Origin of the sequence: Amycolatopsis sp. lyj-112, from assembly GCF_046549055.1 — a bacterium.
Taxonomy (GTDB): Bacteria; Actinomycetota; Actinomycetes; order Mycobacteriales; family Pseudonocardiaceae; genus Amycolatopsis.
The window spans coordinates 55,940-111,919 of sequence record NZ_JAJPWS010000009.1; the positions used below are offsets into that span (position 1 = coordinate 55,940).

Sequence of the window (55,980 nt, forward strand, 5' to 3'; positions counted from 1 at the left end):
GAGCAGGCCCTGAAGATCGCGCATCGCTACCTGCCGGGGGAAGAGGGCACCAAGTACGTCGACGGTGCGCTCAGCGACAACTCCGTGCTGGTGCGGGTGCGGCCCGAAAAGTGGCTGAGCAACGACCAGAGCAAGGCCTGACCGGCTGACGGTGTCCCGGCCGCCGTGGACCGGCGGCCGGGACACCACCTCGGCCCGCGACCGGTTCGAACTCGACCACGCTGTCGAGCGCCTTACCCCTCGCGGAGATTCCGGGTATTCCTCACTCCTTGTTTTCCGCGCCGGACAGCGTTTCGACGACCTTCAGCAAGGCGGAGTGGTCGAGCGAACCGTGTCCCATCGCCCGTCCGGCGGCGACGAGCTGGGCGACCAGCCCGGTGAGCGGCAGCGAGACGTCGGCCTGCCTGGCGGCGGCGACCGCGATGCCCATGTCCTTGTGGTGCAGGTCGATCCGGAAACCCGGCGCGAATTCCCGCGCCACCATGGACTTCCGCTTGAGTTCCAGGATCCGGCTGCCCGCGAGCCCGCCGGCGAGCACGTCCAGCCCGACGCCGGCGTCTACACCGGACGCTTCCAGCAGCACGATCGCTTCGGCGATCAGTCCGTAGGTGCCGCCGACGACCAGCTGGTTGGCGGCCTTGACGACCTGCCCGGCACCGTGTGCCCCCACATGGATGATCGTCTTGCCGACGGCTTCCAGGACCGGGAGCGCGGCGGCGAAATCGGCCTCGGTTCCTCCGACCATAATGGACAGTGACGCCTGTTCGGCACCGGCTTGCCCGCCGGAGACAGGCGCGTCCAGCACCCGGATCTCCCGCTCACCGGCCTGCTTCGCCACCTCGATGGACGTCTCCGGCCGGATCGTGCTCATGTCGATCAGCAGGGTCCCCGGCTTCGCCGATTCCAGCACCCCGCCCGCCGCCAGCACGACGGCCTCGACCTGGGGGTGGTTCGGCAGCATCGTGATGACGACCTCCGCGCCGGAGACGGCGTCCGCCACGCCGGACGCCGCACGGCCACCCGCCGCTTCCAGCCTGGCGAGCGCTTCGGCGCTGACGTCGAATCCGCTCACCTCGTGCCCGGCGGCGGCCAGATGGCCCGCCATCGGCCCGCCCATGATCCCCAGCCCGATGAATCCCAGCTTGGTCATACCGATCCCCTTCGTTCGAAAGGCAGCCACGACAGCGAGTCCGCGCTCGGCCCGTCGGGCTTGTACTCCACGCCGACCTGCCCGCGGTAGCCCGCGGCCTGCAGCTTTTCCAGGTATCCCTCGATGTCCAGCGTTCCGGTCCCCGGCTGGTGCCGCCCTGGGGCATCGGCGATCTGCACATGGCCGATCCGTCCGGTGTGGACGTTCACGACCGCGTCGAGGTCGTCACCGTTGACCGCCAGGTGGTACAGGTCGGCCAGCAGCTTCACGTTGTCCCGCCCGAGTTCGTCGAGCACCTTCAGCACGTCACTGGAGGTCTTGAGCGGGTCTTTCTCCGCTCCGGACAGCGGTTCCAGGACGATCTCCGCGTCGATCCGCGCGGCCGCGTCCGAGGCGAGCGCCAGGTTCGAGAGGCCGAGCTTGTCCTGCCCGGCCGAGTCCGCACCGTCGATCCGATTGCCGTACAGGGCGTTGAACCGGTGGCAGCCGAGCCGCTCGCCGAGCTCGATCGCGGAGGCGATACCGGCGGCGAACTCGTCCTCGCGTCCGGTCCAGGTGACGAGGCCACGATCGCCGGCCGCCATGTCGCCGGGGAAGAAGTTCAGGCCCGTCACCGTGATACCCGCCTTCTCGACCGACGCCACGAACGCGTCGACGTCGGCGGCGTCCGGCACCGCCGTCTCGAACGGCCACCAGTACTCGGCAGCGGTGAACCCCGCCGCTCGCGCCGCGCCCGCACGCTCGAGCAGTGGCAGTTCGGTGAAGACCATCGACAGGTTCAGCACATACGGCAACGCATGACGCGAACCGGCAAGACCAGCCATCGAAACCTCAGCAATTTCACTCTGCGGAACTTTTCTTTCGTATATCGAGAATAGCCCGCTGACCTGGTTTCGGTCAACGGGCGTATCCCCACGGGGAGGGTCAGCGGTTCTGGACGTGCTGCCAGCCGAAGCGTCCCTTGATACAGAGATTTCCGTGGGTCACCGAACTCTCGTGCGGAGAGGTGACCTTGACGATCTCGTTGTCCTGGACGTGCAGGGTGAGGTTGCAGCCGACCCCGCAGAACGTGCAGACGGTCGTCGTGGCGGCCTGCCGGGACTCGTCCCAGGTACCGTCTTCGCGCTTGTCGTGCTCACGTTTGAAGCTCAGCGCGCCGGTCGGGCAGACCTCGATGCAGTTTCCACAGTAGACACACGCGCTGTCCGGCAGCGGGTTCGCGAACTCCGTCGAGATCCGGGCGTCGAACCCGCGGCCGGCCATGGTGATGGCGAAGGTGTTCTGCCACTGCTCCCCGCACGCGTCGACGCATTTGTAGCACTGGATGCATTTCCCGTAGTCACGGACGTAGAGTTCGTTGTCCACCTTGACCGGCTGGCGCACGGTCGCCGCCGTCATCCCGTCGGGGATCTCGTGCTCACCGGGTCGCCGCCGGTCCCGCTCGTCCGACGGCGGGGCGGGCGGGCCGAACCGCTCGGGCCGGGCGTCGCAGTCCGCCATCCAGTCCGCCACGTCGGGCGTCGTGGACAGATCCGTCGCCGAACCCAGCAGTTCCAGCACCACCTTGCGGCTGAGCCGGGTCCGGTCGGTCTCGGTGCGCACCACCATTCCCGGTTCCGCCTTGCGGGAGCATGACGGCACGAGCGTGCGCGAGCCCTCGACCTCCACCATGCAGACGCGGCAGGCGTTCGCGGGTTCGAGGGTGTCGCCGTAGCAGAGTGTCGGGATGTTCTTTCCCGCCACCGTACAGGCGTCGAGGAGGGTCGAACCCTCCGGCACCCGGACCGTCTCACCGTCCACGGTGAACTCGACGAGCCGTCGCGGGAGTCCTATTTCGACGATGGTCATGACTGCTCCTCCAGCGCGCCGAGCCGGTCGATCGCCGACTCGATGGCGTTCCAGGCGGTCTGTCCCAGCCCGCAGATGGACGAATCCCGCATCACCTGGCCGACTTCGCGCAGCAACGCGAGATCGTCCCCGCCGGTGCTGAGCTTCTTGCCGCCGACGATCCGGTGCAGGGCCTCCTCCTGCCGGACGGTCCCGATCCGGCACGGCACGCACTGCCCGCACGACTCGTCCCGGAAGAACGCCGCGATCCGTACCAGGAAACCGCCGAGGTCCGCCTGGTCGTCCAGTGCCAGCACGACTCCCGAACCGAGCGTGGCCCCGGCGGCGCGGGCATCCTCCATGGTCAAGGGCAGGCCGGTCTCGTCGGGCCGGACGAAACCGCCCGCCGCGCCGCCGAGCAGGATCGCCCGGAGTTCGCGGCCGTCCGGCACTCCCCCGGCGAGCGAGAGCAGGTCATCGAGGGTCGTCCCGAACGGCACTTCGTACACGCCGGGACGGCGGACGTTGCCGGACAGGCAGAACAGCTTCGGCCCGGCCGAGTGTTCGGTGCCGATCCGCCGGTACGCCTCGCAGCCCTCGGTGAGGATCAGCGGGACATTGACCAGGGTCTCGACGTTGTTCACCGCCGTCGGCTTACCGAACAACCCCTTCTCCACCGGGAACGGCGGCTTGGTCCGCGGCTCGCCGCGGAAACCTTCGATGGAGTTGAAGATCGCCGTTTCCTCACCGCAGATGTAGGCACCCGCGCCGCGCCTGACCTCGATGTCGAACGAGAAACCCTCGTGCCCCATGATGTCCGTGCCCAGGAACCCGCGCTCGTGAGCGACGTCGATGGCGTTGCGCAGCAACCGCAGCGCGCGCGGGTACTCGCCGCGTAGGTAGACGTAACCCTTCTGCGCCCCGATGGCGAACGCGGCGATCGTCATCGACTCGACGAGGGCGAACGGATCTCCCTCGATCAGCACACGGTCCTTGAACGTACCCGGCTCGCTCTCGTCGGCGTTGCACACCAGGTACCGGGTCCGCACCGGCTGTCGCGCGGTGGCGTCCCACTTCCGCCCGGTCGGGAACGCGGCCCCGCCGCGGCCCATCAGGCCCGCGTCGGTCACCTCGCGGATGACGCCCGCCGGGCCGAGCAGCAAGGCGTTCCGCAACGCCGCGTAACCACCGGCGGCCCGGTAGGCGTCCAGGCTCTCCGGGTCGACGACGCCGACCCTGCGCAGCAGCCGGAGCCCTCCTTCTCCTTGCTGGGGAACGGAGATCGGCGCTTCGTCCATTTCGGACGTTCCCGCGGCGGCGCGGACGGCCTCGGCCGCGGTCACCGGCGCGAGCAGCCGTTCCTCAGCCGGATCACCGGCTTCGAAGGCCAGCGCCGCGGGGGCCCGTTCGCAGACACCCAGGCAGGGGCTCCGTTGCCAGGTGACCCCTCCGCTCGGTCTCCCCGCGGCGCCGACGGTCTCGGTCAGCGCGTCGCACACCGCCTCCGCACCGTTCACCTGGCACGCCAGATCCGTGCAGACGTGGACGACCCGCGGCGGCCGTTCGGTGAGCGAGAACAGCGCGTAGAAACTCGCCACACCGTAGGCCTCGGCCGGCGGGACGGTCAGCCGCCGGCAGATATGGTTGAGCGCCCCCTGACTGATCCAGCCGACCCGGTCGTTCACCGCGTGCAAGGCGGGCAGCAGCAGATCACGGCCGAGTCCGGTCCCGAGCGCGTCGACCGCGTCCCGTTCGGCATCCGTGGGCTCGGCGTTCAGGAAGCGCAGGTCCATTCGGGACTCCTCACACGGTGGCGGGCAGCTTTTCGACCCGGATCGCGGAGGCCTTGTACTCGGCCGTTCCCGCGATCGGGCAGGTCGCCTCGATGGTGATGATGTTGACGTCGATCTCGTCCGGGAAGTGGAAGGTCATGAACGCCAGGCCCGGACGCAGCCCCTCGTCGATCCGGACCGGCGCCTCGATCTCGCCGCGGCGGGAGGAGATCCGCACGACCTCGTCCTCGGTGACGCCGAGCTTCACCGCGTCGGCCAGGCAGAGATCGAGGGTCTCCCCTCGGCGCAGCGGCGACGGGAACCCGCCCGACTGGACGCCGGTGTTGTACGAGTCCAGGCGCCGCCCGGTGGTCAGGCGGATCGGGAAGTCCTCGGTGAGCAGGTCGACCGGCGGGCTGTGCGCGATCACCGTGAACGGGGCCGGGCGGCCGCGTTTCTCCGGGTCTTCCTCCCACAGGCGACCGTGCAGGAACGTCGGTTCGAGCTTGTCCTCGCTGTAGCAAGGCCATTGGATGCCACCGAGTTCCTCGAGCCGCGCGTAGCTCATCCCCGCGTGCATCGGCGACAACGTCCGGAGTTCGTTCCAGATGTCCTCGCCGCCCTGGTAATCCCAGTCATGGCCGAGACGCCGGGCCAGTTCGCACAGCACCTGGATGTCGTCGCGCGCGCCCTCGGGCGGTTCGAGCGCCTTGCGCACCCGCTGGACCCGGCGCTCGCTGTTGGTGAATGTGCCGTCGGATTCGCACCAGGCCGCCGACGCCGGCAGCACGACGTCGGCCAGTTGCGCGGTCTTGGTGAGGAAGATGTCCTGCACCACCAGATGATCCACAGTGGACAGTCGTCTGATCGTGTGCTCGCAGTCGGCCTCGGACTGCACGGGGTTCTCCCCGATGATGTACACGCAGGTCAGCTCGCCGCGTTCCATCGCGTCCAGCATCTGCGTGAGATTGAGTCCCTTGTGCGGTGGGATGTTCGAACCCCAGGCCCCGTCGAACTTCGCCCGCACGTCCGCGTCGAGGATGTTCTGGAAGCCGGGCATCCGGTCCGGGATGGCGCCCATGTCCCCGCCGCCCTGGACGTTGTTCTGCCCGCGCAACGGATTGAGCCCGGCACCGTACCGGCCGACGTGCCCGGCCAGGAGGGCGAGGTTGATCAGCGAGAGGACGTTGTCGGTGCCGTTGTGGTGTTCGGTGATCCCGAGCGTCCACGACAGCTGACCGCGATCGGCGCGGGCGTAGGTGTGCGCGAGTTCCTTGATGAGCTCGGCCGGGACGCCGGTCGTCTTTTCCGCGGCTTCGAGCGTCCATGGCTCGACCGACGCCGCGAACTCGGCGAAACCCTCGGTGGCGCGTTCGATGAAGGTGGTGTTGGCGAGTCCGGAGTGGATGATCTCGCGGGCGATCGCGTGGGCCAGCGGGATGTCCGTGCCGACGTGCAGCTGCAGCTGCCGGTGCGCCCAGCTCGCGGTGGTGGTCCGGCGCGGGTCGATGACGAACAGCTTCGCGCCGCGATGGACGGCCTTGAGAACGTGCTGGAAAAAGATCGGGTGGGCCTCGCGCGGATTGCCACCCCAGATGACGATGACGTCGGCGTCTTCGATCTCCTGGTACGACGACGTCCCGCCGCCGCTGTCGAACACCCGCGCCAGCCCGGCGACGCTCGGCGCGTGACAGGTGCGGTTGCAGGAGTCGACGTTGTTGGTGCCGATCACCGCCCGCGTGAACTTCTGCGCGACGAAGTTCATCTCGTTGGTCGCCCTGGCACAGGAGAACATGCCGAAGGCTTCGGGACCCTGGGCATCGAGCGTGCGCCGGAACCCGGCGGCGGCGCGGTCGAGCGCCTCCTCCCAGGTCGCCGGGCGCAGCACCCCGGAGTCGCGGACCAGCGGCTGGGTGAGCCGGACGTAGGGCTCGGTGTTCTTGCGCTTCATCGGTTCCTCCGATTCAGTGCGCTCCGACGGGAACGGCGTTCGCGGTCTGGTCGAGCAGGCCGATCGCGGCGTGGACGTGGCGAAGGGCGAGCGCCGCGACACCGGTCAGCTCCGCGAGTTCGACGACGGCGCCGATGATCGCGTCGATCTCCAGCGGTTTGCCCGCTTCGAGGTCCTGCAGCATCGACGTCTTGTGGTGGCCGACGCGCCAGGCGCCGTCGATGCGTTTCTCGACGGACACCTTGGGATCACTGCCCGCCGCGCGGGCGATCGCGAGCGTCTCGGTCATCATCGTGGCCACGAGCGCGCGGGTGTCCGCGTGCTCGCACATCTGGACCATGGTCGCCCTGGTCAGCGCGCTGAGCGGATTGAAGGCGACGTTGCCCATCAGCTTGACCCAGATCTCGTCGCGCAGGTCGAGTTCGACCGGCGCCTTCAGGCCGCCCGCGATCATCGCGTCGGCGAGCGCGGCGCACCGCGACGAAACCCCGCCTTTCGGCTCCCCCAAAGCGAAACGGGTGCCTTCGAGATGCCGGATCACGCCGGGCGCCTCGATCACCGTCGAGCAGTAGACGACGCAGCCGATCGCGCGCCGCAGTTCCAGGACCGTGCTCACCGCACCGCCCGGATCGACAGTCTCGATCCGCCGTCCCTCCAGCCGGTGGCCGGCGAGACCGTGGAAGTACCACCACGGGATCCCGTTCTGCGCGGCCACGATCGCGGTCTCCTCGCCCAGCAGCGGCGCGATCAGCGGACCGCAGGAGGCGTACGAATTCGCTTTCAGGCCAAGGAAGACGAAGTCGACCGGGCCGACCTCCGCCGGGTCATCGGTGACGTGAGGCCGGACGGTGAAGTCGCCGCGCGGGCTCAGTACCCGCACCCCGTGGGCACGCATCGCCTCTCCGTGCGCCCGCCTCGCGATCAGGTGGACTTCCGCCCCGCCGCGATGCAACGCGGCACCGACGTAGGCGCCGATCGCCCCGGCTCCCAGAACAGCGACCTTCATGACGTGCCTCCCGTTCAGCCGAAAGACTAGATTGCATACAGTATCCTGTAGATGGTCGCCATGCCTAGCCCTCGACTGCCGCAATTCGTCCTCTAGTTGCGGTAGTTGCACGCGCATGGACCGCAACTAGAGGACGAATTGCGGGATCGAAGGGGGAGTTGTCGGGATTTTGCATACCAAAACCTGTATCCTGAACCGGACGAGTCCACCCGGAGGTCCTGTGAGCCAGACCGTTTCCCCCTTGCCCGACCGCGGCCCCACCGGCCGCCGGACCAAGGGCGCGCTCGGCTCGGGCCCGGCCAAACGCGTCGAGCGGCCGGCGCCGTTGCGTCAGGTCGTCTACGAAGCGCTCGCCGAGCTGATCATCAACCGGACCCTCGAACCCGGCCAGCATCTGGTCGAGGCGGACCTCGCCGAATACCTGGGCGTGAGCAGGCAGCCGGTCCGCGAGGCGCTGCAGCGCCTGCAGAGCGAAGGCTGGGTCGACCTCCGCCCCGCACAGGGCGCCTTCGTGCACATGCCGACCGATGAAGAAGCCGATCAGCTGCTCAGCGTGCGCACCGTGCTCGAAGCGCACTCCGCCCGTCTCGCCGCGGACAAGGCCTCCGGCGACGACGTCGAACGGTTGTGGGAACTGCAGAAGACCGGGCTGGAGGCGTTGGCCGCCGACGACACCGAGGGTCTCGTCGCGGCCAACGCCGCACTCCACGCGTTCATCACCGATCTGTCCGGGAACACCGTCCTCGCCGAGATGATCGGCATGGTCGATCGCCGGGTCCGCTGGTACTACACGCCGATCGCCCGGCCCCGCAGCCACGACGCCTGGCACGAGCACGAGGAACTGATCAAGGCCATCGCCTCCGGGGACGCGACCGCCGCCGAGAAGATCATGAACCAGCACACCGAACGCACCCGGCAGGCCTTCCACGAGCGCCCACCGGAGAACTAGTCAGTCGGCCGCCGCGACGGCCGTGTTCAGCTCGGGCTCCGGCTTCGGAGTCCGGGTGTGGGAACGCCCGGGCTGACGCAGGAACAAACTGAGCGCGGCCGCGAGCAGACTCGTCCCGCCGGCGAGGAAGAACGCCCCGCCGTAACCCCACCCCACGACGACCATCGCGCCGACACCGGAGCCGACGAGGCCCGAGATCAGCTTCGAGCTGTAGACCAGGCCGTAGTTGCTGGCGTTGTTGTTCTCGCCGTAGAAGTCCGCCGTCATCGCCGCGAACAGCGGGAAGATCGCCCCGCCCCCGAATCCGGAGACCATCGAGGCGAGCAGGAAGAGCGGCATACTGCCGAGCGCACCGGCCAGATACACCGCGAACTGCGAGAGCCCGAGTATCACGCAGACCATGAACAGCGTCTGCCGCCGGCCGTAACGGTCGGAAATCCAGCCGATCACGCCGCGGCCGGTGCCGTTGATGATCGCCTTCAGGCTCATCGCCAGCGCGACGATGCCGCCCGCGAAGCCCATCTCGTTGCCGAACGGGACCTGCATCGCGATACCGAAGATGTTCACCCCGGCCGTGCACAGCAGACAGAACCACATCAGCGGAAGCATCCCGGTCCGGAGTGCCTCCTGCGGTGTGTACTGCTTGACCGCGGGCGGGTTCTTCTGCAGGGACCGGCGAATCCGCGGATCGTCGGACACCTTCAGCGGGTCGACGTGCGCGGGCCACCAGTTCTTCGGCGGGTCCTGGAAGAAGAACCCGCAGACCGCGACCACCGCGGCCAGGAAGATCCCGACCGCCAGCAGTACACCCGAATAGTTGGAAAGGTCCATATAGGAGGTGAAGAGGAAGATGAAGGGCACCGACCCGTAGGCGAAACCGCCGTTGACGAACCCGGTCTTCCCTCCCCTGCGCTCCGGATACCACTTGCCGACCATGTTGACGCAGGTCGCGTAGACCAGGCCCGCGCCGCCACCGCCGAAGAACCCGAAGCCGAGGTACGCCCAGAATTCGTTGGGCGCGTAGGCGAGGGAAAGATAAGAGAACAGGGTACCCATCCCGCCCAGCAGCATCGCCGCCTTGGCAGGCAGAGTGCCGTTCTCCCGCATCTTCCCCGCCGGGAACGCCACGATCGCCTGGAAGAACACCCAGACCCCGAGCAGCCAGAAGATGGTCGACCCGTGCCAGCCGTGTGCGCCGGCCAGCGTCTCCTCCGCCGACGTGAACGCGTATTCCGAGGAACTGATGGCCATCATGGCGATCCAGGGCAGGACCACCATCATCCATCGTGGACGGCCCATGATGTCTCGATCGGTCTCACCGATCCGGTAGATCCTGCCGTTCGGATCGGTGACTTCGTTGTACGTTCCGGGAGGTTGAGCCGCGGTCGATGACGTCATTGTCATTCTCCTTGGGTCGGTGGGGACCGGAAAGCCGGGGGGAAGGGCCCGGACGGTCCTTCCCCACGGCAGCGGAAATCAGCCCAGCAGGCCCGCCGAACGTGCCCAGCGATACTTCGCGCCGAGCACGGCCACCGGTTTCTCCGTCGTGTACGGATAGGCCACGACGCCGTGCTCGTACAGAAAACTGCTGGCCTCTTCGACCTCGACGTCGCCTGCCAGCGAGGCGACGACGGGTTTGTGGATCCCTTTTGCGCGATATTCGGAGACGACTTCCGAAACCAGTTTCGCGAAGATCATCGGCGGGGTGACGATAGTATGCCAATAACCGAGGATCAAGGCATGGATTCGCTCGTCCTCCAAGCCGAGCGCGATCGTGTTCCGGTAGGTGGAAGGCGGTTCGCCACCGGTGATGTCCACCGGGTTGCCCGCGGCTCCGAACGGCGGGATGAACTCGCGGAAGGACGTGTCGAGATCGGGCGGGATCTCCATCAGGTTCAGCCCGTTGTCCACGCAGGCATCGGAAAGCAGGACACCGGAACCGCCCGCGCCGGTGATGATGACGACGTTCTCGCCCTTCGGCGTCGGCAGCAGCGGGATTCCGCGGGCGTATTCGAGCAGGTCGTTCAGGCCGGGCGCCCGGATGACCCCGCTCTGGCGAAGGATGTCGTCGTAGACCTTGTCGTCGCCGGCGAGTGCCCCCGTATGCGAACTCGCCGCTTTCGCGCCTTGGGAGGTCCGGCCCGCTTTGAGCACGACGACCGGTTTCCGCACCGAAACCCGTTTAGCCGTTTCCGCGAAGGACCGGCCATCTTTCAGATCTTCGAGATGCATGGCGATGAGGTCGGTATTTTCATCGTGTTCGAAGAAGGTGAGCAGGTCATCCTCGTCGATATCGGCCTTGTTGCCGACTCCGACGATCGCGGAGACCCCCATTTTCGCCGACCGGCTGAACCCGAGGATCGCCATCCCGATGCCGCCGCTCTGGGAGGAAAGTGCGACCCCGCCCTTGACGTTGTACGGCGTGCAGAACGTCGCCGAGAGATTTTCCGGCGTGTAGTAGTAGCCGTAGATGTTCGGCCCGAGGACCCGGACGCCGTGTTCACGAGCGATCGCGACGACCTGGTCCTGCAGTTCGATGTTGCCGGTCTCGCCGAAACCGGACGGGATCAGGATCGCCCCGGCTACGCCTTTCCGGCCCGCCTCTTCCAGCGCGGCGGGGACGAACTTGGCGGGAATCGCGAACACCGCGACGTCGACGTCACCCGGGACATCGGAGATGCTCGGATAGGCCTTGCGGTCGAGGATCTCGGCCGCTTTCGGGTTGATGGGGTGGATCTCCCCCGCGAACCCGCCGTCGACGAGGTTCTTCATCACCGAGTTGCCGATCTTGCCGTCCTCGGCGGACGCCCCGATCACGGCGATCGACGCCGGTTTCATGATCCGGGTCATCGATGCCAGGATCTCTTCCTGACTGAACCGGACCGGCTCGTGCGCGGCCTCCGGGTCCACCAGGATGCGGACGTCGACCGCGGTGGCGCCGTCGGGGGTGGCCAGCACCGGGTTGAGGTCGACTTCGGCCAGTTGCGGGAAATCGCTGACCAGGGTGCCGACCCGGGTGAGCACGTCGGCCAGCGCGTCCCTGCTCACCGGCTTCGCCCCGCGTACCCCGCGCAGGATCTCGGCGGCCGCGATCCCGTCGATCATCGAGAAGGCCTGGTCGCGGTCGAGCGGCGCCAGCCGGAACGTGACGTCCTTGAGCACCTCGACCAGCACCCCGCCGAGCCCGAAGGCGACGATCTTGCCGAACGTGGCGTCGGTGGTGGCGCCGATGATCACTTCCTGCCCGCTGGTCAGCATCTGCTGCACCTGGACACCGGCGATGTCGGCGTCGGCGTTGTACGCCTTGGCGTTGGCCACGATGGTGCGGAATCCGGCGGCCACGGCGTCGGCCGACGCCAGGCCGACGAGCACCCCGCCCGCCTCCGTCTTGTGGAGGATGTCCGGTGAGACGATCTTCAGCACCACCGGAAGGCCGATTTCCTCGGCCTGCGAGACGGCCTCTTCGACCGTGGTCGCGAGCCGTTCCCGCGGAGTCGGGATCCCGTAGGCCTCGCATACCTGACGGCCTTCCGGCGCGGTCAGCGAAGACCGGCCCTCGGCGGCGACCTTCTCGAGGATCTTTTCGACGATCTCTTTGTCTGCCATGCGGTCTCTCCCTCAGATCACGCCGGCCGCACGCAGCCGGTCCAGGTCGTCCGCGCCGTAGCCGAGTTCGCCGAACACCTCGGCGTTGTGCTCACCGAGCAAGGGCGAGCGTTCGACCTCCACCGGCGAATCCGACAGCTTGAGCGGGCAGCCGACGGTCTTGAAGGCACCCCGTTCCGGATGGTCGACCTCGACGACCGTGCCCAGCTCGGCCAAAGTGGCGTCCTCGGCGAGTTCTCTGGTGGAAAGGATCGGGCCGCAGGGGATGTTGTGGGCGTTGAGCGCCTCCATCACCTCCCATTTGGTGTGCTTCTCGGTCCAGTCCTCGATCAACCCGAACGCCTTGTCCAATTTGGACAGACGTGCTTCCGGGGTGGCCCAGTCGGGGTCCTCGGCCAGCTCGGGTTTCCCGATGAGTTCGGTGATCGGGAGCCAGCCGACCGGCTGGATGATCACGTAGATGTAGTCGTTCGGCCCGCCCGGCGCGCATTTGACCGCCCAGCCCGGCTGCCCGCCGCCGGACGCGTTGCCCGAACGCGGGACCTCGTCGCCGAAGACGTCGTTCGGGTACTCGTTCAGCGGGCCGTGGGTCAGCCGTTGCTGGTCGCGGAGCTTGACGCGGCACAGGTTGAGCACGGCGTCCTGCATCGCGACCTGGACCCGCTGGCCTCGTCCGCTGTTCGTCCGCTGATACAGCGCGGCGAGAATCGCGGCGACCAGGTGGATCCCCGTTCCCGAGTCCCCGATCTGGGCACCGGTCGCGGTCGGCGGGCCGTCCTCGAAGCCGGTGGTGCTCATCGCGCCGCCCATCGCCTGGGCGATCACCTCATAGGCCTTGAAATCCGCGTACCGGCCGGGGCCGAACCCCTTGATGGACGCGTAGATCAACTGAGGATTGAGTTCGGCGAGCCGTTCCCAGGGATAGCCGAACCGGTCGACCACACCGGGACCGAAGTTCTCCACCAGCACGTCCACACTGGACGCGAGCTGTTCGAAGACCTTCTTTCCCTGCTCGCTCTTCATGTTCAGGGTGATGCTGCGCTTGTTGGCGTTGAGCATCGTGAAGTAGAGACTGTCGACGCCGGGCAGGTCCCGGAGCTGGCCGCGGGTGATGTCGCCACGACCGGGGGTCTCCAGCTTGATCACGTCCGCGCCGAGCCAGGCCAGGATCTGCGTGGACGAAGGTCCTGATTGGACGTGCGTCATATCGAGGACACGGACGCCGTCGAGTGCCTTTCCCATCGGTGATCCCTCCCGGCTACTTGTACATGGTCTGGTTCATGGTTCCGGGCGCGTACACGTCCGGGTCGATCCAAACGTTGACCAGCGAAGGCTTTCCGGACTCCCGGGCACGCTGCAGCGCCGGCCCGATATCGGCGGGATCGCGCACCGCTTCACCGTGCCCGCCGAGCATGCGGGCGAACTCGTCGTAGGGGACGTCGCCGAGCGTGTTGCCGACCCGTTCCCGGCCGAGGCCGTACTTCGCGGCCTGGCCGTAGCGGATCTGGTTCATCGACGAGTTGTTGCCGACGATCCCGACGAACGGGAGATCGAAGCGCACCAAGGTTTCGAAGTCCCAGCCGGTCAGGCTGAACGCCCCGTCCCCGAACAGCGCGACGACCTCCTTGTCCGGCCGCGCGTGCTTCGCGGCGAGGACGAACGGGATCCCCACGCCGAGCGTCCCGAGCGGACCCGGGTCCATCCAATGCCCCGGCGACTTCGGCTGGATTACCTGTCCCGAGAACGTGACGATGTCGCCGCCGTCACCGATGTAAAGCGAGTCCTCGGTGAGGAACTCGTTGATCTCGTGCACCAGCCGGTACGGGTGGATCGGGCTGGCGTCGGAATGCTGCAGGGGCAGGCGCTTCTGCTTCGCCTTCTCCTCGACGCCCCGCAGTTCCTCCAGCCAGGCCTTGCGCGCCACGGCGCCGTTGTCGGCCCGGCCGGTCGCCGCCTCCGCGACGGCGGCGAGCACCTGGCCGGCGTCACCGACGATGCCGAGGTCGATGTCCCGGTTCTTCCCGACGGTGCGGTAGTCGAGGTCGATCTGCACCACGGTGGCCTCCGGCGACAGCCGTTTGCCATAGCCCATGCGGAAGTCGAACGGCGTACCGACGATGACGATGACATCGGCGTTGTCGAAGGCGTACCGGCGGGAGAGCTGGAAGTGGTGTGGGTCCCCGGGCGGCAACGTGCCGCGGCCGGCGCCGTTCATATACGCGGGGATGTTCAGCCTGCGCACCAGTTCGGTGGCGGGCCCGGAGGCGCGGGTCGTCCACACCTGGCTGCCCAGCAGGATGGCGGGCTTCTTGGCGTGGACGAGGAGATCCGCGAGCTTCTCGATATCGGCCGGGTCCCCGGCGTTGCGGGTGGACGCGCGATACCGGCCCTCGACCGGCACCCGCGCCTTGGAGACCGGGACCTTCGCGTCGAGGACGTCGCGCGGGATCTCCAGAAAGGACGGTCCGGGCGCGCCGTGGAAACACTCGCGGAAGGCCATCGACACCAGGTCCGCCACCCGGGCGGTGTCCGGCACGGTCGCGGCGAACTTGGTGATCGGCGCCATCATGTCGACGTGCGGGAGGTCCTGCAGCGAACCCATCTTGTGCTGGGTCAACGCTCCCTGGCCGCCGATCAGGAGCATCGGGCTCTCCGCGCGTAACGCGTTCGCCACGCCGGTGACGGCGTCCGTCGTGCCCGGGCCCGCGGTGACGACAGCGCAACCGGGGCGGCCGGTGATCCGCGCGTACCCGTCGGCCGCGTGCGCGGCCACCTGTTCGTGCCGGACGTCGATGACCGCGATGCCCTCGTCGACGCATCCGTCATAGATGTCGATGATGTGCCCGCCGCACAACGTGAAGATCGTATCGACGCCCTCCGCCTTGAGCGCCTTGGCCACCAGGTGGCCGCCGGAGATCAGGTCCTGGTCGGGTTCGGAACCATTGGTGGTGGCCTTCGCCGTGGTGTCCCCCGCGGCGATACCGGTCGTTGGCGCCATCGTTCAACTCCTCTGGTCGCACGCCGGACCTCTCTGATCCGTGCGCTCGTTTCCGGGTCTGCTCCGTCCGCGCGGCCCCTTCGCAAAGCCCCTGGTCGCGGCAGACTGTAGATTGCATACCGTATGAGGTAGGCATATAGTTACTCTTCGAACGCTCCGGTGTCCAGGGCCCTTCGCAGGTTTTCAGGGCAGCCGCCGGGGCTCGTCCTCTTCCGCAGAGAAAGGACTTCGCGTGGACCTCTTCGAGCACGAGGCACGAGATCTCTTCGAGCGGCACGGCGTCCCCGTCCCCCGGGGAAAGGTCGCCACCACACCGGAATCGGCCAGGGCGATCGCCGCCGGACTCGGCGGATCCGTCGTGGTCAAGGCACAGGTGAAGACGGGTGGCCGCGGCAAGGCGGGCGGGGTGAAGGTGGTCCGCTCCCCCGACAACGCCGAGCAAGCCGCCGAGGACATCCTCGGGATGGACATCAAAGGACATCGTGTGCACAAGGTCCTCGTCACCGAGGCCAGCGCGATCGCCGAGGAGTTCTACCTGTCGTTCCTGCTCGACCGCGCCGGGCGGACCTTTCTCGCGATGGCCTCGGCCGAAGGTGGGATGGACATCGAAACGGTCGCCGCCGCCCACCCCGAGGCGCTGGTGAGACTCCCCGTCGATCCCCTGACCGGGGTGGACACCTCGGTCGCGGAGCAGATCATCGAGACCGCAGGACTTCCCGCCGCGGCAACGAAAGCCGTCGTCGCGCTCTGGGAGGTGTTCGTCGCGGAGGACGCCACGCTCGTCGAGGTCAATCCGCTGGTGCTGACCGAGGACGGGTCGGTCGTCGCCGTCGACGGGAAGGTCACCCTCGACACCAACGCCGCGTTCCGGCAGCCGTCCCACGCCGTGTTCGTCGCTTCATCGGACGAAGACCCGCTCGAACGCCGCGCCCGTGAGGCCGGGCTCAACTACGTCAAACTCGACGGCGACATCGGCGTCATCGGCAACGGCGCCGGGCTGGTCATGTCCACTTTGGACGTCGTGGCGGCGGCCGCGGCGGAAGCGGGTGCCCGCGGGCCGGCGAACTTCCTCGACATCGGCGGTGGCGCGTCGGCGGAGATCATGGCCGCCGGGCTCGGCGTCGTCCTCGGCGACGAACAGGTGCGCAGCGTCTTCGTCAACGTCTTCGGCGGGATCACCGCCTGCGACGCTGTCGCCGACGGGATCGTGAGCGCGCTGGCCCTGCTCGGCGATCGCGCCGCCAAGCCACTCGTGGTGCGGCTCGACGGCAACAACGTCGCCGAGGGGCGGCGGATCCTCACCGAGGCGGCACATCCGCTCGTCACCCTGGTGGACACGATGGACGACGCCGCGGGTGCGGCGGCGAAACTGGCCGCGAACCCGGAGGCGTGAGATGGCGATCTTCCTTGACGAGCACAGCAAAGTCGTCGTCGCCGGGATGACCGGGGCGGAAGGCCGGAAACACACCGCGCGCATGCTGGCCGCGGGCACCACCGTCGTCGGCGGGATCAACCCGCGCAAGGCCGGGCAGGAGGTTTCCCTGGGCGGCCGTGACCTGCCGGTGTTCGGCAGCACCGCGGAAGCCGTCGCCGCGACCGGCGCGGACGTCTCGGTCCTGTTCGTCCCGCCGCCCGCGGTCAAGGACGCGGTGATCGAGACCGTCGACGCGGGCGTCGGGCTCGCGGTCGTCATCACCGAGGGCGTCCCGGTGCACGACGCCGCCGCTTTCTGGGCTCACGCCAAGGAAAGCCGGACGCGGATCATCGGGCCGAACTGTCCCGGCGTGATCAGCCCGGGGCGGTCGAACGCCGGCATCATCCCGGACGGGATCACGAAACCCGGCCGGATCGGGCTGGTCTCGAAATCCGGGACGCTGACCTACCAGCTGATGCACGAACTCCGCGAGCACGGGTTCTCGACCTGCGTCGGCATCGGCGGCGACCCGATCATCGGCACCACGCATATCGACGCCGTCGAGGAGTTCGAGAAGGACCCCGAGACCGACGTGATCGTCCTGATCGGCGAGATCGGCGGTGACGCCGAAGAGCGGGCCGCCGAATACATCCGGGCCCGGGTCGGCAAGCCCGTCGTCGGCTACATCGCCGGATTCACCGCACCTGAGGGGAAGACGATGGGCCACGCCGGCGCGATCGTGTCCGGCTCCAGCGGAACGGCCGAGGCGAAGAAGAAGGCACTCGAGTCGGCGGGGATCCTGGTCGGCCGGACTCCCGGCGAGACCGCGTCGATCGTCCGGGAAATCCTCGCCCGGTGAGCGAGATCGACGCGCTGCTGGCGAACGCGCGCACCTACAAGGAGGTCATGGGCGCCGCCACCAAACGTCCGCGACGGCGGATCGCGGTGGTGGCGTGCATGGACGCCCGGATCAGCGTGTACCGGCTGCTCGGGCTCCGCGAAGGCGAGGCGCATGTCATCCGGAACGCCGGCGGCGCGGTGACCGAGGACGCGATCCGTTCGCTGACGGTCAGCCAGCGCCTGCTCGGCACTCGCGAGATCGTGCTCATCCACCACCACGACTGCGGGATGCGGACCTTCACCGACACCGATTTCGCACGGCAGATCGAGGCGAGCACGGGAATCCGGCCGCCGTGGGCGGCGGAGACGTTCACTGACTCGGCTCAGGACGTACGGCAGTGCATCGCGCGGCTGCGGACTTCGCCGTTCCTGCTGCACACCGCGTCGGTGCGGGGATTCGTGTACGACGAGCGGACCGGGAAGCTCGCCGAGGTCTCGTAACCCCGCGATTAGTCCTCTGATTGCGGGGTTACGAGAGCCCGAGGCGATCCGGTCGGCTGTACACGTTCATGGACGCACCCCGCAGGAACCCCACGAGCGTCAGCCCCATCTCCGCGGCGAGGTCGACGGCCAGCGACGATGGCGCGGAAACCGCTGCCAGCAGGGGGATTCCGGCCATGACGGCCTTCTGCACGAGTTCGAACGACGCCCGGCCGCTGACCATCAGCACCGTCCCGGACAGCGGCAGCCTTCCGTCACGCGCCGCCCAGCCGACCACCTTGTCGACGGCGTTGTGCCTGCCGACGTCTTCCCGCAGGCACAACAGTTCCCCGGCGGCGCTGAACAGCCCGGCCGCGTGCAGCCCGCCCGTCCGGTCGAACACCAGTTGCGCCGCCCGGAGCCGGTCCGGGAGTTCGGCCACCGTGGACGGTGTGATCACCAGGTCGTCTCCGTCCACCGGCCAGGTCGCGGTGGTCCGCACGGCGTCGAGGCTCGCCTTCCCGCACAGCCCGCACGACGACGTCGTATAGAAGTTGCGCTCCAGCGAGGCGTCGGGCGGGGCGACCCCGTCGGCGAGGACGACGTCCAGGATGTTGTACGTGTTGGAGCCGTCGGCCGTCGCGCCCGCGCAGTAGCGGATCGAATGGATATCCTTCGACGACCGCGAAACCCCTTCTCCGACAAGGAATCCGGCGGCGAGGTCGAAGTCGTGGCCGGGCGTGCGCATGGTGATCGTCAATGGTTTCCCGCCGACACGGATCTCCAGCGGTTCCTCGACGGTCAGGGTGTCCGGGCGGGCGCCGGCTACCCCTTCGACGACGCGGACCACTCGCCGCCTGCTCGTCACGCGGCCCATCAGCGGACCGCCGGAAGCAGCGATTTCGGGCGCCCCGGCTGGGAAAGCCGTCCGCCGAGGAGCGCGCCGAGAACGCTGAGCGCGCCCGCGACGGCGAACGCGCCGAGGTATCCGTGGGTGGACACGACGAACGCGGCCAGGCCGACACCGAGTACCGCGCCGACGGCCTTGGCGCTGTACAGCACCCCGAAGTTCTGCAGCGCGGATTCCTCGCCGAAGTAGTCCCGGACCAGCGACACCAGCAAGGAGTAGCAACTGCCGTTCCCGAGTCCGGCCAGCGCGGCACCGGCGATGAGCCCCGCCGCGTGATCACCGGAGTAGAGCAGGACGAACTGCGCGATCCCGCCGGTCGCCAGCGCCAGGCGCAGGATCCGGCGCCTCCCGAGCCGGTCCGACAGGCCGCCGAGCAGCACCCGCCCGGCCCCGGTCACCCCGGCCAGCACCGCGAGCGCGACGGCGGCGAGCACGGGGCCACCACCTTGGGCCGCCACGAAAGTCGCCAGATATGCGACGTCGAAGAGCAGGACAGCGGCGGCCAGCACCACGATCAGGTACATCGCCAGCGCCGTCGGACAGCGCAGCACCTCCCCCGGCTCGTACTGGCGCAGCGCCGGCCGGTTCACCGCGACACCGCGGTTGCGCACCTTGTCCTGCGCCCATTCCCGCGGATCCGGCCGTTGCGGCCACCAGCGGCGGGGCGGGTCGCGCAGCAGCACCGCGGTCCCCGCGATCATCATCAGCACGACCACCGCGACGACGTCGAGGACGGGCCGCCGGTTGCCCTCCGACAGCCAGAACCCGGTCACCAGCACGAAAAGCACGCTCCCGTAAGCGAAAGCGCCGCTCACCGCGCCCACCCGGGCCGGGATCCGGTCGGGGTACCAGTTCATCACCGTGCCGACGCAGGTCGCGTAGACGACGCCTGTCCCGATCCCGCCGAGCACCGAGTAGCCGATGAACATCGCGACGAGATCACTGGCGTGGCCCAGGGTGAACATCCCGGCCGAGCAGAGGACTCCGCCGGCGATCACGGCCACCGCCGGCGGGAACATCCCGCGCTCGCGCAGCCAGGCGGTGGGATACACCGCGCACGCCTGGCACACCGTCCAGAGCGCGAAGGAGATCACCACTTCCGAAAACGTCCAGCCGTAGGTGCCCATCAGGACCGGGGCGACCGAGCCGAAGCCGTACTGCTGGATCCCGGCGGCGAACATCGCGGCCCAGCTGAGCCACAGCATCCAGGACCGGGGGCGGCCGAGCAGGTCCACATCGCTTTCGCCGACGCGGTACCGGCGTCCGTAGTGGTCTCGCAGGATTCGAGGAGCGGGCATGGGTCCCACCTCGCCAAAGGCTGATTGTATACAGTATGGAGTTCAGGTATAGCACTCGCCCGGCCGGAAGTCCACGAATTGTCGGAGGTCCTCGTTACCGTCGGCGGCCATGAACCCGACACCCTTCCGAGCCGAAATCCCGGAGGCCGATCTCGAGGACCTCCGCACCCGGCTTCGCCGCACTCGCTGGCCCGAGGACGAGACCGTCGACGACTGGTCGCAAGGTGTTCCCGCCGCCTATCTCCGGAAGCTCTGCGGGTACTGGGCGGAGACCTACGACTGGCGTGCCGCCGAAGCCCGGCTCAACGCGATCCCCCAGTTCCGGACCGAGATCGACGGGCTCGGCATCCACTACCTCCACGCCCGCTCCCCCCATCCCGGCGCGCTGCCCCTGATCCTCACCCACGGTTGGCCGGGTTCGGTCTTCGAGTTCCTCGATGTGCTCGGCCCGCTCACCGACCCCGTCGCGCACGGCGGCGACGCGGCCGACGCCTTCCACGTCGTCGTCCCTTCCTTGCCCGGCTACGGTTTCAGCGACAAACCCGCCCGCGCCGGCTGGTCGATCCAGCGCATCGCCGACGCGTGGATCCGGCTCATGGCCGAACTGGGCTACGAGCGCTTCGGCGCGCAAGGCGGCGACTGGGGCACGAGTATCACCACGCTCATGGCCCGGACGGCGCCCGATCGCCTCGCCGGGATCCACCTCACCCCGCCGCTGGCCGCGCCGAATCCGGCGACGTTCGGCGACCTCACCGAGTCCGAACGGACCTCGCTCGCCGATCTCGAACGGGCCAAAGTGGACGGTTCCGGCTACGCGAACCAGCAGGCGACCCGGCCGCAGACCATCGGCTACGCCCTGGTGGACTCCCCGGTCGCGCTGTGCGCGTGGATCGTCGAGAAGTTCCAGGCGTGGACCGATTGCGACGGGCAGCCGGAGAACGCGCTGAGCCGGGACGCGATGCTCGACGACATCACGCTCTACTGGCTCACCGGCACCGGCGCTTCGGCCGCCCGGCTGTACTGGGAGAGCTTCGCCGAGGTTTCGAGCTGGTTCACCGAGTCCACCGTGGACGAGATCGCCGTACCGACCGGCTGTTCGATCTTCCCGCGCGAGACCCCGCGCCCGTCGCGCCGCTGGGCCGAGCGCCGGTTCACCGACATCCGGTTCTGGAACGAACTCGACCGGGGCGGCCACTTCGCGGCCTTCGAAAAGCCGGGCGTGTTCACCGACGACGTCCGGTCGTTCTTCCGTCTCGTGCGCTGACCGCTTGACTGTGACACCGTGTCAGGCTGTCCGGTGGGAGACGTCATGTTCAGTATCGGAGACTTCGCCAAACACGGCCGGGTGTCGGTCCGGATGCTGCGTCACTACGACGGCATCGGGCTGCTGCGGCCCGCCCACGTCGACCCGCACAGCGGCTACCGGTCCTACACCGGTGAGCAACTGGTCCGGCTCAACCGGGTGATCGCGCTCAAGGAGCTCGGTTTCACGCCGCCGACGAGGTACGGCTCAAGGCCGTCGAGGCGCGGCTCCGTTCGATCGAAAGCGAGGGCGCCATGCCTTCCGAAGACGTCGTCATCAAGAGCCTGCCCGCGGTGCGCGTCGCCGAGCTGACCGGCAAGGCGAGCGGCTACATCAGCGAAGAGATCGGGCCGGTGGTGCAGCAGCTGTACCGGGATCTGTTCGGAGCACTCGGCGCGATCACGCCCTCGGGCCCGTTGATCGCCTACTACGAGGACGGGCCCGCCGCGGCCACGATCCTGCACCGGGGCTCGATGGAGACCGTGCTTTCCAGCTATCAGGCGCTGGCGAAGTGGGTCGACGCGCACGGGTACCGCGCGAGTGGCCCGGCGCGGGAGTACTACCTCGACTGCCCTGCCGACGGCGACAAGTGGGTCACCGAGCTGCAGCAGCCGGTCTTGAAAGCTTGAAGCGCGTGAGGGCCACCCTCAGGGACTCTGAGTCCCTGAGGGTGGCCCTCACGCGCCTACCGGAGCCGGGCTCAGCGCTTGAGCGTGAAGGTGAAGTCACCGGAGAGCTTGCCGCTCAGCCGGATCGTCGAAACGAGTTTCCCGTCCGTGATCAGTCTTTCGACCTCGGCTCGCGAAAGACCGAAGCCTTCGGCGATCAGGCGTACCGGCCGGACGGGGATCCGCGCCGCGAAGCGGACCGAGACCTCGATCGCCTCGTCCTCCGGCCGGTCCGGTCCGCCGGTGTCGAGGCGCCAGGAGTTGTCCCAGTCGAGGGCGATGCGATTACGCCGTCGCACGACCGGATCCTGGAGCAGCTCGGCTGTCAGGCCGAGATCGTTGTCGTGCAGCAGGTTCAGGAGTTCAGGTCGGACGGAACGCACGTTCACCCGTTCCAGGACGGTGAGCTTGATGGTCTCCCCGCACACCGTGCACAGCGCGAGGAGCCAGGCGTCGAGGAGCTTGTGGTTGGCGTTGACGCGGAATTTGCCGCCGGCCCGGAAGCGCTCGGAGGCGCACCCGTGACAACGGCGGAGGACAAGAGGCAGGCAGGTGGGCATGACCACCCAGATTTCGGACACAGAGATACACCGTTCCCAGGAGAAATCCACAGCGAAAAGGAACGCGTCGCGAAAGCGCGACGCGCGACGAATCAGCGCTCAGGAGGTCTCAATGGGTGTACAACGGCACATCCTTGTTCAGACGACTCGGTCCAGCGGCACGGTAATGGCCTACCGCGGCGCCGCTCCACTGGTTTTCGGGCGGGCCTGCCGCAGGAAGTCGAGCAAGGCGGTGCGAAACTCGTCCGGCGCCTCCAGCCACGGCACGTGGCCGACGCCGGACAGCCGCACCCTGGTCGCCGACGGCACTGCCTGCTCCAGCGAATTGATCGGGAACCACGGCGTCGCCATCGCTTCGGCACGCCGCCTTCCCCGGGCCACGAAGTCCGCGGTCCATTGCAGCACCGCGAGTTCACGTTCCTCGGCCTCACTTCGGTCCGTCTCGCGAAGTGCCATCCGTGGCCGAGCCCGACACCGGAGACGAATGCCCGAGGACGGCGACGTCGGCCACCATCCGTTCCAGGGTGTACGGGCCACGCCGGTCCGAACGCCCGCCGCCGCGCCGGTCGCCGAGGTCCACAGCTCGCGGCCGTCATCGGTGATCACCCGGCGATTATCCGGTATCCGTGAGCGCCGCCGTTGACTATCTTCCGCGGAATGACGACGTTCACGCCACCGCAGCGGACGGCCACGCTCGCCGACGCGCCCGCGATCGCGGAGCTGATGCGGGCTTCGGTGCTGGAGGTGTTCCCGCGGTTCTACGACGAACGGCAGACCGCGAGCGCGGCCGAGCACATCGCGCATATCGATCTGCGGTTGATCGAGGACGGCACCTACTTCGTGCACGAGGCGGACGGTGAGATCGTCGCCTGCGGAGGCTGGAGCAGGCGGTCCAAGATGCACACCGGTTCCGGTGCGGCGGCGGACGACGGACGGCCACTCGACCCGGCCACCGAGGCCGCGCGGGTCCGCGCCATGTTCGTGCGGGGCGACTGGACGCGGCGCGGGCTCGGACGCGCGATCCTCGAATCGTGCCGTCTCGCGGCGAAAGCCGAAGGGTTCAGGCTGCTGACCTTGACGGCCACCATGCCCGGCGTCCCGCTGTACCGGTCGTTCGGCTTCACCGAAGATCAGCCAGTGACCGTGACGATGCCCGATGGCGTCGAGGTCGCCGGGGCCTTGATGACGCGAGGAATCGACCAGGAGGGATAGCATCGAAGAATGATTTCTGGGGCCACCGCACTCTCGTTCGTTCTTGTCTGCCTGCTCGGCGCGATGGCGCCGGGCCCGGACTTCCTGGTCGTGACGCGCAGCGCGATCCTCGGCGGCCGCAAGGCCGGGATCGCCGCCGGGCTGGGCATCGCACTCGGCGTCTTCGTCTGGGTGGTCGCGATCGCGCTCGGCGTCGCGGCGATCCTCACCGCGTCGGCGGTCGCCTTCACCGTGGTGAAGCTGATCGGCGCCGCGTACCTGATCTTCCTCGGCGTGAAGGCGTGGCTCGCGGTACGTCGCGGCGACTACAGCGAACTCAAGGAGAAGGCCGCACCGACGGTGGCGCCCTGGGCGGCGTTCCGGCACGGGCTGCTCACCAACCTGCTCAACCCCAAGGTCGCGGTGTTCTTCCTCGCGCTGCTCCCGCAGTTCCTCCCGCATTCCGCGTCGACCGCGCAGACCCTGCAACTGGCCGCGCTCGCGACCGCGGTGTCGATCGGCTGGTTCATCGTGCTGGCGACGCTGGTCGGTTCGCTGCGACGGTTCTTCACCGCCGGCCGGGTGCGGCGCGCGATGGACGCCGTCATGGGCACCCTGCTGGTCGGCCTCGGCATCCGGGTCGCCGTCCAGAGCTGAAGGAAGCCCTTCACCGCAAGGGCATCGCGGTGAAGGGCTCCTTTGGCTCCTGCTACAGCGATTCGGCGGCGAGGCGCGTGCCTTCGACTCGGGCGGCGATCTTCGCGAACGCGGTCTCCCGCGACGTCGAAGTGTCGTCGGCGAACGGTGAGAACCCGCAGTCGTCACAGGTACCCAGCCGCTCGGGCGAGAGGTACTTCGCCGCCTGAAGCACCCTGTCCCGGACCTGCTCGGCGGTTTCGACACGCGGGTCGATCGGGTCGGTCACGCCGACGAAGATCCGCTGTTCCGGCCGGGCGAGCTCGGCGATCACCTTCAGCACCCGTTCCGGGTCCGGCTCGCTGGCCAGCTGGACGTAGACGTTGCCCACGTTCAGCTGGAACAACGTGGGCAGCAGGCCGGCGTAGTCGACATCGAGGCTGTGCACCGAGTCCTGGTCCCCGCCGGGGCAGGTGTGCACGCCGATCTTCTTGCGCTCCTCCTCGGAGAACCGGCCCAGCACCTGGTTGTTCAAGTCCACAAAGGACTGGAGCAGCCCGCCGGACGGGTCGAGCTTCAGCGAGAGCCTGCCTTCGGTGAAGTCGATCTGGACACTGTCCGCGCCCGCGTCGAGACTGCGCCGGATATCGGCTTCGGCCTCGTTCACCAAGTCGGCGATAAACTCTTCTTGGGAATACCCCGACAATCCTTCACCGGGATAGATCAAGCCGATCGCCGATGCGGCGATCACCGCTTGTTTCACCGGTTTGGTGGCGTGCTTTTTCGCCGCGCGCAGGTAAGTGTCGGCATAAGTCTGGTAGCGGAAAGGTCCGGCGGTGAGCTTGGGCAGTTGCCGGGTGTGCCCGTCGGCGAACGGGATGACGACGCCGTCCGGCGCCAGGGAAGTGAGCCCTGCCAAGGGATACGTGGCGAAGCTGGGCTTGCCCTGCTCGCCGTCGGTGATGACCGGGGAACCCGTCTCCTCCAAGCGTCTGATCGTGTCCACGAGAGCTTTTTCCTGCAGCTCGCCGAGTCCGTCGGCGTCGAGCCGCCCGGCCGCGTGCTCGCCGAGTCCCTCGACGAGGTATGCCGGCCGGGGAATGCTGCCGATCGGTTCGGTGGGTATGGTCATCTCGTGCGTCCTCCCAGGTAAAGCGCCTGCGGCCACCACGGCCGTGATCGCAGAACCTACCGATCGCCTCCCTCTTTGACGATCATTCTTCGTATCGAAACCACGAATGGCGCAATCCGGGCATCAGCAAGGATCGGTCGATCGACCAGCTGTATAGGCCGTTATACAGAAATCGTGCCGAATTCAATGCTTACCTCGCCCCGGTCGTGGGTATTCCCAGTTTGTCGACGGGCTGGGCGCGCCGAAGGAGAGTCCCTATGCTGAGCCACCACGATCGGCAAGAACTGGAAAAGATCGAGCGCTGGTTCGAGCTGACGGAACCGGCGCTGAGTGCCCGGCTGCGCTCCGGCAAGCCCGCCCGGCCTCCCCTGCTCCGGCTGGCTGTCGTCTTGGGCCTCGACATCACCGCGGGTCTGCTGATGCTGCTCGGCATGGTGACGAACAGCCCGGCCCTGTTGCTGATCGGGATGGTCACCGTGACCGCGGCCGTCTGCGTGCACCTTTCCCGCTTCGGCCGCGGCTGAGCCCCGGTAGGGTTCGGGCGAAACGTCCGGAGTTCACTGGGAGGAAAGCCATGCGGTTCATGATCATCATCAAGGCGGACGAAGATTCCGAAGCCGGGAAGCTTCCGCCGATGGAGGCCTTGACCGCCATGGCGAAGTTCAACCAGGAGATGCTCGACGCCGGGATCCTGGTGGGCGGCGAGGGTCTGCAGGAAAGCTCGAAAGGCGCACGGGTCACGTTGAACGCCGCGGGGTCCACGATCACCGACGGCCCGTTCACCGAGACGAAGGAACTCGTCGGCGGCTTCTGGATCCTCGACGTCCCGACGCGCGAAGAGGCCATCGAGTGGGCGAAGCGCTGTCCCACCGCCCCGCACGGCGACACCGTCCTCGAGGTCCGCAAGATCCTCGATGCCGAGGACTTCGGCGAGGCCTTCACCCCGGAACTGCAGGAAAACGAGCAGCGGATGCGCGACGAGATCGCCGGACAGTCGTAAGTTGGCCGTATGACCGTCCGGGAGTGGGTGCTCCACGTCGACCTCGACCAGTTCATCGCGGCGGTCGAGGTCGCCCGGCGGCCTGAGCTGCGCGGCAAACCCGTGATCGTCGGCGGGACCGGCGACCCCACCGAACGGGCGGTGGTGGCGACGGCGTCGTACGAGGCCAGGGAATTCGGCATCCAGTCGGGAATGCCGCTGCGGACCGCGGCGAAACGCTGTCCGGACGCGATCTTCCTCGCCACGGACGCGCCCGCCTATCTCGAGGTCTCCGACCGGGTGATGGCGACCTTGCGGGAACTCCCGGTGGTCGTCGAGGTGCTCGGCTGGGACGAAGCGTTCCTCGGCGCCACCACGGACGATCCCGAAGCGCTCGCCGCCGACATCCGGCGAGTGGTGGCCGACGAAACCGGGCTCTCCTGCTCGGTCGGCATCGGTGACAACAAGCTGCGCGCCAAACTCGCCACCGGATTCGCCAAACCGGCCGGGATCTTCCGTCTCCTCCAGGAGAACTGGTGGGAGGTCATGGCCGAGCGGCCCACGGACGCGCTCTGGGGCATCGGCCGCAAGACCACGAAGAAACTCACCGAAGCCGGCTACCCCACCGTGCTGGACCTCGCCGGCGCCGACCCGGCCGACCTCGCGGCGCGGTTCGGCCCGAAGCTCGGCCCGTGGTACCGCGTGCTCGCCGGCGGTATCAGCGACGCCGAAGTCACCGCGACGCCGTACGTGGCGCGCTCCCGCAGCCGCGAGACGACGTTCCAGCAGAACCTGACCGAACCGGAAGCCATGGCCGCCGAGGTCGTCGCACTGGCGAAACGCGTCTCGCAGGACGTCGCCGAGGAAGGCAGGCCCGCCGCACGGGTGGCGGTCAAGGTCCGGTTCGCGCCGTTCATGACCCACACCCACAGCGTGACCCTGCCCGCACCGACCGCCGACCCGGCCGAGATCGTGAAGGCCGCGCTGGCCGTGCTCGACCTGTTCGACCTCGGCAGACCGGTCCGGCTGCTGGGCGTTCGCGCCGAATTCTCCTCGACGGCGGAGCGATCCGCGTCGCCTTGACAGCGCTCGCGGCGCTTTGCCATCCTGGTTTCGGACCGAGAGGCGCTGCGACGGAATTCTTCCGCCACGCTCGGCCCGCTGTGACAGACACAAGGGCGCCTCCCACTGTGGAGGTGCCCTTTCTTGCGTCCGCCGGTGGGAAGAATCGCTCCATTTTGCCTTCCTTGATGATCGGAGAACCTGTGAGCCCCACCCTGACCAAGGTCAACGGGATCGAATTCGCCGTCGCCGACCTCTCCCTGGCCGAAGCGGGCCGCAAGCAGCTGCGCCTCGCCGAGGTCGAGATGCCGGGCCTGATGGCGCTGCGCCGCGAGTACGCCGATTCGCAGCCGCTGAAGGGCGCGCGGGTCGCGGGGTCGCTGCACATGACCGTCCAGACCGCCGTGCTGATCGAGACGCTCGTCGCACTCGGCGCCGAGGTCCGCTGGGTGTCCTGCAACATCTTCTCGACCCAGGACGAGGCGGCCGCGGCCGTCGTCGTCGGCCCCCACGGCACCGTCGACGCGCCTTCGGGCTCCGCGGTGTTCGCGTGGAAGGGCGAGACGCTCGCCGAGTACTGGTGGTGCACCGACCAGCTCTTCGACTTCGGCGACGGCCGCCTCCCGAACATGGTCCTCGACGACGGCGGCGACGCGACCATGCTGATCCACAAGGGTGTCGAGTTCGAGGCCGCGGGCGCCGTCCCGCAGGCGGCCGAAGAGGACCCCGAGGAGTACTCCCTCGTCCTGAACACCCTCACCGACAGCCTCGCCCGCGACGCCGGCCGGTTCACCCGCGTCGCCAAGGAGGTCCGCGGGGTCACCGAGGAGACCACCAACGGCGTCAAGCGGCTCTACAAGCTGGCCAAGGAAGGCGAACTGCTCTTCCCGGCGATGAACGTCAACGACTCGGTGACGAAGTCGAAGTTCGACAACAAGTACGGCATCCGTCACTCGCTCATCGACGGTCTCAACCGCGGCACCGACGTGATGATCGCGGGCAAGGTCGCCGTCATCTGCGGCTACGGCGACGTCGGCAAGGGCGCGGTGGAGTCGCTGCGCGGCCAGGGCGCCCGCGTCGTCGTCACCGAGATCGACCCGATCTGCGCGCTGCAGGCCGCCATGGAGGGCCTCGACGTCGTCGAGCTCGACGACGTGGTCGCCCGCGGCGACATCTTCATCACCACGACCGGCAACTTCGACATCATCATGGCCGACCAGATGGCCAAGATGAAGCACAACGCGATCGTCGCGAACGTCGGGCACTTCGACAACGAGATCGACATGGCCGGCCTCGCGAAGACCCCGGGCATCGAGAAGATCGAAATCAAGCCGCAGGTGCACGAGTGGGTCTTCCCCGCGACGGCCGACCGCGAGCAGCACTCCATCCTCGTGCTGTCCGAAGGCAGGCTAATGAACCTCGGGAACGCCACCGGCCACCCGAGCTTCGTGATGTCGAACTCCTTCACCAACCAGACGATCGCGCAGATCGAACTGTTCGCGAAGCAGGGCGAGTACACCACCGACGTCCACGTGCTGCCGAAGCACCTCGACGAGAAGGTGGCCCGTCTGCACCTCGACGCGCTGGGTGTGCGGCTGACCAAGCTCACCAAGCGTCAGGCCGAGTACATCGGCGTCGACGTCGAGGGGCCGTACAAGCTGGACCACTACCGGTACTGAGGTAGACGACCGCTGTTCGCCTAGAAGTCCGTGAAGGCCTCCTTGAGGGAATCAGAGTCCGTCAAGGAGGCCTTCACAGCCCTGCGGTCCCGGCCCACCGGACCGCACGGTGCGGGTTGAGGGGCGACTCACGTTTGATCCGCCACGCGACCGGCGTCCGCCACAGCGCTAGGCCGAATGCGTGAAAAGTACAGCCGGATGGCCCTGTTTCCCGCCGGTGGGACCGGGAACTCCCTATGTAGAACCATCCCGGCCCCAGTTGCCGGGCGACTACGAAGGAGAAGGTGCCCCGTGATCATTCTCGGCGTCATCCTGATCGTTATCGGCGTTATCGCCAGCATCCCTGTCCTGTATTCCATCGGGATCGCGGTCGCGGTCATCGGCATCGTGTTGGCCGTGCTGGGAGGCACCGGAAAGGCCGTCGGCGGTCGCGCCCACTGGTTCTGAGCCCCCGGAACCAGCTGCTAGAAGGACCGGCACCCGGCGTACCCCTCACGCCGGGTGCCGGTCTGTTTTCATCCTTCGGCCGGCGGGTATCCGGCCCGGACGACCCGAAGAAGGGAAGGCCGATGGCAGGACCTGACCCGCGTCCGTTCTTGGCGGACGCGAGCTATCCGTGCGGGCGAGAGGAGCTTCTTCGCGCCGCCGCGGCGGCCGGAGCGGGCGACGACGTCCTGGGCTCCCTGGGAGCCGTGCCGACGCGCGATTACGAGGACGCGGACGGTGTCTGGGTGGCGGTGCGCTCCTGCGACGGGGCCTCGATCCACGACACCGCGAAGGAAGCTCCGTGAAATTAAGGGGTCCCCCGGCTCCGAGGGGGAGGGAGAGCCGGAGGACCCCGTCATAGTTAGCACATTCCCGGCCACGATGTACACGAATGCATACACCTTCGGGTGGCAATCCGTCCGGATCGCGCCGATCCGGGCGACCTGGTGTATTGACTGCCGGTCAAGAAGCCTGAAGGAGCAGCTCCGCCGGCGCCTCCGCGCACGTGCAGCCGCCGTCCACTTCGAGGCAGTCGATCGTCAGCGCGTGCCGGACGAAGTCGAGATCGGTGCAACCGTCCTCACCGCACTCGGTGAAACCACCTTCGAGGTGCATCACCAGTATTCCGTGGCAGTGGTCGAGCTCGCGGGCGCAGAACGCGCATTCCCTGTTCATGTCGCCTCCTCGCTTGCCTTACTACCACCGAGGGACGACAGATTCCGGTATACGCGCGGCGTGTCGCGGACCCGGCCGGGTGACACCGGACATAGGGTCCACAAAGGACAGAAAGGGTCAGGCGCTCTTCGGGGTTCGCTTGCCCGTAACGGGTTTCTTCGCCGCGGTGGGCTTCTTCGCCGCCGAGACCGCCGGTTTGCGACCACCTGACGCGGGTTTCCGGCTCTTCTTCGCTTCGCTCACGCTGGCCTGCAAGGCCTCCATGAGGTCGACGACGTCCGCCTTCGCGCCCACTACCCCTGGTTTCGCCGTCTCGTTGCCCGCGGCCTTGGCCTCGATCATGGACTCCAGCGCCTCACGGTAGGAGTCGGTGTACTTCTCCGGCTCGAACACGGGCTCCGAGAGCGAGTCGATCAGCGAACCGGCCATGGTCAGTTCCTGCGGCCGCACCTGAGGCGGATCGTCGTGCAGGAAGCCGAAGTCCGGGACGCGGACCTCGTCGGGCCACAGCATGGTCGTCATCATCAGGACGTCGTTGTGCACCCGCAGAATCGCCAAGGCCTCGCGCTGGCGGATGGCGACCTTCGCGATCGCCACATGGCTCGCCTTCTGCAGCGCGTCACGCAGGACGATGTAGGGCTTCACCGCGTTCTTCTGCGGTTCGAGGTAATAGGTCTTGTCGAAGTTGATCGGATCGATCGACTCGAGGGGGACGAATTCGAGGACGTCGATCGCCCGGGACGACGCCAGCGGCAGCTCCGCCATGTCCTCGTCGGTGAGCACGACCATCTCGCCGTCGGGCAGTTCGTAGCCCTTCGCGATCTCGGCGTAGGGCACTTCCTCGCCGTCGACGGTGCAGAACCGCTTGTACTGGATCCGGCCACCGTCGGACTCGTGCACCTGGCGCAGCGAGACGTTCTTGCTCTCGGTGGCCGCGTAGAGCTGGATCGGGATGCTCACCAGCCCGAAGGACACCGAGCCCTTCCACATCGACCGCATCGCACCGCACCTCCACCGCCGTCACCGACCGTACTCACGCTCGGTAACAACGGTATCCCGAAACATCGAGCCGCGACAGTCCCACCGCTCTGGCGTCGGGACTGTCGCGGTCCGGGAATCAAGCTTCGGCCAGGTACTTCTCCGCTTTCGCGGGGTCGAGGAACCAGTGCTGGAAGTCGGTCGGATCGGAGAACCCGTTGGCGAACCGCTTCGCCACGGCCGGATTCTCGCCCGCGGCGCCGATGATCTGGAGCACGTGCGGGGGCGGCGGCTGCAGCATCGCGTTGGTCCAGGTCGTCACGTGCTGGGCGTACTCCCAGTACTTCTCGAACGCCGCGGTCATCCACGCCTCGTCGAACGGCTTGTCGCCGCGATCGAGGATCGAGTCCAGATAGGACGCCGCGCAGTGGCTCGCGTTGTTGGAGCCCTGGCCGGTGATCGGGTCGTTGGCCACCACGACGTCGGCCATGCCGAGCACGGCGGTCCCGGACGGCAGCTTGCCGACCGCGTTCCGCACGACCGGGGTGTACCCGCCGGCCAGCGTCGCCTTCGCGTCGGTGAGCACGGCGTTCCTCGAGCGCTCGTACTCCCACGGGAGGAACTGCTTCATCAGCGACAGGATCCGGTCGAGATGCTGCTGCGGCGACGGCCGGTCGCCCCAGCAGTCGAGCGGGCCACCGGGAACGCCCTCGAAGAACAGGATGTCGCAGTTCCCGCTCAGGGTGTACGCGGGGATCATGAACAGCTCGCCGACACCGGGGATGATGTTGAAGCGCACCGCCGCCTTGTCCGGGTGCTCCGGACGGGGCTCGAGGCCGTGCACATAGGCCAGCGAGAGCGCGCGCTGGGGAACCGTGTACGGCGAGCGTTCCGGGATCCGGTCGAACAGCTGCACCAGCTCGCCCTTGCCCGCCGCGACGATCACCAGGTCGTACAGCTTCGCCAGCGGCGCCAGATCCGAGGTGGTGACACCGTGGATGACGACCTTGCCGCCGCGCTCCTCCACCAGTTCGAGCCAGCCCGCCATCTTCACGCGCTGATCCACCGACTGCGCGTAGTCCTCCAGCGGCCCGAACCAGTCGAGCACGCGGCTGGAGTCCGGGCCCGCGATCGAGACGCCGAGCCCCTCGACCCGGACGGTCTCGTCCTCCCACAGGTTCAGCTTGTGGTCCCGCTCATGCTGCAAGGCGGAGTGGAACATGCACTGGGTCGACATCACCTTGCCGGACCGGATCTCGTCCGGCGTCCGAGCCGACATCACCGTGACGTCGTAGTCGTGACCCAGCAGGCTCAGTGCCAGCTGCAGCCCCGACTGCCCGGCACCGACGATCAGAACCTTGCGCATCCTCGACATTCCTCCCAGAAAGAGAATCAGCCCACCGAACCAGCGAACTCACGGCCTGGCCCGGAGACCACCGCGAGGGACAACGTGTGCGTCACCAATTCCTGCAGTGTCGCGACGGTCGACTTCGGGTCGCGGGCGTCGCAGGTGACCAGCGGGATGTCCGGGGACAGCGCGAGCGCGTCACGAACCTCCTCGAGGTCGTGCACCGGCATCCCCTCGAACTGGTTGACCGCGACGATGAACGGCAGCTCGGAGTCGTTCTCGAAATAGTTGATCGCGGCGAACGACTGATCGATCCGGCTCGTGTCGACCAGCACGATCGCGCCGAGCGCGCCGCGTGAGAGGTCGTCCCAGAGGAACCAGAACCGGGCCTGGCCGGGAGTGCCGAACAGGTACAGCAGCAGGTCTTCGCGCAGGGTGATCCGGCCGAAGTCCATCGCGACCGTGGTGGTGGACTTGGTTCCGGGGGGCACCAGCTCGTCGACGCCGGCACCCGCCTCGGTCATCCAGGCTTCGTTGCTCAGCGGGGGGACCTCGGAGACGGCGCCGACGAACGTCGTCTTGCCCACGCCGAATCCACCGGCGACCACGATCTTCGCCGAGATGGCGAAAAGATCGGCGTCAGACCGGGAGGCGCTTGAGTCCATCGAGGATCCTCTCGAGCACGTTCGTGTCGTGGTTGTAGGCGTGGGCCGTCGGGTGGACGAAGACGGCACCCTGGGTGGCGAGGTCGCCGATGAGCACCCGGACCACACCCAGCGGCAGGTCGAGTCCCACCGAAAGTTCGGCGATCGACGAGCGATCCCGGGCCCGCTCGTACAGCGAACGGGATTCGGGCATCAGCGCCTCGGACAGTGCCGGGTCGTAGCGCGGGACCGAGATCAGGGTCTCCACCAGCAGCAGGTGGCTGCTCTTGGTCCGGCCGCCGGTCAGCGCGTAGGGCCGGATTCTGCGGCTGCGCATCTTGGCGGGCCGGTCCGGAGCTTGGTCGCTGGACACGGTCATCCCTTCCTTCTCCGGACTCTCAGGCCTGCGGCCGGCGGGCGGTCAGGACCTGCCGGAGTCCCGCTCGTACCTCGGGGGTCAGGGCGTGACCGGCGTTGGTGATGAACTGGGTCATCTCGTAGGCGACGACCTTCATGTCGCAGTCGGGTTCGGTCAGCACGGCGAGCCCCGCCTCGGCGCCGATCCCCATGAAGAGGAAGTACCCGCGCGTGAGCCGGATGATGATCTGCTCGCAGTTGCCCTTGCCGAACAGCGCGGCGCTGTTCCCGGCGAGGCTGAGCAACCCGCTCGCGATCGCGGCGAGCTGCTCGGCGTCGTCGTTCGTGACCGATTCCGAAGCGGTCAAAGGAAACCCGTCGACGGACATGATCAGCGCGTGGCTGGCGCCGTGCACCTTCCGCACGAAGTCGTCGAGCAGCCACGTGAAATCCGTGGTCGCGTCCTGGGCGGTCACTGGGTGTTTCCTCCGGTCTCACGCTCGTGCCGGTCGTCGAGAGCGGCTTGCTCACCGTCACTGAAGGCATCGAGGTCGGCCAGCAGCGCCTGGTGCCCGTCCGCCGCGTCGGCGGGCGAGGTCGTCGGCGGGGCCGGTTCGTCGGGCAAAGTCCTGATACTGCGGGAAACCCGGCGCGGCAGGCCGCTGGCCGTGGTGCCCCCGTCGGGGGGCGGCGGCACGGCCACGCGCGGACGCGGGCTCGGCTTGCGTTCCGGTTCCGGGGCGGGCGCCAAGGCCGGACGGCGCCTCGGCAGCCCGGAAGGCGTCGCGACGTGGTTTCCGACCGGGGCCCCGTTGGTGATCCTGGCCTGCGGCAGCACCACCGTCTGCGAGCCGGACCAGTGGTTCTCGGCCAGTTCCGCGACCACCGGCACCGGCAGCAGCACGGTCGCGACCGTGCCGTGCGGGTTCCGGCGATCGAGGCGGACGGTGATCTCGTGCCGGTCGGCGAGCCTGCCGACGACGGCGAGTCCCATATGCCGCACCGAATCGTCGTCGAGCACCGGACCCGCCGCGAGGCGGTCGTTGAGCGACGAGAGGCGGTCCGGGGGCATGCCGATGCCCTCGTCCTCGATGCGGATCAGCACGCTCCCCTGTTCGGTGAGGTGCGCGCTGACACTGACCGGGGAGCTCGGCGAAGACTGGTTCGCCGCGTTGTCGAACAATTCCGCGAGGATCCGGCCGACGTCCTCGGCCGCGAAGCCGACGACGCCGAGCGAGACGACGCGGCCGATCGTGATCCGCGAGTAGTGGTCGATCGACGACATCGCGGCCCGCATCACGTCGAGCACCGACGAGGACCCGGCCGCCGCGTCGTCGGCATCGCGGCCGGCGAGCACGCGCAGGTTCTCGGCGTTGCGCCGCAGACGGGTCGCGAGGTGATCGAGCCGGTAGAGCTCGGCGAGGCGGTCGGGGTTCTCCTCCCCCGCCTCCATCGTCTCCAGCTGCGCGAGCAGCTGGTCGAGCAGGTTGAGGTCGCGCAGCGCGACATTGGAACAGACACCGGCGAGCGCGCCGGCGTCCGGTGCGTCCACGGCGGGCCGCTGTTCCGCCACCGGTTCGGCGGAGGGCGCCGACGGGGCGTGCCGGGGTGGCGCGGCGAGGAACTGCCCCGCGGCGACCCGGGAACGGTCCAGAAGAACCCGTGAGCGGTCAAGCAAGCCTCGAGCCCGCGTCACCATGTGCTTCCACTTCTTTCTCTTCGCCTACCTGGACCCGTGCCGCACTCCCCAAGGACGACGACCGACATGCAAGCAGAAGTGACTATCCGTGTCCACAACCCGTTTCCGTTCAACCGCTCACTGTGACGCCGTAACGAAAGCGTCTCGGCTGGTGAGCGGTGCGCGCTAGGCCATTCGGCTCATCTTCGCCTTTCCGCGAGCCGTGTCCTGTCCGAAAAGTGCGGAGTGCGCATAAATTTGCGTGCCCCGCAACTTTTCTTTACGCTGTTCCTCGTGACCCCGGAACCGGATGCCCCTCTCGGGCTGCGCGAACGCAAGAAGCGCGCGGCCCGGCGCGCGATGAGCGAGGCCGCGCTGAAGCTCGCCATGGAGAAGGGCGTCGAGCAGGTCCGTGTCGAGGACATCGCCAGCGCCGTCGGCGTCTCGCCGCGCACGTTCAACAACTACTTCTCCAGCAAGGAGGAGGCGATCTGCTCGTTCATCGTCGAACGGCAGGAACTCCTCCGGGAGGCGCTGCGCGAGCGGCCTCCGGAAGAGACGCTGTGGGAAGCGGTCACCACCGCGACACTTGAGGCCTACAGCGTCTTGGGAGAACCGAATCGCGACGCGGTGACGCTGGCACGGTCGCTGCTCCTGCACCCGTCGGTGCAGGGCGAGTTCCTCAAGGCGCACGCCCAGGTCGAACAGGTGCTGGCCGACGCCATCCTGGAGCGTGCGGGCACGGGCGCGGAAAACGCGTTGAACGCCCGGCTCATGGCGGCGATCGTGGAGTCCGCGGTGAAGACCGCGTTCTTCAGCTGGCTGATCAACGAGGGCACCGGGCGCTTCCTGGAGACGCTCGACGTCCTCCTGCGCGAGGCCTCGGCGGGCGTCCCCTCACTCACCCGCCCGAACCCGAAGAAGTAACGCCCTACCCACCACTGGGGAGAAACCGTTGTGCTGACGAAGCTGTTGCGCACTCACCTGCGCCCGTACCGGCGAGACCTGTGGCTGATCGTGCTGCTGCAATTCGTCCAGACCCTCGCCGGGCTGTACCTGCCCACGCTGAACGCCGACATCATCGACGACGGCGTGGTCAAGGGCGATATCGACTACATCCTCGGCGTCGGCGGCGTGATGCTGCTGGTGTCGCTGGTGCAGATCGCCTGCTCGATCGGCGCCGTCTACTTCGGCGCCCGCACCGCGATGGCGGTCGGCCGCGACGTCCGCGGCGCGATCTTCCACCGGGTCCAGGACTTCTCCGCCCGCGAGGTCGGCCAGTTCGGGACACCGTCGCTGATCACCCGCACCACGAACGACGTCCAGCAGGTACAGATGCTGACCCTGATGGCGTTCACGCTGATGGTGTCGGCGCCGATCATGTGCTTCGGCGGCATCATCATGGCGCTGAACCAGGACGTCACCCTCTCGTGGCTGCTGGTGGTCGTGGTACCGATCCTGGGCATCTCGGTCGGCGTCATCATCGCGCGGATGCGGCCGGCGTTCCGGCTGATGCAGGAGCGGATCGACAAGATCAACCAGATCCTGCGCGAGCAGATCATGGGCATCCGAGTGATCCGGGCCTTCGTCAAGGACACCCACGAACGCCGCCGGTTCACCAAGGCCAACGACGAACTGCTGGACGTCTCGCTGATCGTGGGCAGGCTGATGGCACTGATGTTCCCGATCGTCATGCTGGTGATGAACTGCTCCAGCGTCGCCGTGCTGTGGTTCGGCGGACTGCGCATCGACGACGGCAGCATGCAGATCGGCGCGCTGACCGCGTTCCTGTCCTACCTGATGCAGATCCTGATGGCGGTCATGATGGCCACCTTCATGTTCATGATGGTGCCGCGCGCCGAGGTCAGCGCCGAGCGCATCACCGAGGTGCTCGACACGCACACCAGTGTCGTCCTGCCGGAGAACCCGGTCAGCCCCGGCGAGGTGCACGGTCACCTCGAACTTTCCGAGGTGGAGTTCCGCTACCCCGGCGCGGAACAGCCGGTGCTGCAGGAGATCTCACTGCTGGCCAGGCCGGGTGAGACGACCGCGATCATCGGCAGCACGGGCAGCGGGAAGACCACGCTGCTCAACCTGATCCCCCGGCTGATGGACGCCACCGACGGCTCGGTGCGCGTCGACGGCGTCGACGTCCGGGAACTGGATCCGATCGTGCTGTCCGACGCCGTCGGACTGGTGCCGCAGAAGCCGTACCTCTTCGCGGGGACGGTGGCGAGCAACCTCCGCTACGGCAAGTCCGACGCCACGGAAGAGGAACTGTGGCACGCGCTGGAGGTGGCGCAGGGCAAGGAGTTCGTCGAGCGGATGTCCGAAGGGCTCGACTCCCCCATCGCCCAGGGCGGGACCAACGTCTCCGGCGGTCAGCGGCAGCGGCTCGCGATCGCCCGGATGCTGGTGCGGCGCCCGGAGATCTACCTCTTCGACGACTCTTTCTCGGCGCTCGACTACGCGACCGACGCCGCGCTGCGGCGGGCGCTGGTGGCCGAGACCGCCGAGGCGACCGTGGTGATCGTCGCGCAGCGGGTCAGCACGATCCGCCACGCCGACCGCATCATCGTCCTGGACGAGGGCCGCGTCGTCGGTAGCGGTACGCACACCGAACTCATGGACGGCAACGACACCTACCGGGAGATCGTGCTGTCCCAGCTGACCGAACAGGAGGCCGCCTGATGAGCGCGCCCGAGTCCACTAAGGACACTTCAGGCACCTCCGGTGCTTCGGACGCCTCGGCCGCTCCCGCTAAAGGCGGGGGTGAGCGCGCGAGCGCGGCACGGGGCCCCGGCCCCGGCGGAGGCGGCTTCGGCCGCGGTCCCGCCGGCTTCATGGGCGGACCCTCGGTCGAAAAAGCCCTGGACTTCAAGGGATCACTCAAGCGGCTGCTGAAGTTGCTGCAGCCCCAGCGCGCCGTGCTGTACGGCGTCATGGTCTTCGGTATCGCCAGCGTCGCGCTGAGCGTCATCGGTCCGAAGATCCTCGGTAAGGCGACCGACCTCATCTTCGCCGGCGTCGTCGGGCAGGACCTGCCCGCCGGCGTGAGCAAGGAAGCGATCATCGCCGGGCTGCGGGCGAAGGGCGACAACACGCTCGCCGACATGTTCTCGGCGATGGACTTCGTACCGGGCCAGCGGATCGACTTCGACGCCGTCGGCCAGGTCCTGATGTGGGTGCTCCTGCTCTACATCGTGGCGTCGTTCTTCGCGCTGCTTCAGGCCCGGCTGACCACGAACCTGGTCCAGCGGGCGGTGTTCGAACTGCGGGAGAAGATCGAGGAGAAGTTCGCCAGGCTCCCGCTGAGCTACTTCGACCGCCAGCCGCGCGGCGAGGTGCTGAGCCGGGCCACCAACGACATCGACAACCTCGCGCAGTCGCTGCAGCAGACGCTCGCGCAGATCGTGTCGTCACTGCTGATGGTCATCGGCGTGCTCGTGATGATGTTCGTCATCTCGCCGGTGCTGGCGCTGGTGGCGCTGCTTTCGGTGCCGGCTTCGGTGTTCGTCGCGGCGAAGATCGGGAAGAAGGCGCAGCCGCAGTTCATCAAGCAGTGGTCCACGACCGGGCGGCTCAACGCGCATATCGAGGAGATGTACACCGGTCACTCGCTGGTCAAAGTGTTCGGGCGCCGCGACGAGGCCGAGAAGATCTTCAGTGACCACAACGACACGCTCTACGGCGCGAGCTTCAAGGCGCAGTTCATCTCGGGCACCATCCAGCCCGCGATGATGTTCATCGGCAACCTGAGCTACGTGCTGGTGGCCGTGATCGGCGCGCTGCGGGTAGCGTCCGGGACGCTGTCGCTCGGCGACGTCCAGGCGTTCATCCAGTACTCGCGGCAGTTCAGCCAGCCGGTCACGCAGATCGCCAGCATGGCGAACCTGCTGCAGTCCGGTATCGCGTCCGCGGAGCGTGTCTTCGCGCTGCTCGACGCCGACGAGCAGGAACCGGAGCCCGCCGAGCCCGCGCGGGTGGAGAGCGTGCGCGGCCAGGTCGAGTTCGAGCACGTGTCGTTCCGGTACGTCCAGGACACGCCGCTCATCGAAGACCTGTCGCTCACCGTCGAACCGGGTCACACCGTCGCCATCGTCGGCCCGACCGGGGCCGGGAAGACCACGCTGGTCAACCTGCTCATGCGGTTCTACGAACTCGACGGCGGCCGCATTACCCTCGACGGCGTCGACATCGCGAAGATGGACCGCGAGGACCTCCGGGCCAAGACCGGCATGGTGCTGCAGGACGCGTGGCTGTTCGGCGGCACGATCGCGGAGAACATCGCCTACGGTTCCGCGGGCGCCACGCAAGACGAGATCGTCGAGGCGGCCAAGGCAACCCACGTCGACCGGTTCGTCCGGACCTTGCCGGACGGCTACGACACGGTGATCGATGACGAGGGCGGCACGGTCAGCGCGGGTGAGAAGCAGCTGATCACGGTCGCGCGGGCGTTCCTCGCGAAGCCGGCGATCCTCATCCTCGACGAGGCCACCAGTTCGGTCGACACACGGACCGAGGTGCTGATCCAGCGGGCGATGAATTCGCTGCGGGAAGGACGGACGAGTTTCGTCATCGCGCACCGGCTTTCCACCATCCGGGACGCCGACGTCATCCTCGTCATGGAGGACGGCGCGATCGTCGAACAGGGCGACCACGAAACGCTGCTGCTCACCGGTGGTGCGTACTCGCGGCTCTACGCGGCCCAGTTCGCGGAAGCGCTCGCCGAAACGGACTGAACCGACGGCGGTGAAGGCCCCCTTTCCTACTCTCACAGTAGGAAAGGGGGCCTTCACCACGCGTGCGGACCGGAAACGGCGCTAGGCTTGCGGCACCGGATCCGGAGAGGGGTGCGCTGGCCGACCATGGCGGAGAAACTCGGCGAATATCGCCGTAAGCGCAAACCCGGGCGGACCCCCGAACCCATTCCGGACGACGACGGCGCGACCGGGGCGAATGACCTTTTCGTCATCCAGGAACACCACGCGAGCAGCCTGCACTGGGACATCCGTCTCGAACGGGACGGGGTACTGGTCTCCTGGGCGGTACCGAAAGGCCTGCCGATGTCCCCCGGCCTCGAACGCCTCGCCGTGCACACCGAAGACCACCCGCTGGACTACCTCACCTTCGAAGGCGAGATCCCCGCCGGTGAATACGGCGGCGGGACCATGACCGTCTGGGACACCGGCCGCTACGAGACCCTGCATTTCAACGACCACAAGGTCGAAATCGTCTTTCACGGGGAACGGGCACGCGGGAAGTACCTGTTCCTGAATGTGAAGAAAGACGGCAACGACCGCGGCTGGCTGCTGAGGCGACTCGATCCCGCCGATCCCGGCCGCGAAGAACTACCGCCCTTCCTCGCTCCGATGCTGAGCAAACCCGGTCGTCTCCCCTCCACCGGCGAAGACGCGGAGTGGGCCTACGAATTCGACTGGTCGGGGCGCCGCACGCTGATCCGGGTGTCCGGCGGCAGGATCACCGCGTACGACGATTCAGGCGACGACGTCACCGCGCTGTACCCCGAGTTCCGCGGGCTGGGCGAACAACTCGGCGCCACCGAGACCTTCCTCGACGGGGAAATCGTCGTCTTCGACGGCGGCAAGCCGAGCGCCGAGGGACTGGGGCACCGGGCGCGTGCCACGAAGGCGTCAGCGAAACGGCTGACCCCGCGCTATCCGGCGTTCTACCTCATCAGCGACCTCATGCACGTCGACGGCCGGTCCTGTGTGGAACTGCCGTACATCCAGCGCCGCGAATTACTCGACGGGCTCGGGCTCGCCGGACCGCATTGGCAGGTCCCCCGGCACTACGTCGGCGACGGCGGCGCGGTCGCCCGCGCGGCCCGCGAACACGGGCTCGCCGGGATCCTCGCGAAACGCGCCGGCTCCGCGTACCACCCGGGAAGGCGTACCGGGGAATGGCTTTCCATCACCGGCGCGCGGGTCCAGCAGGTCGTGCTGGGGGGCTGGCGGCCGGGCGGCGGCAGTCGCGCGGGTACCTTCAGTTCACTGCTGCTCGGCGTCCCGCACGAGGATGGCCTGCGGTACATCGGAAACGTCGGTGTCGGGTTCGCCGGCGATGAGCTGGAAGACCTGTCGCGGCGGCTCTTCCGCTTGGAGCGCAAGACATCGCCGTTCCACTCCGTACCGGAGAAACAAGCGAAGGACGCGCGCTGGTCGCGGCCGACGATCGTCGGCGAGGTCGTCTTCGGTGGCTGGACCGACGCCGGGTGCCTGCGCAACCCACGCTGGCGCGGCCTGCTGCCGGACGTCACCGTCGACGACGTCGAACTGGACGGCTTCGAACTGGAGAGCTGAGCCATTCCGCATTTAGTCCTCTAAGTGCGTTCTAGCTCAGCACCTCCTCGACGTCGCGCCGGACGTCGAGACCGGCCCCGACCCCACTGACGTCCAGAATCCTGAGCACCAAGGTGGTCTTGGCGATCACCGAGAACCGCGCGGAAGCCGCGTTGGCCTCTTCGAGTGCGTGCAGGCCGGCGCAACTGAGGAACCCGACCTCGGAGAGGTCGAGGATCACCCGTTTACCGGAGACGCACGCGCCGCTGAGTTCGGTGCGGAATCGCCCGACCGTGGCCGCGTCGATCTCCCCCACCGCGGTGAGGACGAGAACATCGCCACGTCGTCGGCTGGTGGTGACAGCCAGAGGAGAGGGGTCGCCGGGTACACGTCGGCCTGGCAACATTGGGGGCGCCTCTCTCCAGACCACCAAGTCCCCTCGACGGTACTCAAGGACGGCGAGAGGTCAACCCCACACTCCCTCAGTTGAGCCATTTCGGACGGGAATCTTTACGTACGACACGCCATTCAGCGAGGAAGCGGCGATGTGCCGTCTCGGCGGTGGCGGTCGAACGTCCGTACAGCAGACCGTAGGTGAAAGCGTTTTCGGTCTCCGCGTAGGCGCGGAGCCCGAGGAGCCGCAGGACCTCCCGGGTGACCACGACGTCGTGGTGTGTACCGAGCGTGGTTTGTACCGCCTTGACGTTCTTTCGCCATTTTCGAAGCTTCTTCCCGGCCACCGGCCGGACCGTCTCCGCGGCGTACCGGGCGCGCTTGGCCTTCTTGCGCACCTCGTGCAACGCGGCGTCCTGTTCGGCTCCCGGTTCCAGTTCACTCGCGACCGCGACGGCCTCGCGCAGCTTCCGGTCCGAACGCGCCACCGCCTTCCGCAGCTCCTTCTTCCCGTCCTTGATCTTCCCTGGTTTGCCGGCCAGCTTTTCCAGTGCCCGCAACAGATCCGTGTACCGCTTGCTGTCGAGTGCCCGGATCGCCTGTACCTTCGCTTCCTCGGCCTCGCGGGCGAAATGCCGTGTCATCAACTGCTCGACGCCACCCAGCACCAGTTCCGGCGGCAACGCCTTGACCTCGTCGTGCAGCCGCTCGGCCATCACCTCGGTGTCCCGCGCCGGCCCGAGTTCACCACCCAGCCAACGAAGTTCGACCGCGAGTTCGTTCGCGACGTCGCCGTCGAGCGAACGCCGGAACGTCCGCAACGCACTCCGCAGCCGACGGCTGGCGACGCGCATCTGGTGCACGGAGTCCTCGACGTCCCGGCGCACGCCGATATCGTTGCGGCGCAAGGCATCCAACTGGGCACCGAAGTAGTCCGCCAGTACCGAACCGGACGCGGTTCCGCTCGAAGGCACCAGGTTGTCGGTGAGACGACGGAGCTTCGAGGGCCACCTCGACCGTTCCGCGCCCGCCTTCACGACGGCCTCGTCCAGGCTGTCGAGCAGTGCGGGATCGACACCGGGCGAAAGCTCGATCTCGAGCTCCCGCCAGGTGTCGAGATGCGCCTGCTCCCCGCCGGCCTCACCGGTGACGACGTCGTCCGTGAGGGTCGCGAGTTCCCGGCCCTGCGCGTCGAGAAGGGCGTACGAGGTCCGCTCGGTGCGCAGATGCGCGGCCTGGACCAGCTTCCTGCCGAGGGTGTGCGCGCGGACCAGGTTCGCCAGGGCGCCCGGCACCTTGTCCGGCTTGCCCGCCGGCGGGAGGCGGAGTTCCTCGCGCCTGTCCTCGGAGACCGGGATCTTGAGGTGCCAGCCCTCGTCGCTCCCGCCGAGCCGCCGCCGCAGCGTGATACCGGCCTGCGCGAGCCGGAAGTCGCGGGTGTCGAAGTACGTGGCGTCGAGGATGTCCACCCGCGGTTCGGCCTGGCTCGTCACCGGTCCCGCCGGGACCAGCGCCGGAATCGGCCGATCGGCCGCCAGGTCGTACTTCCGCTCGATCTCGGCTTCGGCGACCGGGGCACCGTCCTGCGTCTTCGTCACCACGAACTCCTTCAACTCGGCTACAGGAAGGGTTACCCCGGGAAGAGGCCGCGGGAAACCCCGATCCTGTCACTCGTCCATCCGGTCGTACCGGTCCGCCCATTCGGCGAGCAGCTGTCGCGACTTCTCCTCGGACAGGGTATCGCTTTCCAGGCGTGCGATCAGCGAATAATACGCCTCGACCGCGACCCGGTCGTCGATGAACACCCCCGCCGCATACGAATCCGAGTACACCACCGCGGGATGCTCCGAGAATTCCATGATGGTGAACGCATTCTCGATGGTTCTACTCACCTCGTTCGTTTCCGGGACGATCCGGATGGAGCAATAGGGCAGATTCGCCGAAAGCACCAGATGCAGCACCTGCTCGTGCATGATCCGCGGACTCCCGATCACCGAACGCAGCGCGCGCTCGTGGACGTAGAACCGACACTTCGGCGGACGGTCCCGCTGCAGCAGCAGGCGCCGGTTCATCCGGGCGTCCACGACCTGGTCCAGTTGCGCCTTGCCGCGGTTGCCGATCAGCTCGTAGGTGGTGCGGGCGTAGGGCTCGGTCTGCAGGAGTTCCGGGAGCGTCAGCGACTCGTACCGGACCACGGAGTCGGCGAGATTCTCTTGGATCATCAGGGATTTCATCGGATCGACGAGCTCGTCGAAGTACGGCCGCACCCAGTAGAGGTCGTTGCCGGGCTGGGTCAGTTCCAGCAGCAGTTCGCGCTCGGGTTCCGCCTCGCCGCAGGTGGCGAGGTACAGCGCCGCGTCCACCACGGACAACTCCCGCAGCCCCTGTTCCCACCTCGTGACCTTGCTCTGCAACCAGCCGTTACGGCGGCTGACGTCGGCTCCGCTGAAGTGCCTGCGCTGTCGGAACGCCTTCATGCGGTGGCCCAGTTCACGGGTCCGCGCCGTCGAATCCTTCTCAACCATGCGGGCCAAACTAGAACCGAACTCCGGCCGCGCAGTGACTGCCACGCGGTAATTCACCTCAACTGCTGATAACTTGCGCTCGCGCATTCCTCACGAAGGCTACTTCGCTTGCGAAGCTGCTTCGCAAGCGAAGCGTTTCTTAACCATATATCGAAAGAACGAAAAAGCGGTAATGATTTCAGGAGAGCAATTCTCGCGAAGCAGGCCGTAAGCTCAGGTACTCGCTGAGCCGCGCGGCCGCGGTGAGCATCGCGAGCCCCTGCGCGCTCAGCTTCCGCTGCCAGTCCTCGAGTGCCCTGGCCAGCTCCTCCGTGCCACCGGCCGTCCTCACCTGGCGCACCACCGTCGCGACGTGATCCAGCAGGTAGCCACCTCGCCGGAGAAGGTGGGCGAGTTCGGCGTCGCGGACGTCGCTCGCGCCGTACACGCGGTATCCGGTGGCCGGATCCCGGGCCGGGGTGAGGATCCCGGCGGATTCCCAGTTCCGCAACGTCGCCTGCGTGACGTCGAGCAGGTGCGCGAGTTCGCCGATGCTCCGCGGGCCGGGGTGCGCCGGCCGCTCGGGGGCGCCGTCCGGGGCCGCAGTCAGGTCGTTCACCGCTTTCCGCACCGCGACAAGGGTTTCCCGGTCGCGCAACAACCGGTGATGGCCTCGGTCGATGGTCAGCAGGGCGTCCTCGATCCCGCCTTCGGTGAGTCCGGCCATGATCCGGCCCGCCACCGAGTGCCCATACGCCGGGATGAGCGCGAGAAAGGCACGCAACGCCGTCACGTGCACCTCGGTATAGACGCGGTACCCGCTGGGCGTGCGCTCCGCCGGAGGGATGAACCCGTCCCGCTCATAGTTACGGACCGCCTGGGCCGAGATACCGTGCTCCCGAGCGAGGTCGGCCGGTCGTAGGTTCATCACCGTTTGAGACTTCACCCCACTTCTTCCAGGTTAAAGCCAGCCAAGTTTCAACTGTTATATCAACGATACGCTTGAATCCCATGAGTCAAGACATCCGAGACTTCGTGACCGCCTCCTGCGACCTGCTGGCACTCGGCGAGCCGACCCATCAGGTACCGGCCTTCGCCCAGGTCCGCAACGAACTCTTCGCCCAGCTGGTCGACCGCGGCTTCCGGTCGATCGCCCTCGAGACCGATCGCGTCGCGGCACTCACCGCGAACGACTTCGTCCGAGAGGGCGTGGGAACCCTCGACACCGCCATGAGCGAAGGCTTCACGCACGACTTCGGCGCCCTGGACGGCAATCGGCAGCTGATCACCTGGATGCGCGAGTACAACGAGAACCGCCCGGCCGCGGAACGGCTGACGTTCCACGGTTTCGACCTCCAGACCGAGAACACCTCCGCCCCCAGCCCGCGGCCCTATCTCGAGTACGCCCGCGACTATCTGGGGCTCGACGTCGACATCGCGGGCCTCATCGGCGACGACGAACGCTGGAGCCGCGAGGAAGCCGTCCTCGATCCGGCGAAGTCGCCCGGCGCCACCGCCGAGGCGTACCGGCTGCGCGCGATCGCGACCGACCTGCTCGCCGCGCTCCGCAGCCAGGAAAGGGAACTGGCCGCGTCGACCTCCGACGCCGCCTGGTCCAGGGCGGAGGTCCACCTCATGGCCGGGATCGACCTGCTGCGCTACCACCGGCAGTGCGCCGAGCCCTTGGAGCTGAGCGGGCGGCTCCACCTCCTGCTCACCACCAGGGACGCGGTCATGGCACGCAATCTGCTGGACATCCGCGCCGCCGAAGCCGGCCGCGGCGGGACCCTGGTCTTCGCCCACAACCTCCACCTGAAGCCGCACCCGAGCACCATGGAGGTCGGCGGGACGGAGATCACCTGGCTGCCCGCGGGCGCGCTGGTGGGGCCGCTGCTGGGCGACGGATACGCCTTCATCGCGAGCAGTCTCGGTCGCAGTGAGGCCATCGCGCTGGAAGAACCCGAGGCGAACACCTACGAAGGGTTCCTCCAGAAGCACATCACCACCGACTGGGGCCTGACGCCGGCCACCGCGATCCCGACGGCCGACATCCGGACCGACCCCACTCCGATGCAGGGCTACTTCCCGCTCGACCGGACGATCCTCGACACCGCGGACGGGATCCTGCACGTCACCGGCTAGCCGGTCTGCGGCACCGCCGGTCGAGCCGGGTGACGCCTCCAGCCCTCGGAAGGCGTCACCCGGCCACGAGTACGCGCCGTCACCCCCAGTCCCGCATCCGGGACGGCGCGAAGTCCGCTCTTGACCAAGACTCAACCCGCCACCCCCATAACTTCGCCAAACTCGGCGGGCGGCGATCCCCGGAGGGCTAGGCCGGCGTCGCGCCGAAACGGATCTTCGTCAACGCTTCACGAGTCCGTTCCCGCTGTGGCCTGCCGCGTTCGACGGCGGAAAGGTCCTGGAGCGCACGCAGTTCCCACACCGGGAATCCCAGTTCGCGGAACAGTCCGGCGGCGGTGCGGAGACCTTCGGCGGCCTCGGTCGCGATGCCCTCGGCCGCCCGGAGCCGCCCGAGGCTGAGCAGGGCGTAGCCGCCGCCCCGGCGATCACCGAGCGCACGGAACGTGCCCATCGCGAGTCCCAGATGTTCCGACGCCCTGGCCGGTTCGCCCGCCAGACGCAGGGACTCACCGAGGCTTCGGTGCGTGTACGCGGCGGCGTGCCGGTGTCCGACGCGGTCGAACAACTCCAGCGACCGCGAAAGGCACCGTTCACTCTCTCCCGCGTCGCCCGCTTCGCCGTGAAGGTCGCCCAGGCTGCGTAGAACGTGGGCCTCCCAGTGGTGTTCGCGCGAACTCCGGGTCCCGGTGAGGGCGCTCATCAGCAGCTCACCCGCCTCGTCCGGCCTGCCGTTCCGGCGCAGGACGTCGGCGTAGCGTTTGGCGGACCGGTCGTGCTGCCGCCCGTCCTCGCAGTGGAGCGAAAGCAGCAGGCTCGCCTCGAAACACTCCTTCGCCCGCCGGAAATCGCCGAGGTCGTCCCAGAGCGAACCGAACTGGGCCGATGCCATCGCCTGACCGGCGAGGTCACCGCAATCCCGCAGCAGATCCAGCGCCTCCCGCAACGCGTCGACCGCCGACCGGGTCCGGCCGGAGTCCGCGTCGACGTCGGCGATCGCGACCAGCGCGGAGCCGGTGCCCTGGTGATCGCCCGACGAACGGAACCGGGCTTCGGCCAGCGCGAAACACGTCCTCGCTCGCGCCAGATCCCCCGAGTCGGCATGGGAACGGCCGAGTTTGAGCAGCTTCGCCGCCTCCGCGGGCAGATCGAGCCGGGCGCGGACGACGTCGAACCCCAGCAGCGCCACCGTGCCGCCTTTCCGGGGGCCGACGAGATCGCTGTAGGCATCGGCGAGGCGTCCGGTCAGTTCGGTCCAGCCGTAACCGCTGGCGGTCCGGACGGCCAGCGCCAGGTTCGCGGTCTCCGCGTCGCGCCAGCCGATCGGGTCGGCCGCGACGCGGTCCAAGGCCGAGGCGGGGGCATCACTGCGGCGGGCCGGGGGGTATTCCGCGTCGAGGGCGGCGGACGCGTGTTCGGCCAACGCGGCCGTGACCGTCAGCGCGCGGCGGACGGCGGCGGAGTCCGGCGGCTCCCGCAGCGCGAGGCGGACGAGCCCGGGCAACCGGTAGCGGGGGAAGCCGGAGTGATCCGGTTCGGTGTGGAGAAGGTGGTCGTCCACCAGTTCGTCGAGCAGGCCACGGGCCGCTCGCGGCGACCCGCCGAGCAGTGCGATCCCGAACCAGTCGGCGAATTCGGCGACACCCGGAAAACCCAGTAGCCGCAACGAGTTCCGCTGCCGTGGCGTCAGCTCGGCGAGGGCTTCGCCGAGGACGGGGCGGACGGCGAGGTCACCGGCGGCGAGTTCGTCGAGACGCAGGCGCTCGTTCTCCAGCCGCGTGGCGAACTCGCCGATGCCCAGCCTCGGCCGCTGCAGCAGTTTCATCCCGGCGGCCCGGACCGCGAGCGCGAGACCGTCGCAGCAGGCCAGCAGGCGGCGGACGGCGTCGGGTTCGGCGGCGGGCCGGTCCTCACCGGCGATCGCGCCGAGCAGCACCCGGGATTCGGCGATGGACAGCTCGCCGACCTCGACCGGTCTGGCACCGACGAGCCCCGCGAGCCGCCGCCGGGTCGTGATGATCGTCGCGCAGCCTGGGCCGGTCGGCAGCAGTGGCCGTACTTCGGCTTCGGACCGGGCGTTCTCGAGGAGCACCAGCAGCCGCCGGTCCGCGGTCTGGCTCCGCCAAAGAGAGAGCAGCCCGGCCCGGTCGCGCGGGAGTTCCGCGTCGGCCAGGCCGAGCGCGCGGAGAAACCCGGTGAGCACGTCGCCGGGTTCGCGCAGGTCCGCCACGAGCTGCCCGTCCGGGAACCGCTTGCGCGAGCGCCACGCCGCCTGCACGGCCAGCACGCTCTTCCCCGCACCCGCCGCGCCGTGCAGGACGACCGGACCGGAACTCCGCAGAGCGCGGCCGACCTCCGCCAGTTCCGCGGCACGGCCGGTGAAATCCGGGATCGCCGCGGGAAGACGACAGGGTGCGCCACCGGACGACCATCCCGTTCCGGCGATCCGGCGATGCACCGCGAGCAGGTCCGGGCCCGGCGAAACACCGTTCTGCTCCCAGAGCGCGCGGCGGCACCGGCCGAGGATCTCGAGGGCGGCGTCGCGGCGGCCGAGGCCGTGGAGAGCCTCGGCCAGCCACCCGGCAAGCCGTTCGTCCGTCGGGCGGGCGGCCGTCTCCGGGCCGAGCCGGTCGGCGACCGCCTTGTGGTCACCAGCCGCGAGTTCCAGTTCCACGAGCCTGCCGAGAGCGGCGCACCGGCGGTCTTCCAGCCACAGTTTGTGCGCGTCCATCAGCGGACCGGCCGGGACGTCCGAGAACGCCCGGCCACGCCAGAGTCCCAGCGCCCGGACCAAGGACGCCCTGCTCTCGTTCCCCGAGGCCACGAGACCGAGGAACTCGCGGACGTCCAGTTCGCCGTCCGCTACGGCCAGCCGGTAGCCGCCCGGCCCGGAGCGCAGCCGCTGCTCGGCGTCGTCCACCGGCAATCCCGGTGACAACGCCTTGCGCAGCTTGGAAACCGCCACCTGGACGACCGCGGCGGCGCTCGGCGGCGGACCCTGCGGCCAGAGTTCGTCCACGAGGATGTCCCGGTGGACGAACTCGTTCGGCCGGGCGAGGAGCACCGCGAGCACCCGCCGGGGCTGAGCTGCCGACGGCAGCGGGACGGAGGCCACGAGCGGGCCGAGCACCTTGAACTCCACGGACCACCTATCACCTGGACGGGTGACGAGAATCTAACCCGGGGAGGTCTCTCGGCTACCGCTTCTCACCCGGATGGCCGCCCCTCATCCCCCGGTGTGCGCAAGCAGCTTGTCCCGCAGGGCGGGCTCGCCCGAAAGCGCCTCGCTCAACGTGAGGTCCAGAAGCGGCTTGACGTCCTTGTAGGGCGGGTTCGACCAGTCGAGCGGGCCGAGCGGCGGTGCCGGGTCGTACTCGACGACGAACTGGATCGTCCGCGCCACCTCGGCACCGGCGAGCCGCTCGACCAGATGCAGCGCGAGGTCGATCCCCGCCGACACCCCGGCGGCGGTGATCACGTTCCCGTCCACGACCCAGCGTTCGGCGACCGGTTCCGCGCCGAACGCGCGCAGCAGGTCGCGGAACATCCAGTGCGTCGTGGCCCGGCGGCCCTCCAGCAATCCGGCCTGTCCCAGCACCAGCGAACCCGTGCACACCGACGTCACCAGTTCCGCGCTCGCGGCGGCCTTCCGCACGTAGCCGACCAGCTTCTCGTCGGCGAGTGCCTTGAACGTCGGCGCGGCGCCGCCCGGTACGAGCAGCGCGTACGGCGAAGGGACTTCTTCGAAGGTGTGGCTCGCCGCGATCCTCAGCGGGTTGTCCGTGGCGATCGGGTCCGTCGTCTCGCCGACCACGACCGTCCGGTACCCCGGAACCGAGGTCGCCATGCCGTCCAGCACGGTCAGCGGGCCGAGCATGTCGAGCGGGGTCATCCCGGGGTACACCACGAACGCGATGGTCTTCTTGTCGTCTGGGTTCTCAACCATGAGGCAACGATGTCCGAGCCGGGGCGACGACAGGAGCCGGATGTCCGGATTCCTGCGAACAACGTCCCACGGACAGGTGAGACTGCTAGCGTTCGATCATGCCGGGTTCACCCAGAAGAGTGTTGATCGTCGGGTACGCGCATGCTGAGATGCTCGACATCGCCGGTCCGGCGGACGTCCTGGACGTGGCGACCAAACTCGGCGGAAAGCCCGGGTACGACATCATGCTCGCCAGCGTCGACGGCCGGGGCATCCGCTGCGAATCCGGTCTCACCCTGCAGGCCCAGTACCGGCTCGACCAGGTGACCGGCTCGCTGGACACACTGATCATCTCGGGCGGCACCGGGCACGAAGCGGCCGCCGACGATCCGCGGATCGTCTCCCACATCCGCCGGCTCGCGCAGGACAGCCGCCGCGTCGCCTCGGTGTGCACCGGCGCGACCGTGCTCGCCGCGTGCGGACTGCTCAACGGGCGCCGCGCCACCACCCACTGGCGGTTCGCGAACCGGCTCGCCACGAACTACCCGCAGGTGAACGTCGACCCGGTGCCGCTGTACATCCGCGACGGCAACGTCTACACGGCGGCCGGGGTGACCAGCGGGATCGATCTCACCCTCGCGTTCGTCGAGGAGGACCACGGCCCGAGCCTCGCCAGGGAGGTCGCCCGCATGCTGGTGACCTATCTCCAGCGGCCTGGGAACCAGGCTCAGGTGAGCATGTTCCTCTCCGGGCCGCCGCCGGATAACCGGCTGGTCCGCGACATCACCGCGTACGTCTCCGAGCATCTCGCCGGCGACCTCAGCACCACCGTGCTCGCCGACCGGGCCGGGATCAGCACCCGGCAGCTGACCAGACTGTTCGACGCGCACCTGAGCACGACACCGAGCCGGTACGTGCGGGCGGCGAGGACCGAGACCGCCGCGAAACTGTTGTGCGGCACGGAACTCCCGCTCGCCTCGATCGCCAGGCGGTGCGGCTTCGGCTCGACCGAGACCCTGCGCCAGGCCTTCCTCGACCATTTCGACACCCCGCCGTCGGCCTACCGCCGCGTGCACCTGCGCCAGGCTTTCGGCTAGGCCCGGTGAGCGGGTCCGGCACCCGCTGTGGAGGATGTCCGGGTGAACCGCCGCGACATCTCCGACGACGACACCGGCCCGATTCGCCGGGTTACGGACACCCCGTCCGATCGCTCGTCCGGAACGTCCCGTTCGCCGCGCCGGACCCCGCCCGAAGGCACCCGCCGCACGCGGCCCCGGCCTCCGTCCGAGTCGCGGTCCGAACCCGAGCCCAAGGCCGAGCCCCGGCCCGGCAGGCGTCGCGCGGCCGAGCCGAAACCGGAACCGAAGCCCGAACCGACGGCTGAGCCGGCCGGCCACGGACACGGCCATTCGCACGGCCACGGGCCGGCGTCGCCCGCCTCCCGCCGTGTCCGGCTGCTGCTGATCTGGCTGCTCGTCCCGCTCGCCGTCGCGACCGTGGCCGCCATGATCGTGCTCTACCCGTGGGGCAAGGATCCGGCGAAAAGTGTGTTCCCCCAAGGAACTCCGGTGAACGCCACGATCACCACGACGATCACCGGCCCGTGTCTCGCCGAGGGCCAGGTCCAGGTCGGCGAGCCGTCGCCGGACGCGAAACCGTGCCTCACCACCGAACTGACGATGACCGACGGCCCCGGTGTCGGTAAGCCGTTGAAGCTGACCGTCCCGATCGAGCCGAGCACGCCGCGGTTCGCCACCGGTGACGAGGTGGTGCTGTCCTACAACGGCGGCGACGTCGCGAATTCGACGTCGTTCCAGATCGTCGACTTCCAGCGCGGTACCCCGTTGCTGCTGCTCGCCGGGCTGTTCGCGCTCGCGGTGATCGTGCTGGGCCGCTGGCGGGGCCTCGCCGCGCTGGTCGCGCTCGGGCTGAGTTTCCTGGTGCTGGCGCTGTTCGTCCTGCCGTCGATCCTCGCCGGGGAAAGTCCGCTGCTGGTGGCGATCGCGGGCGCGGGCGCGATCATGTTCATCGCGCTGTACCTGACGCACGGGCTGTCCGCGAGAACCTCGGTGGCGGTACTGGGCACGCTGGTGAGCCTGGTCCTGATCGGGGTGCTGTCGGCGATCTTCTCGGCCGCCTCGTCGCTGACCGGGCTGGACGACAGCACTTCGCAGCTGATCGGCTCGCTCGGGCACGGGATCGACGCGCGGGGCCTGCTGCTGGCCGGTGTCGTGATCGGCGCGCTCGGTGTGCTCGACGACGTCACGGTCACGCAGACGAGCGCGGTGTGGGAGCTTCGGCGGGCGAACCCGGCTCTCGGCTGGCGTGAGCTCTACGGCGCCGGGCTGCGGATCGGGCGGGACCACGTCGGGTCGGCGGTCAACACGCTCGTCATGGCGTACGCGGGCGCGGCGCTGCCGGTGCTGCTGTACACGTCGCTTTCGGGCGTCGGGCTCGGCTCGATCCTCGGGGCGGAGGAGATCGCGCAGGAGATCGTGCGGACGCTGGCCGGAAGCGTCGGGATCGTCGCGGCGGTGCCGGTGACGACCGCGCTGGCCGCGCTCATCGCCTCGCGGGAGCCTCAAGAGTCCCTGTAGTCACAAGCGCCTCAAAGCGCGAGCCCGCCTCGCGATCACGGGCCGGAGTCGGGGGCGAGTTACCGGAGATCGTCTACCAGCTCGAGGAGATCAAAGCGCGGCTGGAAGCTGGAAACCGGAGGCGGCGCCGGTGCCCCCTGAAGTGTCATGAAAGGGTCTTTCAGGACACATTTTGTCCTGAAAGACCCTTTCATGACACACGTGAAGACAAGCCGCTACGGCCTCAGTCCAGAGTCGCCACGAAGCGGCTGACCGCTTCCATCGTGAACCGCTGGATGTACTTCCCCGCCGGGGCGGCCGACGCCAGCCGGTACAGCGGCCGTTCCGCCGCCGCGTCCCCGCGCGCCTCCGACTTCAGCTGCGCCACCAGCAGTTCCGAGAACACGAGGCCGTTCGCCTCGGTGTTGTTCAGCAGCGCGTTCGCCAGTTTCCGCAGTTGCAGGATGCCGAGTTCCCGCCCGCCCGCGCCCGAATAGACGGCCAGGTCGACCTTCGCCACCTTGCGGCGCTTGCCCGCGTTGACCAGGAGGCTGACCGTCCTCGTCCCGCGCACGTCGCTGATCACCAGGTCGATGCGCCCGGCCTCGGTCAGCTCGATCCGGCGCACTCCCCAGGTCCGCACGATGAGCGTGCCGCCTTCGAGCCAGACGCGGCGGCGCAGGTTGTAGAACATGATGTAGAGCAGCGGAAGCGCGATCACCGCGGCGACGACGAGCCCGGCGATCTCGCCGCCGATCAGGCCGGCGATCCCGCCGAACGCGGCCGCGAAGATCACGACACCGGCGATTCCGGAGCAGCCGCGACGCCGTCGGAGCTTCGGATCGTCGTGGAAGAGGGGAAGACGTTCGGGGGTTTCCGGCGTCCCGGTCGGCTCGGCCATTTCGCTCACGCCCCCGTCCCGGCCAGGAACGGGTTGCCCGCGCGCTCCTGGCCGATCGTGGTGGCGGGGCCGTGCCCCGGCAGGACGACGGTGTCATCGGGCAAGGTCATCACCTTGGCTCCCAAGGACTTCACCAGCTCGTCCCCGTCACCCGAAGACCGGCCGATCGAACCGGCGAACAGGCTGTCCCCGGTGAGCACGATCCGGCCGCCTTCTCCGGAGGTCAGCCCGAAGGCCACCGAACCGGCGGTGTGCCCCGGCGTGGCGGCCACCGTGATCTCCAGTCCGGCCAGCCGGAGCGGGCCCTGAACGAGTGGCACGATCCCGTCCTTCCATTCCCCGGCGTCCTCGGCCAGCAGTGGCCGGTCCGCCTCATGCAGATGAAGAGGTATCCCGTAGCGCGCACCGGCCTCGGCCGCCGAGGCGACGTGGTCCGGGTGGCCGTGCGTGGCGAGCATCGCGATCGGCGTCAGCCCGTGTTCGGCCAGAGCGGCCTCAAGCGGCACCAGGGCGTCCTCGCCGGGATCGACGATGACGCACTCCCCGCCGGTCGCCGGGGCGAGCAGATAGCAGTTGGCTTCGAGGGGGCCGGCCGCGAATCCGACAACCAGCACGAAACTCCTCCTCGTATCTATCCGCCGAACAGGTGACAGGATGGCCCTGATCACGATCAAGTAAGCCTAGCGGCCCCTGTACGGGGGCCTCACAGGCTGTGCCCATAGACTCCCCGCTACTCAGACGTGTGACATCGAGTGGAAACGGGGAGGGCGGGTGCCGACCAACCAGCAGCGCCGCGAAGCCGCGAAGCGCAAGCTCGAGCGACAGATCGTGCGAAGGGCCGAAAAGGTCAAACGCCGCAGGATCGTCGGCTCGGTGGCGGTCGTCGGCGTCGTCGCGATCGTGGCAGGCGCGGTGTGGTGGATCGTCAGCAGTAACAGTGGTGACGACGCCGCCGAAGCTTCTCCGAGCTCGGCTCCCCCGACCCCCGAGGTCACCATCCCCACCGAACGCGCGCCGATGCCCAAGCGGCCGACGCCGCTGGCGAACCCGGTGGCCTGTGACTACAAGGACGACGCGAGCAAGCAGGCGTCGAAGAAGGTGAACAAGCCGGAAGGCAAGGACGTCTCTTCCGGCGGCACCGTCAACGTCGTGCTGAAGAGCACCGCGGGCGACATCCCGCTGACGCTGGACCGGGCGCTCGCCCCGTGCGCCGTGCAGAGCTTCATCAGCCTGTCCCAGCAGGGCTATTTCAACGACACCAAGTGCCACCGGCTCGGCACCACCGGCCTGCAGATGCTGCAGTGCGGTGACCCCGAGGCCTCCGGCATGGGCGGCCCAGGCTACACGATGCCGGACGAGGCGTTCCCCGAGATCAAGTACGGCCGCGGCATTCTCGCGATGGCGAAGACGCAGCAGCCGAACTCGGGCGGCAGCCAGTTCTTCATGGTCTACGGCGAAGCCGAACTGCCCGCGGAGTACTCGGTCTTCGGCAGCATCTCCGACGACGGCCTGAAGGTGCTGGACAAGGTCGCCAAGGCGGGCGCCGACACCCAGGGCGGCACCGGCGACGGGACCGGCCCGCCGAAAACCGAGGTCAAGTTCACCGGGGTCACGGTCAACGCCTGACGTGACGTTCGAACTCAACGGCGCGCCCGCCCGGTCG

The 55,980-nt window shown here is 68.3% G+C and carries 54 protein-coding genes and 1 pseudogene (2 of these 55 only partly in view); 25 read left to right on the forward strand and 30 right to left on the reverse strand.

Going from position 1 to position 55,980, the window contains the following annotated elements; genetic code table 11:
• A protein-coding gene (locus ACLJRL_RS27115; RefSeq protein ID WP_410659114.1) for a pyridoxamine 5'-phosphate oxidase family protein crosses the window boundary here: on the forward strand, positions 1-141 show its end. The gene continues 288 nt to the left of window position 1, outside the view; 141 of the gene's 429 nt are visible here — the last part of the coding sequence; the start codon falls outside the window, past its left edge; the stop codon is at positions 139-141.
• Between the two features lie 121 nt (positions 142-262).
• Here ACLJRL_RS27115 and ACLJRL_RS27120 read toward each other — a convergent pair whose 3' ends face one another.
• The 6 genes from ACLJRL_RS27120 to ACLJRL_RS27145 all read right to left on the reverse strand — a co-directional run bounded on the left by ACLJRL_RS27120 (position 263) and on the right by ACLJRL_RS27145 (position 7,706).
• Positions 263-1,150, reverse strand: a complete 888-nt coding sequence (locus ACLJRL_RS27120; protein ID WP_410659115.1) for a 2-hydroxy-3-oxopropionate reductase — start codon at positions 1,148-1,150, stop codon at positions 263-265.
• The gene (locus ACLJRL_RS27125; protein WP_410659116.1) at positions 1,147-1,974 is read right to left on the reverse strand and encodes a hydroxypyruvate isomerase family protein; all 828 of its coding nucleotides are present in this window, start codon (positions 1,972-1,974) and stop codon (positions 1,147-1,149) included. Before ACLJRL_RS27125 ends, ACLJRL_RS27120 begins: the two co-directional genes overlap by 4 nt.
• A 100-nt stretch (positions 1,975-2,074) precedes the next feature.
• Positions 2,075-2,998 carry a 2Fe-2S iron-sulfur cluster-binding protein gene (locus tag ACLJRL_RS27130; RefSeq protein ID WP_410659117.1) on the reverse strand — a complete coding sequence of 308 codons (924 nt, stop codon included), beginning with the start codon at positions 2,996-2,998 and terminating at the stop codon, positions 2,075-2,077.
• Positions 2,995-4,770, reverse strand: a complete 1,776-nt coding sequence (locus ACLJRL_RS27135) for an NAD(P)H-dependent oxidoreductase subunit E (RefSeq protein ID WP_410659118.1) — start codon at positions 4,768-4,770, stop codon at positions 2,995-2,997. The genes ACLJRL_RS27130 and ACLJRL_RS27135 overlap by 4 nt, the downstream gene beginning before the upstream one ends.
• 10 nt (positions 4,771-4,780) lie before the next feature.
• Positions 4,781-6,700, reverse strand: a complete 1,920-nt coding sequence (locus tag ACLJRL_RS27140; RefSeq protein WP_410659119.1) for a molybdopterin oxidoreductase family protein — start codon at positions 6,698-6,700, stop codon at positions 4,781-4,783.
• 13 nt (positions 6,701-6,713) lie between these two features.
• Positions 6,714-7,706: a 2-dehydropantoate 2-reductase gene (locus ACLJRL_RS27145; protein ID WP_410659120.1), complete on the reverse strand. Its 993-nt coding sequence runs from the start codon at positions 7,704-7,706 to the stop codon at positions 6,714-6,716.
• 220 nt (positions 7,707-7,926) lie between these two features.
• On the opposite strand from ACLJRL_RS27145, the gene ACLJRL_RS27150 reads away from it, so the two are divergent.
• Positions 7,927-8,655, forward strand: a complete 729-nt coding sequence (locus tag ACLJRL_RS27150) for a GntR family transcriptional regulator (protein WP_410659121.1) — start codon at positions 7,927-7,929, stop codon at positions 8,653-8,655.
• Here the strand turns inward: ACLJRL_RS27150 and ACLJRL_RS27155 are convergent, their stop codons facing one another.
• The 4 genes from ACLJRL_RS27155 to ACLJRL_RS27170 all read right to left on the reverse strand — a co-directional run bounded on the left by ACLJRL_RS27155 (position 8,656) and on the right by ACLJRL_RS27170 (position 15,259).
• Positions 8,656-10,053, reverse strand: a complete 1,398-nt coding sequence (locus ACLJRL_RS27155; RefSeq protein ID WP_410659122.1) for an OFA family MFS transporter — start codon at positions 10,051-10,053, stop codon at positions 8,656-8,658.
• Between the two features lie 78 nt (positions 10,054-10,131).
• Positions 10,132-12,261, reverse strand: coding sequence for an acetate--CoA ligase family protein (locus ACLJRL_RS27160; protein ID WP_410659123.1), 2,130 nt, complete (start codon positions 12,259-12,261; stop codon positions 10,132-10,134).
• Between the two features lie 12 nt (positions 12,262-12,273).
• Positions 12,274-13,503 carry a formyl-CoA transferase gene (frc, locus tag ACLJRL_RS27165; protein ID WP_410659124.1) on the reverse strand — a complete coding sequence of 410 codons (1,230 nt, stop codon included), beginning with the start codon at positions 13,501-13,503 and terminating at the stop codon, positions 12,274-12,276.
• Positions 13,504-13,519: 16 nt separating this feature from the next.
• Positions 13,520-15,259, reverse strand: a complete 1,740-nt coding sequence (locus ACLJRL_RS27170; RefSeq protein WP_410659125.1) for a thiamine pyrophosphate-binding protein — start codon at positions 15,257-15,259, stop codon at positions 13,520-13,522.
• A 232-nt stretch (positions 15,260-15,491) separates the two neighbouring features.
• Between ACLJRL_RS27170 and sucC the strand changes: the two genes are divergently transcribed.
• The 3 genes from sucC to ACLJRL_RS27185 are packed head-to-tail and all read left to right on the forward strand — an operon-like array spanning position 15,492 to position 18,014.
• On the forward strand, positions 15,492-16,652 hold the full coding sequence (gene sucC / locus ACLJRL_RS27175) for an ADP-forming succinate--CoA ligase subunit beta (RefSeq protein WP_410659126.1): 1,161 nt from the start codon (positions 15,492-15,494) through the stop codon (positions 16,650-16,652).
• 1 nt (position 16,653) lies between these two features.
• Entirely contained in the window at positions 16,654-17,532 is an 879-nt protein-coding gene (gene sucD, locus ACLJRL_RS27180; RefSeq protein ID WP_410659127.1) for a succinate--CoA ligase subunit alpha, read from the forward strand.
• Positions 17,529-18,014 (forward strand): beta-class carbonic anhydrase, encoded by a 486-nt coding sequence (locus tag ACLJRL_RS27185; RefSeq protein WP_410659128.1) that lies wholly within the window; start codon positions 17,529-17,531, stop codon positions 18,012-18,014. Before sucD ends, ACLJRL_RS27185 begins: the two co-directional genes overlap by 4 nt.
• A gap of 28 nt (positions 18,015-18,042) precedes the next feature.
• Here the strand turns inward: ACLJRL_RS27185 and fdhD are convergent, their stop codons facing one another.
• Together fdhD and ACLJRL_RS27195 are read right to left on the reverse strand one after the other, a co-directional pair.
• On the reverse strand, positions 18,043-18,870 hold the full coding sequence (fdhD, locus tag ACLJRL_RS27190; RefSeq protein WP_410659129.1) for a formate dehydrogenase accessory sulfurtransferase FdhD: 828 nt from the start codon (positions 18,868-18,870) through the stop codon (positions 18,043-18,045).
• Complete coding sequence (locus tag ACLJRL_RS27195; RefSeq protein WP_410659130.1) at positions 18,870-20,201, reverse strand: OFA family MFS transporter; 1,332 nt, start codon at positions 20,199-20,201, stop codon at positions 18,870-18,872. Before ACLJRL_RS27195 ends, fdhD begins: the two co-directional genes overlap by 1 nt.
• Positions 20,202-20,310: 109 nt before the next feature.
• On the opposite strand from ACLJRL_RS27195, the gene ACLJRL_RS27200 reads away from it, so the two are divergent.
• A complete protein-coding gene (locus tag ACLJRL_RS27200) occupies positions 20,311-21,465 on the forward strand; it encodes an epoxide hydrolase family protein (protein ID WP_410659131.1) in 1,155 nt (384 codons plus the stop codon).
• A 45-nt stretch (positions 21,466-21,510) separates the two neighbouring features.
• Positions 21,511-22,133, forward strand: a pseudogene (locus ACLJRL_RS27205) (MerR family transcriptional regulator).
• A 71-nt stretch (positions 22,134-22,204) separates the two neighbouring features.
• On the opposite strand, the gene ACLJRL_RS27210 reads toward ACLJRL_RS27205, so the two are convergent.
• Entirely contained in the window at positions 22,205-22,753 is a 549-nt protein-coding gene (locus ACLJRL_RS27210; protein ID WP_410659132.1) for a DUF1062 domain-containing protein, read from the reverse strand.
• 150 nt (positions 22,754-22,903) lie between these two features.
• On the reverse strand, positions 22,904-23,188 hold the full coding sequence (locus ACLJRL_RS27215) for an alpha/beta fold hydrolase (RefSeq protein ID WP_410659133.1): 285 nt from the start codon (positions 23,186-23,188) through the stop codon (positions 22,904-22,906).
• A 28-nt stretch (positions 23,189-23,216) separates the two neighbouring features.
• On the opposite strand from ACLJRL_RS27215, the gene ACLJRL_RS27220 reads away from it, so the two are divergent.
• From ACLJRL_RS27220 to ACLJRL_RS27230, 3 genes are read left to right on the forward strand one after another with little or no spacing between them, the layout of a single operon-like run.
• Entirely contained in the window at positions 23,217-23,375 is a 159-nt protein-coding gene (locus ACLJRL_RS27220) for a hypothetical protein (RefSeq protein ID WP_410659134.1), read from the forward strand.
• A gap of 14 nt (positions 23,376-23,389) precedes the next feature.
• Positions 23,390-23,944 carry a GNAT family N-acetyltransferase gene (locus tag ACLJRL_RS27225; RefSeq protein WP_410659135.1) on the forward strand — a complete coding sequence of 185 codons (555 nt, stop codon included), beginning with the start codon at positions 23,390-23,392 and terminating at the stop codon, positions 23,942-23,944.
• Positions 23,945-23,953: 9 nt separating this feature from the next.
• Positions 23,954-24,580: a LysE family translocator gene (locus tag ACLJRL_RS27230; RefSeq protein ID WP_410659136.1), complete on the forward strand. Its 627-nt coding sequence runs from the start codon at positions 23,954-23,956 to the stop codon at positions 24,578-24,580.
• Between the two features lie 52 nt (positions 24,581-24,632).
• Here the strand turns inward: ACLJRL_RS27230 and ACLJRL_RS27235 are convergent, their stop codons facing one another.
• On the reverse strand, positions 24,633-25,691 hold the full coding sequence (locus ACLJRL_RS27235) for a cobalamin-independent methionine synthase II family protein (RefSeq protein WP_410659137.1): 1,059 nt from the start codon (positions 25,689-25,691) through the stop codon (positions 24,633-24,635).
• 257 nt (positions 25,692-25,948) lie between these two features.
• Between ACLJRL_RS27235 and ACLJRL_RS27240 the strand changes: the two genes are divergently transcribed.
• From ACLJRL_RS27240 to ACLJRL_RS27265, 6 genes are all read left to right on the forward strand, one after another.
• Complete coding sequence (locus tag ACLJRL_RS27240; RefSeq protein ID WP_410659138.1) at positions 25,949-26,215, forward strand: DUF3040 domain-containing protein; 267 nt, start codon at positions 25,949-25,951, stop codon at positions 26,213-26,215.
• Between the two features lie 50 nt (positions 26,216-26,265).
• The gene (locus ACLJRL_RS27245) at positions 26,266-26,691 is read left to right on the forward strand and encodes a YciI family protein (protein ID WP_410659139.1); all 426 of its coding nucleotides are present in this window, start codon (positions 26,266-26,268) and stop codon (positions 26,689-26,691) included.
• A 9-nt stretch (positions 26,692-26,700) separates the two neighbouring features.
• On the forward strand, positions 26,701-27,753 hold the full coding sequence (locus tag ACLJRL_RS27250; protein ID WP_410659140.1) for a DNA polymerase IV: 1,053 nt from the start codon (positions 26,701-26,703) through the stop codon (positions 27,751-27,753).
• A gap of 182 nt (positions 27,754-27,935) precedes the next feature.
• Positions 27,936-29,411, forward strand: coding sequence for an adenosylhomocysteinase (ahcY, locus tag ACLJRL_RS27255; RefSeq protein ID WP_410659350.1), 1,476 nt, complete (start codon positions 27,936-27,938; stop codon positions 29,409-29,411).
• Between the two features lie 291 nt (positions 29,412-29,702).
• Positions 29,703-29,858 carry a hypothetical protein gene (locus ACLJRL_RS27260; RefSeq protein WP_410659141.1) on the forward strand — a complete coding sequence of 52 codons (156 nt, stop codon included), beginning with the start codon at positions 29,703-29,705 and terminating at the stop codon, positions 29,856-29,858.
• Between the two features lie 122 nt (positions 29,859-29,980).
• Positions 29,981-30,202, forward strand: coding sequence for a DUF2795 domain-containing protein (locus ACLJRL_RS27265; RefSeq protein WP_410659142.1), 222 nt, complete (start codon positions 29,981-29,983; stop codon positions 30,200-30,202).
• Between the two features lie 157 nt (positions 30,203-30,359).
• On the opposite strand, the gene ACLJRL_RS27270 is transcribed toward ACLJRL_RS27265, so the two are convergent.
• The 7 genes from ACLJRL_RS27270 to ACLJRL_RS27300 all read right to left on the reverse strand — a co-directional run bounded on the left by ACLJRL_RS27270 (position 30,360) and on the right by ACLJRL_RS27300 (position 35,598).
• Positions 30,360-30,572 carry a hypothetical protein gene (locus ACLJRL_RS27270; RefSeq protein ID WP_410659143.1) on the reverse strand — a complete coding sequence of 71 codons (213 nt, stop codon included), beginning with the start codon at positions 30,570-30,572 and terminating at the stop codon, positions 30,360-30,362.
• 117 nt (positions 30,573-30,689) lie between these two features.
• Positions 30,690-31,571, reverse strand: coding sequence for a Ku protein (locus ACLJRL_RS27275; protein ID WP_410659144.1), 882 nt, complete (start codon positions 31,569-31,571; stop codon positions 30,690-30,692).
• A gap of 118 nt (positions 31,572-31,689) precedes the next feature.
• Positions 31,690-32,916, reverse strand: coding sequence for a styrene monooxygenase/indole monooxygenase family protein (locus tag ACLJRL_RS27280; RefSeq protein ID WP_410659145.1), 1,227 nt, complete (start codon positions 32,914-32,916; stop codon positions 31,690-31,692).
• A 26-nt stretch (positions 32,917-32,942) separates the two neighbouring features.
• Positions 32,943-33,563 carry a GTP-binding protein gene (locus ACLJRL_RS27285; RefSeq protein ID WP_410659146.1) on the reverse strand — a complete coding sequence of 207 codons (621 nt, stop codon included), beginning with the start codon at positions 33,561-33,563 and terminating at the stop codon, positions 32,943-32,945.
• Positions 33,538-33,921 (reverse strand): DUF742 domain-containing protein, encoded by a 384-nt coding sequence (locus tag ACLJRL_RS27290; protein ID WP_410659147.1) that lies wholly within the window; start codon positions 33,919-33,921, stop codon positions 33,538-33,540. The genes ACLJRL_RS27285 and ACLJRL_RS27290 overlap by 26 nt, the downstream gene beginning before the upstream one ends.
• 19 nt (positions 33,922-33,940) lie before the next feature.
• Positions 33,941-34,375 (reverse strand): roadblock/LC7 domain-containing protein, encoded by a 435-nt coding sequence (locus ACLJRL_RS27295; protein WP_410659148.1) that lies wholly within the window; start codon positions 34,373-34,375, stop codon positions 33,941-33,943.
• The gene (locus ACLJRL_RS27300; RefSeq protein ID WP_410659149.1) at positions 34,372-35,598 is read right to left on the reverse strand and encodes a sensor histidine kinase; all 1,227 of its coding nucleotides are present in this window, start codon (positions 35,596-35,598) and stop codon (positions 34,372-34,374) included. The genes ACLJRL_RS27295 and ACLJRL_RS27300 overlap by 4 nt, the downstream gene beginning before the upstream one ends.
• 339 nt (positions 35,599-35,937) lie before the next feature.
• Here ACLJRL_RS27300 and ACLJRL_RS27305 point away from each other — a divergent pair, with 339 nt between their 5' ends.
• The 4 genes from ACLJRL_RS27305 to ACLJRL_RS27320 all read left to right on the forward strand — a co-directional run bounded on the left by ACLJRL_RS27305 (position 35,938) and on the right by ACLJRL_RS27320 (position 41,900).
• A complete protein-coding gene (locus tag ACLJRL_RS27305) occupies positions 35,938-36,504 on the forward strand; it encodes a TetR/AcrR family transcriptional regulator (RefSeq protein WP_410659351.1) in 567 nt (188 codons plus the stop codon).
• A gap of 30 nt (positions 36,505-36,534) precedes the next feature.
• Positions 36,535-38,268 (forward strand): ABC transporter ATP-binding protein, encoded by a 1,734-nt coding sequence (locus ACLJRL_RS27310; protein ID WP_410659150.1) that lies wholly within the window; start codon positions 36,535-36,537, stop codon positions 38,266-38,268.
• The gene (locus ACLJRL_RS27315) at positions 38,268-40,319 is read left to right on the forward strand and encodes an ABC transporter ATP-binding protein (RefSeq protein ID WP_410659151.1); all 2,052 of its coding nucleotides are present in this window, start codon (positions 38,268-38,270) and stop codon (positions 40,317-40,319) included. The genes ACLJRL_RS27310 and ACLJRL_RS27315 overlap by 1 nt, the downstream gene beginning before the upstream one ends.
• Before the next feature lie 111 nt (positions 40,320-40,430).
• The gene (locus ACLJRL_RS27320) at positions 40,431-41,900 is read left to right on the forward strand and encodes a DNA polymerase ligase N-terminal domain-containing protein (RefSeq protein ID WP_410659152.1); all 1,470 of its coding nucleotides are present in this window, start codon (positions 40,431-40,433) and stop codon (positions 41,898-41,900) included.
• Positions 41,901-41,931: 31 nt separating this feature from the next.
• Here ACLJRL_RS27320 and ACLJRL_RS27325 read toward each other — a convergent pair whose 3' ends face one another.
• The 4 genes from ACLJRL_RS27325 to ACLJRL_RS27340 form a co-directional block, all read right to left on the reverse strand.
• Positions 41,932-42,285 carry an STAS domain-containing protein gene (locus ACLJRL_RS27325; RefSeq protein WP_410659153.1) on the reverse strand — a complete coding sequence of 118 codons (354 nt, stop codon included), beginning with the start codon at positions 42,283-42,285 and terminating at the stop codon, positions 41,932-41,934.
• Between the two features lie 76 nt (positions 42,286-42,361).
• A complete protein-coding gene (locus tag ACLJRL_RS27330; RefSeq protein ID WP_410659154.1) occupies positions 42,362-43,873 on the reverse strand; it encodes a CHAD domain-containing protein in 1,512 nt (503 codons plus the stop codon).
• A 66-nt stretch (positions 43,874-43,939) separates the two neighbouring features.
• Positions 43,940-44,797 (reverse strand): helix-turn-helix domain-containing protein, encoded by an 858-nt coding sequence (locus ACLJRL_RS27335; protein WP_410659155.1) that lies wholly within the window; start codon positions 44,795-44,797, stop codon positions 43,940-43,942.
• Between the two features lie 178 nt (positions 44,798-44,975).
• Positions 44,976-45,704, reverse strand: a complete 729-nt coding sequence (locus ACLJRL_RS27340) for a TioE family transcriptional regulator (protein WP_410659156.1) — start codon at positions 45,702-45,704, stop codon at positions 44,976-44,978.
• A gap of 83 nt (positions 45,705-45,787) precedes the next feature.
• Here ACLJRL_RS27340 and ACLJRL_RS27345 point away from each other — a divergent pair, with 83 nt between their 5' ends.
• Positions 45,788-46,918, forward strand: coding sequence for an erythromycin esterase family protein (locus ACLJRL_RS27345; RefSeq protein WP_410659157.1), 1,131 nt, complete (start codon positions 45,788-45,790; stop codon positions 46,916-46,918).
• Positions 46,919-47,105: 187 nt separating this feature from the next.
• Here ACLJRL_RS27345 and ACLJRL_RS27350 read toward each other — a convergent pair whose 3' ends face one another.
• Together ACLJRL_RS27350 and ACLJRL_RS27355 are read right to left on the reverse strand one after the other, a co-directional pair.
• Positions 47,106-50,057, reverse strand: a complete 2,952-nt coding sequence (locus tag ACLJRL_RS27350) for a tetratricopeptide repeat protein (RefSeq protein WP_410659158.1) — start codon at positions 50,055-50,057, stop codon at positions 47,106-47,108.
• Between the two features lie 84 nt (positions 50,058-50,141).
• Positions 50,142-50,861, reverse strand: coding sequence for a DJ-1/PfpI family protein (locus ACLJRL_RS27355; protein ID WP_410659159.1), 720 nt, complete (start codon positions 50,859-50,861; stop codon positions 50,142-50,144).
• A 98-nt stretch (positions 50,862-50,959) separates the two neighbouring features.
• Here ACLJRL_RS27355 and ACLJRL_RS27360 point away from each other — a divergent pair, with 98 nt between their 5' ends.
• Both ACLJRL_RS27360 and ACLJRL_RS27365 read left to right on the forward strand, forming a co-directional pair.
• Positions 50,960-51,937 (forward strand): GlxA family transcriptional regulator, encoded by a 978-nt coding sequence (locus tag ACLJRL_RS27360; protein ID WP_410659160.1) that lies wholly within the window; start codon positions 50,960-50,962, stop codon positions 51,935-51,937.
• 42 nt (positions 51,938-51,979) lie between these two features.
• Positions 51,980-53,437, forward strand: coding sequence for a YibE/F family protein (locus tag ACLJRL_RS27365; RefSeq protein WP_410659161.1), 1,458 nt, complete (start codon positions 51,980-51,982; stop codon positions 53,435-53,437).
• 223 nt (positions 53,438-53,660) lie between these two features.
• Here ACLJRL_RS27365 and ACLJRL_RS27370 read toward each other — a convergent pair whose 3' ends face one another.
• Both ACLJRL_RS27370 and ACLJRL_RS27375 read right to left on the reverse strand, forming a co-directional pair.
• Positions 53,661-54,317, reverse strand: a complete 657-nt coding sequence (locus ACLJRL_RS27370) for a hypothetical protein (RefSeq protein ID WP_410659352.1) — start codon at positions 54,315-54,317, stop codon at positions 53,661-53,663.
• A 5-nt stretch (positions 54,318-54,322) separates the two neighbouring features.
• A complete protein-coding gene (locus tag ACLJRL_RS27375; protein ID WP_410659162.1) occupies positions 54,323-54,931 on the reverse strand; it encodes an MBL fold metallo-hydrolase in 609 nt (202 codons plus the stop codon).
• 157 nt (positions 54,932-55,088) lie between these two features.
• Here ACLJRL_RS27375 and ACLJRL_RS27380 point away from each other — a divergent pair, with 157 nt between their 5' ends.
• Positions 55,089-55,943 (forward strand): peptidylprolyl isomerase, encoded by an 855-nt coding sequence (locus tag ACLJRL_RS27380; protein WP_410659163.1) that lies wholly within the window; start codon positions 55,089-55,091, stop codon positions 55,941-55,943.
• A gap of 1 nt (position 55,944) precedes the next feature.
• A protein-coding gene (locus ACLJRL_RS27385) for an aminotransferase class IV family protein (protein WP_410659164.1) crosses the window boundary here: on the forward strand, positions 55,945-55,980 show its beginning. The gene runs 750 nt beyond the window's last position; only the first 36 of its 786 coding nucleotides appear in the window; its start codon is at positions 55,945-55,947; the stop codon falls past the right edge of the window.

Bases quoted from the DNA above. Each gene is read 5' to 3' on its own strand.
- ACLJRL_RS27120 (WP_410659115.1), bottom strand. From the start codon at position 1,150: ATGACCAAGCTGGGATTCATCGGGCTGGGGATCATGGGCGGGCCGATG.
- ACLJRL_RS27135 (WP_410659118.1), bottom strand. From the start codon at position 4,770: ATGGACCTGCGCTTCCTGAACGCCGAGCCCACGGATGCCGAACGGGAC.
- ACLJRL_RS27315 (WP_410659151.1), top strand. From the start codon at position 38,268: ATGAGCGCGCCCGAGTCCACTAAGGACACTTCAGGCACCTCCGGTGCT.
- ACLJRL_RS27345 (WP_410659157.1), top strand. From the start codon at position 45,788: ATGAGTCAAGACATCCGAGACTTCGTGACCGCCTCCTGCGACCTGCTG.
- ACLJRL_RS27285 (WP_410659146.1), bottom strand. From the start codon at position 33,563: ATGGACTCAAGCGCCTCCCGGTCTGACGCCGATCTTTTCGCCATCTCG.
- ACLJRL_RS27170 (WP_410659125.1), bottom strand. From the start codon at position 15,259: ATGGCGCCAACGACCGGTATCGCCGCGGGGGACACCACGGCGAAGGCC.
- ACLJRL_RS27250 (WP_410659140.1), top strand. From the start codon at position 26,701: ATGACCGTCCGGGAGTGGGTGCTCCACGTCGACCTCGACCAGTTCATC.
- ACLJRL_RS27125 (WP_410659116.1), bottom strand. From the start codon at position 1,974: ATGGCTGGTCTTGCCGGTTCGCGTCATGCGTTGCCGTATGTGCTGAAC.
- ACLJRL_RS27220 (WP_410659134.1), top strand. From the start codon at position 23,217: ATGCCCGAGGACGGCGACGTCGGCCACCATCCGTTCCAGGGTGTACGG.
- ACLJRL_RS27145 (WP_410659120.1), bottom strand. From the start codon at position 7,706: ATGAAGGTCGCTGTTCTGGGAGCCGGGGCGATCGGCGCCTACGTCGGT.
- ACLJRL_RS27265 (WP_410659142.1), top strand. From the start codon at position 29,981: ATGGCAGGACCTGACCCGCGTCCGTTCTTGGCGGACGCGAGCTATCCG.
- ACLJRL_RS27355 (WP_410659159.1), bottom strand. From the start codon at position 50,861: ATGGTTGAGAACCCAGACGACAAGAAGACCATCGCGTTCGTGGTGTAC.
- ACLJRL_RS27245 (WP_410659139.1), top strand. From the start codon at position 26,266: ATGCGGTTCATGATCATCATCAAGGCGGACGAAGATTCCGAAGCCGGG.
- ACLJRL_RS27195 (WP_410659130.1), bottom strand. From the start codon at position 20,201: ATGCCCGCTCCTCGAATCCTGCGAGACCACTACGGACGCCGGTACCGC.
- ACLJRL_RS27155 (WP_410659122.1), bottom strand. From the start codon at position 10,053: ATGACGTCATCGACCGCGGCTCAACCTCCCGGAACGTACAACGAAGTC.
- ACLJRL_RS27280 (WP_410659145.1), bottom strand. From the start codon at position 32,916: ATGCGCAAGGTTCTGATCGTCGGTGCCGGGCAGTCGGGGCTGCAGCTG.
- ACLJRL_RS27325 (WP_410659153.1), bottom strand. From the start codon at position 42,285: ATGTTGCCAGGCCGACGTGTACCCGGCGACCCCTCTCCTCTGGCTGTC.
- frc (WP_410659124.1), bottom strand. From the start codon at position 13,503: ATGGGAAAGGCACTCGACGGCGTCCGTGTCCTCGATATGACGCACGTC.
- fdhD (WP_410659129.1), bottom strand. From the start codon at position 18,870: ATGGGCCGCGTGACGAGCAGGCGGCGAGTGGTCCGCGTCGTCGAAGGG.
- ACLJRL_RS27235 (WP_410659137.1), bottom strand. From the start codon at position 25,691: ATGACCATACCCACCGAACCGATCGGCAGCATTCCCCGGCCGGCATAC.
- ACLJRL_RS27215 (WP_410659133.1), bottom strand. From the start codon at position 23,188: ATGGCACTTCGCGAGACGGACCGAAGTGAGGCCGAGGAACGTGAACTC.
- ACLJRL_RS27230 (WP_410659136.1), top strand. From the start codon at position 23,954: ATGATTTCTGGGGCCACCGCACTCTCGTTCGTTCTTGTCTGCCTGCTC.
- ACLJRL_RS27305 (WP_410659351.1), top strand. From the start codon at position 35,938: ATGAGCGAGGCCGCGCTGAAGCTCGCCATGGAGAAGGGCGTCGAGCAG.
- ACLJRL_RS27300 (WP_410659149.1), bottom strand. From the start codon at position 35,598: ATGGTGACGCGGGCTCGAGGCTTGCTTGACCGCTCACGGGTTCTTCTG.
- ACLJRL_RS27160 (WP_410659123.1), bottom strand. From the start codon at position 12,261: ATGGCAGACAAAGAGATCGTCGAAAAGATCCTCGAGAAGGTCGCCGCC.
- ACLJRL_RS27335 (WP_410659155.1), bottom strand. From the start codon at position 44,797: ATGGTTGAGAAGGATTCGACGGCGCGGACCCGTGAACTGGGCCACCGC.
- ACLJRL_RS27370 (WP_410659352.1), bottom strand. From the start codon at position 54,317: ATGGCCGAGCCGACCGGGACGCCGGAAACCCCCGAACGTCTTCCCCTC.
- ACLJRL_RS27225 (WP_410659135.1), top strand. From the start codon at position 23,390: ATGACGACGTTCACGCCACCGCAGCGGACGGCCACGCTCGCCGACGCG.
- ACLJRL_RS27290 (WP_410659147.1), bottom strand. From the start codon at position 33,921: ATGACCGTGTCCAGCGACCAAGCTCCGGACCGGCCCGCCAAGATGCGC.
- sucD (WP_410659127.1), top strand. From the start codon at position 16,654: ATGGCGATCTTCCTTGACGAGCACAGCAAAGTCGTCGTCGCCGGGATG.
- ACLJRL_RS27200 (WP_410659131.1), top strand. From the start codon at position 20,311: ATGAACCCGACACCCTTCCGAGCCGAAATCCCGGAGGCCGATCTCGAG.
- ACLJRL_RS27270 (WP_410659143.1), bottom strand. From the start codon at position 30,572: ATGAACAGGGAATGCGCGTTCTGCGCCCGCGAGCTCGACCACTGCCAC.
- ACLJRL_RS27275 (WP_410659144.1), bottom strand. From the start codon at position 31,571: ATGCGGTCGATGTGGAAGGGCTCGGTGTCCTTCGGGCTGGTGAGCATC.
- ACLJRL_RS27340 (WP_410659156.1), bottom strand. From the start codon at position 45,704: ATGAACCTACGACCGGCCGACCTCGCTCGGGAGCACGGTATCTCGGCC.
- ACLJRL_RS27140 (WP_410659119.1), bottom strand. From the start codon at position 6,700: ATGAAGCGCAAGAACACCGAGCCCTACGTCCGGCTCACCCAGCCGCTG.
- ACLJRL_RS27130 (WP_410659117.1), bottom strand. From the start codon at position 2,998: ATGACCATCGTCGAAATAGGACTCCCGCGACGGCTCGTCGAGTTCACC.
- ACLJRL_RS27240 (WP_410659138.1), top strand. From the start codon at position 25,949: ATGCTGAGCCACCACGATCGGCAAGAACTGGAAAAGATCGAGCGCTGG.
- ACLJRL_RS27360 (WP_410659160.1), top strand. From the start codon at position 50,960: ATGCCGGGTTCACCCAGAAGAGTGTTGATCGTCGGGTACGCGCATGCT.